The sequence below is a fragment of the Salsuginibacillus kocurii DSM 18087 genome (genome assembly GCF_000377705.1).
In the GTDB taxonomy this organism is placed as follows: Bacteria; Bacillota; Bacilli; order Bacillales; family Marinococcaceae; genus Salsuginibacillus; species Salsuginibacillus kocurii.
This window is the reverse complement of record NZ_KB898628.1, coordinates 173015-230685: the sequence shown is the minus strand read 5'-3', so window position 1 is coordinate 230685 and position 57671 is coordinate 173015. Positions and strand designations below refer to the sequence as shown.

Annotated in this window: 65 protein-coding genes, 1 tRNA gene and 1 pseudogene (2 of these 67 running past the window's edge); 4 read left to right on the top strand and 63 right to left on the bottom strand. The window is 41.1% G+C overall.

The annotated features are described in order from the left end of the window. The 12 genes from asnB to D469_RS20360 all read right to left on the bottom strand — a co-directional run. Positions 1–526 carry the beginning of an asparagine synthase (glutamine-hydrolyzing) gene (gene asnB, locus D469_RS0113440; protein ID WP_018923916.1) on the bottom strand. Its footprint begins 1322 nt before the window's first position, so the window shows 526 of its 1848 coding nt (coding positions 1–526); it begins with the start codon at positions 524–526; the stop codon falls past the left edge of the window. A gap of 76 nt (positions 527–602) precedes the next feature. Then, entirely contained in the window at positions 603–1595 is a 993-nt protein-coding gene (locus D469_RS0113435; protein ID WP_018923915.1) for a class I SAM-dependent methyltransferase, read from the bottom strand. A gap of 21 nt (positions 1596–1616) precedes the next feature. Beyond that, complete coding sequence (locus D469_RS0113430; RefSeq protein WP_018923914.1) at positions 1617–2957, bottom strand: FAD-dependent oxidoreductase; 1341 nt, start codon at positions 2955–2957, stop codon at positions 1617–1619. Positions 2958–3266: 309 nt separating this feature from the next. Further along, entirely contained in the window at positions 3267–4136 is an 870-nt protein-coding gene (locus D469_RS0113425) for a fructosamine kinase family protein (RefSeq protein ID WP_018923913.1), read from the bottom strand. Next, complete coding sequence (locus D469_RS0113420) at positions 4133–4603, bottom strand: low molecular weight protein-tyrosine-phosphatase (RefSeq protein WP_018923912.1); 471 nt, start codon at positions 4601–4603, stop codon at positions 4133–4135. Before D469_RS0113420 ends, D469_RS0113425 begins: the two co-directional genes overlap by 4 nt. A 333-nt stretch (positions 4604–4936) precedes the next feature. Next, a complete protein-coding gene (locus tag D469_RS0113410; protein ID WP_018923910.1) occupies positions 4937–5221 on the bottom strand; it encodes a hypothetical protein in 285 nt (94 codons plus the stop codon). Positions 5222–5406: 185 nt separating this feature from the next. Further along, positions 5407–5847: a YaaR family protein gene (locus D469_RS0113405; RefSeq protein ID WP_018923909.1), complete on the bottom strand. Its 441-nt coding sequence runs from the start codon at positions 5845–5847 to the stop codon at positions 5407–5409. Between the two features lie 103 nt (positions 5848–5950). Then, on the bottom strand, positions 5951–6763 hold the full coding sequence (locus tag D469_RS0113400) for a flagellin N-terminal helical domain-containing protein (RefSeq protein WP_018923908.1): 813 nt from the start codon (positions 6761–6763) through the stop codon (positions 5951–5953). Between the two features lie 22 nt (positions 6764–6785). Continuing rightward, on the bottom strand, positions 6786–7205 hold the full coding sequence (fliS, locus tag D469_RS0113395) for a flagellar export chaperone FliS (protein WP_018923907.1): 420 nt from the start codon (positions 7203–7205) through the stop codon (positions 6786–6788). Positions 7206–7264: 59 nt separating this feature from the next. Further along, positions 7265–7564, bottom strand: coding sequence for an EscU/YscU/HrcU family type III secretion system export apparatus switch protein (locus tag D469_RS0113390; protein WP_018923906.1), 300 nt, complete (start codon positions 7562–7564; stop codon positions 7265–7267). Further along, a complete protein-coding gene (locus tag D469_RS0113385) occupies positions 7561–10116 on the bottom strand; it encodes a hypothetical protein (protein WP_018923905.1) in 2556 nt (851 codons plus the stop codon). The genes D469_RS0113390 and D469_RS0113385 overlap by 4 nt, the downstream gene beginning before the upstream one ends. 113 nt (positions 10117–10229) lie before the next feature. Further along, complete coding sequence (locus D469_RS20360; protein WP_040606844.1) at positions 10230–11426, bottom strand: DNA polymerase IV; 1197 nt, start codon at positions 11424–11426, stop codon at positions 10230–10232. Between the two features lie 221 nt (positions 11427–11647). Between D469_RS20360 and D469_RS22125 the strand changes: the two genes are divergently transcribed. Then, the gene (locus tag D469_RS22125; RefSeq protein WP_156816996.1) at positions 11648–11875 is read left to right on the top strand and encodes a hypothetical protein; all 228 of its coding nucleotides are present in this window, start codon (positions 11648–11650) and stop codon (positions 11873–11875) included. Positions 11876–11926: 51 nt separating this feature from the next. Here D469_RS22125 and D469_RS0113375 read toward each other — a convergent pair whose 3' ends face one another. From D469_RS0113375 to mce, 3 genes are all read right to left on the bottom strand, one after another. Then, positions 11927–12433, bottom strand: a complete 507-nt coding sequence (locus tag D469_RS0113375; protein WP_018923903.1) for a MarR family winged helix-turn-helix transcriptional regulator — start codon at positions 12431–12433, stop codon at positions 11927–11929. Positions 12434–12592: 159 nt separating this feature from the next. Continuing rightward, the gene (locus tag D469_RS0113370; protein ID WP_018923902.1) at positions 12593–13732 is read right to left on the bottom strand and encodes a M20/M25/M40 family metallo-hydrolase; all 1140 of its coding nucleotides are present in this window, start codon (positions 13730–13732) and stop codon (positions 12593–12595) included. A gap of 28 nt (positions 13733–13760) precedes the next feature. Next, positions 13761–14171 (bottom strand): methylmalonyl-CoA epimerase, encoded by a 411-nt coding sequence (mce, locus tag D469_RS0113365; protein WP_018923901.1) that lies wholly within the window; start codon positions 14169–14171, stop codon positions 13761–13763. 153 nt (positions 14172–14324) lie between these two features. On the opposite strand from mce, the gene prli42 reads away from it, so the two are divergent. Beyond that, positions 14325–14417, top strand: a complete 93-nt coding sequence (gene prli42, locus D469_RS22120; protein ID WP_018923900.1) for a stressosome-associated protein Prli42 — start codon at positions 14325–14327, stop codon at positions 14415–14417. 20 nt (positions 14418–14437) lie between these two features. On the opposite strand, the gene D469_RS0113355 is transcribed toward prli42, so the two are convergent. From D469_RS0113355 to D469_RS0113270, 18 genes are all read right to left on the bottom strand, one after another. Then, positions 14438–15466: an aromatic acid exporter family protein gene (locus D469_RS0113355; RefSeq protein WP_018923899.1), complete on the bottom strand. Its 1029-nt coding sequence runs from the start codon at positions 15464–15466 to the stop codon at positions 14438–14440. A 229-nt stretch (positions 15467–15695) separates the two neighbouring features. Continuing rightward, positions 15696–17690 (bottom strand): TRAP transporter permease, encoded by a 1995-nt coding sequence (locus tag D469_RS0113350; protein ID WP_018923898.1) that lies wholly within the window; start codon positions 17688–17690, stop codon positions 15696–15698. Between the two features lie 171 nt (positions 17691–17861). Beyond that, entirely contained in the window at positions 17862–18950 is a 1089-nt protein-coding gene (locus D469_RS0113345; RefSeq protein WP_018923897.1) for a TAXI family TRAP transporter solute-binding subunit, read from the bottom strand. A gap of 214 nt (positions 18951–19164) precedes the next feature. Continuing rightward, positions 19165–20217, bottom strand: a complete 1053-nt coding sequence (locus tag D469_RS0113340) for a TRAP transporter substrate-binding protein (protein ID WP_018923896.1) — start codon at positions 20215–20217, stop codon at positions 19165–19167. Further along, positions 20214–20942 carry a response regulator gene (locus D469_RS0113335; protein ID WP_018923895.1) on the bottom strand — a complete coding sequence of 243 codons (729 nt, stop codon included), beginning with the start codon at positions 20940–20942 and terminating at the stop codon, positions 20214–20216. Before D469_RS0113335 ends, D469_RS0113340 begins: the two co-directional genes overlap by 4 nt. Further along, positions 20929–22539 carry an ATP-binding protein gene (locus D469_RS0113330; RefSeq protein ID WP_018923894.1) on the bottom strand — a complete coding sequence of 537 codons (1611 nt, stop codon included), beginning with the start codon at positions 22537–22539 and terminating at the stop codon, positions 20929–20931. Before D469_RS0113330 ends, D469_RS0113335 begins: the two co-directional genes overlap by 14 nt. Before the next feature lie 233 nt (positions 22540–22772). Next, positions 22773–22847, bottom strand: a tRNA-Arg gene (locus tag D469_RS0113325). A 199-nt stretch (positions 22848–23046) separates the two neighbouring features. Further along, positions 23047–23412, bottom strand: coding sequence for a hypothetical protein (locus tag D469_RS0113320; RefSeq protein ID WP_338053736.1), 366 nt, complete (start codon positions 23410–23412; stop codon positions 23047–23049). A gap of 109 nt (positions 23413–23521) precedes the next feature. Next, positions 23522–23956 carry a BrxA/BrxB family bacilliredoxin gene (locus tag D469_RS0113315; RefSeq protein ID WP_018923892.1) on the bottom strand — a complete coding sequence of 145 codons (435 nt, stop codon included), beginning with the start codon at positions 23954–23956 and terminating at the stop codon, positions 23522–23524. 168 nt (positions 23957–24124) lie between these two features. Continuing rightward, the gene (locus D469_RS0113310; RefSeq protein ID WP_018923891.1) at positions 24125–25393 is read right to left on the bottom strand and encodes a metal ABC transporter solute-binding protein, Zn/Mn family; all 1269 of its coding nucleotides are present in this window, start codon (positions 25391–25393) and stop codon (positions 24125–24127) included. A gap of 380 nt (positions 25394–25773) precedes the next feature. Then, positions 25774–27084, bottom strand: coding sequence for a dihydrolipoamide acetyltransferase family protein (locus tag D469_RS0113305; protein ID WP_018923890.1), 1311 nt, complete (start codon positions 27082–27084; stop codon positions 25774–25776). Between the two features lie 20 nt (positions 27085–27104). Further along, complete coding sequence (locus D469_RS0113300; RefSeq protein WP_018923889.1) at positions 27105–28088, bottom strand: alpha-ketoacid dehydrogenase subunit beta; 984 nt, start codon at positions 28086–28088, stop codon at positions 27105–27107. A 14-nt stretch (positions 28089–28102) separates the two neighbouring features. Then, on the bottom strand, positions 28103–29098 hold the full coding sequence (locus D469_RS0113295) for a thiamine pyrophosphate-dependent dehydrogenase E1 component subunit alpha (RefSeq protein ID WP_018923888.1): 996 nt from the start codon (positions 29096–29098) through the stop codon (positions 28103–28105). 19 nt (positions 29099–29117) lie between these two features. Then, positions 29118–30539, bottom strand: a complete 1422-nt coding sequence (gene lpdA / locus D469_RS0113290) for a dihydrolipoyl dehydrogenase (protein ID WP_018923887.1) — start codon at positions 30537–30539, stop codon at positions 29118–29120. Between the two features lie 11 nt (positions 30540–30550). Further along, positions 30551–31657: a butyrate kinase gene (gene buk, locus D469_RS0113285; RefSeq protein WP_018923886.1), complete on the bottom strand. Its 1107-nt coding sequence runs from the start codon at positions 31655–31657 to the stop codon at positions 30551–30553. 208 nt (positions 31658–31865) lie between these two features. Further along, entirely contained in the window at positions 31866–32966 is a 1101-nt protein-coding gene (locus tag D469_RS0113280) for a Glu/Leu/Phe/Val family dehydrogenase (protein WP_018923885.1), read from the bottom strand. Next, the gene (locus D469_RS0113275) at positions 32953–33888 is read right to left on the bottom strand and encodes a bifunctional enoyl-CoA hydratase/phosphate acetyltransferase (protein WP_018923884.1); all 936 of its coding nucleotides are present in this window, start codon (positions 33886–33888) and stop codon (positions 32953–32955) included. The genes D469_RS0113280 and D469_RS0113275 overlap by 14 nt, the downstream gene beginning before the upstream one ends. Before the next feature lie 138 nt (positions 33889–34026). Beyond that, positions 34027–36081 (bottom strand): sigma 54-interacting transcriptional regulator, encoded by a 2055-nt coding sequence (locus D469_RS0113270; protein WP_026286239.1) that lies wholly within the window; start codon positions 36079–36081, stop codon positions 34027–34029. A gap of 105 nt (positions 36082–36186) precedes the next feature. Here D469_RS0113270 and D469_RS0113265 point away from each other — a divergent pair, with 105 nt between their 5' ends. After that, positions 36187–36444 (top strand): DUF2627 domain-containing protein, encoded by a 258-nt coding sequence (locus D469_RS0113265; RefSeq protein ID WP_018923882.1) that lies wholly within the window; start codon positions 36187–36189, stop codon positions 36442–36444. An 80-nt stretch (positions 36445–36524) separates the two neighbouring features. Beyond that, positions 36525–36710 (top strand): hypothetical protein, encoded by a 186-nt coding sequence (locus tag D469_RS0113260; protein ID WP_018923881.1) that lies wholly within the window; start codon positions 36525–36527, stop codon positions 36708–36710. Between the two features lie 120 nt (positions 36711–36830). On the opposite strand, the pseudogene D469_RS22115 reads toward D469_RS0113260, so the two are convergent. The 30 genes and pseudogenes from D469_RS22115 to D469_RS0113115 form a co-directional block, all read right to left on the bottom strand. After that, positions 36831–36923, bottom strand: a pseudogene (locus D469_RS22115) (sporulation transcription factor Spo0A); the annotation flags it as partial. Positions 36924–37356: 433 nt separating this feature from the next. Then, entirely contained in the window at positions 37357–38115 is a 759-nt protein-coding gene (locus D469_RS0113255) for a stalk domain-containing protein (protein ID WP_018923880.1), read from the bottom strand. A gap of 60 nt (positions 38116–38175) precedes the next feature. Next, positions 38176–38469 (bottom strand): hypothetical protein, encoded by a 294-nt coding sequence (locus D469_RS0113250; protein ID WP_018923879.1) that lies wholly within the window; start codon positions 38467–38469, stop codon positions 38176–38178. A gap of 13 nt (positions 38470–38482) precedes the next feature. Beyond that, a complete protein-coding gene (locus D469_RS0113245; RefSeq protein WP_018923878.1) occupies positions 38483–38737 on the bottom strand; it encodes a hemolysin XhlA family protein in 255 nt (84 codons plus the stop codon). A gap of 68 nt (positions 38738–38805) precedes the next feature. Further along, positions 38806–38988: a hypothetical protein gene (locus D469_RS0113240; protein ID WP_018923877.1), complete on the bottom strand. Its 183-nt coding sequence runs from the start codon at positions 38986–38988 to the stop codon at positions 38806–38808. 16 nt (positions 38989–39004) lie between these two features. Further along, positions 39005–40087, bottom strand: coding sequence for a serine/threonine-protein kinase (locus D469_RS20355; RefSeq protein ID WP_018923876.1), 1083 nt, complete (start codon positions 40085–40087; stop codon positions 39005–39007). Beyond that, positions 40084–40566 (bottom strand): hypothetical protein, encoded by a 483-nt coding sequence (locus D469_RS0113230; RefSeq protein WP_018923875.1) that lies wholly within the window; start codon positions 40564–40566, stop codon positions 40084–40086. The genes D469_RS20355 and D469_RS0113230 overlap by 4 nt, the downstream gene beginning before the upstream one ends. A gap of 107 nt (positions 40567–40673) precedes the next feature. Further along, positions 40674–40901: a hypothetical protein gene (locus tag D469_RS0113225; RefSeq protein WP_018923874.1), complete on the bottom strand. Its 228-nt coding sequence runs from the start codon at positions 40899–40901 to the stop codon at positions 40674–40676. 1 nt (position 40902) lies between these two features. Further along, on the bottom strand, positions 40903–42018 hold the full coding sequence (locus D469_RS0113220) for a hypothetical protein (protein WP_018923873.1): 1116 nt from the start codon (positions 42016–42018) through the stop codon (positions 40903–40905). After that, positions 42018–42557, bottom strand: a complete 540-nt coding sequence (locus D469_RS0113215) for a putative phage tail protein (RefSeq protein ID WP_420834856.1) — start codon at positions 42555–42557, stop codon at positions 42018–42020. The genes D469_RS0113220 and D469_RS0113215 overlap by 1 nt, the downstream gene beginning before the upstream one ends. Further along, on the bottom strand, positions 42541–43593 hold the full coding sequence (locus tag D469_RS0113210) for a baseplate J/gp47 family protein (RefSeq protein ID WP_018923871.1): 1053 nt from the start codon (positions 43591–43593) through the stop codon (positions 42541–42543). Before D469_RS0113210 ends, D469_RS0113215 begins: the two co-directional genes overlap by 17 nt. Then, positions 43586–44032 carry a DUF2634 domain-containing protein gene (locus D469_RS0113205; RefSeq protein ID WP_018923870.1) on the bottom strand — a complete coding sequence of 149 codons (447 nt, stop codon included), beginning with the start codon at positions 44030–44032 and terminating at the stop codon, positions 43586–43588. Before D469_RS0113205 ends, D469_RS0113210 begins: the two co-directional genes overlap by 8 nt. Next, on the bottom strand, positions 44033–44287 hold the full coding sequence (locus D469_RS0113200; RefSeq protein ID WP_018923869.1) for a DUF2577 family protein: 255 nt from the start codon (positions 44285–44287) through the stop codon (positions 44033–44035). Then, on the bottom strand, positions 44287–45267 hold the full coding sequence (locus D469_RS0113195; protein WP_156816995.1) for an XkdQ/YqbQ family protein: 981 nt from the start codon (positions 45265–45267) through the stop codon (positions 44287–44289). Before D469_RS0113195 ends, D469_RS0113200 begins: the two co-directional genes overlap by 1 nt. Before the next feature lie 4 nt (positions 45268–45271). Continuing rightward, positions 45272–45685 (bottom strand): phage baseplate protein, encoded by a 414-nt coding sequence (locus tag D469_RS20350; protein ID WP_018923867.1) that lies wholly within the window; start codon positions 45683–45685, stop codon positions 45272–45274. A gap of 15 nt (positions 45686–45700) precedes the next feature. After that, complete coding sequence (locus D469_RS0113185; RefSeq protein WP_018923866.1) at positions 45701–47593, bottom strand: phage tail tape measure protein; 1893 nt, start codon at positions 47591–47593, stop codon at positions 45701–45703. Between the two features lie 217 nt (positions 47594–47810). Continuing rightward, positions 47811–48197, bottom strand: a complete 387-nt coding sequence (locus D469_RS0113180) for a phage tail assembly chaperone (protein ID WP_018923865.1) — start codon at positions 48195–48197, stop codon at positions 47811–47813. 51 nt (positions 48198–48248) lie between these two features. Beyond that, positions 48249–48698, bottom strand: a complete 450-nt coding sequence (locus tag D469_RS0113175) for a phage tail tube protein (RefSeq protein WP_018923864.1) — start codon at positions 48696–48698, stop codon at positions 48249–48251. Between the two features lie 58 nt (positions 48699–48756). Further along, positions 48757–49809, bottom strand: a complete 1053-nt coding sequence (locus D469_RS0113170) for a phage tail sheath subtilisin-like domain-containing protein (protein WP_018923863.1) — start codon at positions 49807–49809, stop codon at positions 48757–48759. After that, positions 49809–50297 carry a phage tail terminator family protein gene (locus D469_RS0113165; protein WP_018923862.1) on the bottom strand — a complete coding sequence of 163 codons (489 nt, stop codon included), beginning with the start codon at positions 50295–50297 and terminating at the stop codon, positions 49809–49811. The genes D469_RS0113170 and D469_RS0113165 overlap by 1 nt, the downstream gene beginning before the upstream one ends. Next, positions 50297–50671: an HK97 gp10 family phage protein gene (locus D469_RS0113160; RefSeq protein ID WP_018923861.1), complete on the bottom strand. Its 375-nt coding sequence runs from the start codon at positions 50669–50671 to the stop codon at positions 50297–50299. Before D469_RS0113160 ends, D469_RS0113165 begins: the two co-directional genes overlap by 1 nt. Next, complete coding sequence (locus D469_RS0113155; protein ID WP_018923860.1) at positions 50671–51030, bottom strand: hypothetical protein; 360 nt, start codon at positions 51028–51030, stop codon at positions 50671–50673. The genes D469_RS0113160 and D469_RS0113155 overlap by 1 nt, the downstream gene beginning before the upstream one ends. Beyond that, positions 51027–51320: a phage head-tail connector protein gene (locus D469_RS0113150; RefSeq protein ID WP_018923859.1), complete on the bottom strand. Its 294-nt coding sequence runs from the start codon at positions 51318–51320 to the stop codon at positions 51027–51029. The genes D469_RS0113155 and D469_RS0113150 overlap by 4 nt, the downstream gene beginning before the upstream one ends. Then, positions 51310–51663, bottom strand: a complete 354-nt coding sequence (locus tag D469_RS0113145; RefSeq protein WP_018923858.1) for a hypothetical protein — start codon at positions 51661–51663, stop codon at positions 51310–51312. The genes D469_RS0113150 and D469_RS0113145 overlap by 11 nt, the downstream gene beginning before the upstream one ends. 98 nt (positions 51664–51761) lie before the next feature. Continuing rightward, positions 51762–52574: a phage capsid protein gene (locus D469_RS0113140; protein ID WP_018923857.1), complete on the bottom strand. Its 813-nt coding sequence runs from the start codon at positions 52572–52574 to the stop codon at positions 51762–51764. An 82-nt stretch (positions 52575–52656) separates the two neighbouring features. Next, on the bottom strand, positions 52657–53301 hold the full coding sequence (locus D469_RS0113135; RefSeq protein WP_018923856.1) for a DUF4355 domain-containing protein: 645 nt from the start codon (positions 53299–53301) through the stop codon (positions 52657–52659). A gap of 151 nt (positions 53302–53452) precedes the next feature. Beyond that, entirely contained in the window at positions 53453–54361 is a 909-nt protein-coding gene (locus D469_RS0113130; RefSeq protein ID WP_018923855.1) for a phage head morphogenesis protein, read from the bottom strand. Beyond that, positions 54354–55682 (bottom strand): phage portal protein, encoded by a 1329-nt coding sequence (locus tag D469_RS20345; protein ID WP_018923854.1) that lies wholly within the window; start codon positions 55680–55682, stop codon positions 54354–54356. Before D469_RS20345 ends, D469_RS0113130 begins: the two co-directional genes overlap by 8 nt. 12 nt (positions 55683–55694) lie before the next feature. Continuing rightward, the gene (locus tag D469_RS0113120) at positions 55695–57353 is read right to left on the bottom strand and encodes a terminase large subunit (protein WP_018923853.1); all 1659 of its coding nucleotides are present in this window, start codon (positions 57351–57353) and stop codon (positions 55695–55697) included. Positions 57354–57493: 140 nt separating this feature from the next. After that, positions 57494–57671: the 3' end of a hypothetical protein gene (locus tag D469_RS0113115; protein ID WP_018923852.1), read on the bottom strand. Its footprint extends 320 nt past the window's final position; only the last 178 of its 498 coding nucleotides appear in the window; its start codon lies off the right edge, out of view; it ends in the stop codon at positions 57494–57496.

Genomic DNA, 57671 nt, shown 5'->3' with positions numbered 1-57671 from the left:
CAGGGTCCATTAACCGATTAGCTAAAATCGCTTTTAACTCAGAAGCAAAAAAGAAATTATTTCCACTTTCAGCATAAAAGAGTGGTTTAACACCAAGTCGGTCCCGAACCAATGTTAATTGCTTCTTTTTTTCATCCCAAACAGCAAAAGAAAAAATCCCATTAAGTCGTTCGGGAGCTCGCTCTCCCCAGCAAATAAATGCATGTAAGACCACTTCAGTGTCGGAATAACTTTGAAAACGAAAGCCCTGGGCATATAACGTTTGTCTTATTTCTTCTGTGTTGTAAAGTTCGCCATTGTACACAATGGTATAATTGGAATCCCCTGCCATCACTGTCATTGGCTGCGCTCCGCCAGCCGGGTCAACTACCGTAAGGCGTGTATGACCAAAGCCTATATCTTCATCTAACCAATGGTTGGTTGCATCCGGCCCCCGGTGCAAAATCGTTGAAGTCATTGCTTCAAGCTCTTGCTTTTCCTCAACTAACGAGCGATCATAATTTAACCATCCGACGATTCCACACATCATCGTCACCCTTCCGCACTTCATATCACTTCATCTGCACTATATGCAATAGAAGGCAAAAGAGTGTTATTCTGTGTTATTTTTTCTGTAAGACAAAGTAGTACCATCCCCCTTCTTTAATAATGGGAGCACTCCTTTTCATCCGAAACCCGGCTAGTTTGCCGTACTCTTTAATGCTTTTAAAGGAGGGAAGAGGATAGAGGTTGTCTTGTGCCGACATAAAACTATTAAAGGCAGACGAAAAAGCGTTTCCATTTTTTACTCCGTTAATAGGAGACATAACGACTAGAACACCTTTTGCGTCCAACAAATCATAGGCTTTTTTAAAAATGGGCAGTCTCTCTTCTGCCGGAAAATAATATAAGACATTATTTAACATCACCATATCGGGGTTATAATTGGTGGGATGTAAATCTTCAATTTTTTCATGCAGTAATTTCACGTTTTCATACCCTTCGGTGCGTTTTTGCGCTTCCTTCAACACATCAGCGTGCATTTCAACCCCAAACAGTGAATGTTTTGGTTTTTTTTGAGCCAAACGAGCTAAATAACCTCCATGCCCACAACCTAAGTCCATTATTTTTTTACAACGGTACCGTTTTATTTCAGATAGAATCTTTGGAAAAGCCAGCGTTTCTAGCAATGCTGATGTTTCGGCGACTGTTTTGCCATGATCCTTATCTACATAAGAAACCTTTTCGTCTTCTACTAGTAATTCCTTATAAGCAAGCATCGTTGGCATGTGAAGCTCTAGCATTTCTTTTAACAAAATGCCTACTGAGTCCGGGCTTGTCGGTGCTACATAGCGAAGCATATGTTTATCGCTTTTAATTTTTCCGTTCCGCTTTGCCTTTAAATGTCCTACCGCCAAGCCAACTTCAACCCATCGCTGCAAGAGCAAATGGTTCAAATTTCGTTCCTTTACCACCTCATCGATCGTCACTGGCTTACGAAAAGCTTCAAACAAGTAGAGAGAATAGCCTAAATGTGCATGCCAAGTCGGCAAGAAGGTTTCATTTTTTTTCATCCATTTTCTAGCCCAAATAAGGCGTCTCCATTCATTCATCATGCTTACCTCTCCCTACACTTTTCATTTTGTTTGTGCATACCAGGGGTAATCGTCAATAGGGGTGAATAAGTATTTCCGCTGCTTAGCGGCCGGATACGGTTTTGAGCTTGTCAGTCCTGGAGGAAAACCAAGATGTTTCATATAATCAAATATTGTAGCTTTCCATAAACCTAAGCCTGATACATTTAACATCTGTTTGAAATGGATTTTAGGATTATGTTCCATATAATATAAGGCTCGTAGTCTTAACTTTCTCCAGATAGGATGTGTGAGCGAATAAGCAAGAGCAGATTGATGGCTTAACCTCGATAAATATTCAGCTCTTGGTTTTCTTACTCGTTCAAACCATTGTAAGTTTTCTAATCCAAGCTCTCCTTTTTCATACATCCATGCTAAAAGTTCCCCTAACACATCTCCGTCTTGAATTGCCAAATTCATCCCTTCACCAGCCATAGGATGGACACTGTGCGCAGCATCTCCTATGATCACCCGATTTCTGTCGACATAGGCAGACGCGTTATGACGAACAGGAATCATGAGTTGAATCTCACGCCATGATCGTAATTGATCTACATATCCCTCCATTTCCGGCATAAATCGTTTGTAAGCCTCGAAAAAACTTTCGAGTCCTTCTTCTTTCATGGCTTTCCATTCCCCAGGTTGAATTAAGAGGACACTGCGCACTTCATTGTTAGGCAACGGGAACAATCCTAGGAACGAATGCTGAGAACTATACATAACCGACTCTCTCAGGCCTGGTGGTTTGGGGAATGAAACTGTTAGAAATTGATGATTGTAATTTGTCTCTTTTAACGTAACATTCATATGTTTTCGGACGGAGGAGGCTCTCCCTTCCGCGCCAATATAAAAATCCGCAACTATGAGTTCTTCCCCGTCTTTTGTTTTTATACGAGCTTTTTGCTTGAACAAATTTGTTTCACTTGTGAAGCCTAAAAAGCGCGCTGGGCGCAAGTGATGAAACGTATCATGCTGGTTAAGCTTCTCGAATAATAAGTCTCTAAGCTTTTCATGTGGTATCATTTTCGCTTTATTATAAGGAGAAGCTAAAATTGAATATGATAGCGAGCTTCCACCTCGAAATGTAGGCGGCGAATCTTCAAATGTATCAACTTCCAGCGAGCGAATTTCGTTTATAGATTCACTTTCTGCTTCTAACTCTTCGTTTAGTCCGAGACTGTACAAAATTTCTACGCTCTTAGGTTGGAGAAGCTCTCCTTTATATAAAATACTCTGCCCTGCATCTTTTTCTACTAACAGAACATCGATCTTACGTTGGACGAGTTTTAACGCAAGGGTTAAACCGGCCACCCCTCCTCCTACAATGAGCACCTGATAATTCATCGCCCCACCACCTTCGTAGCGAAGTTTCCCGAAAAAAACAGGCTATAAACCTCAGGTCTGCCTGTTCATAGGTTATACCTCCCTTGTTGAATAGTTATTTAACACAAGTAAAAATACGGTGCGTGAAATTTTTATTTTTTGTCCTTCTTCCTCAGCAGCTACGACCTCATATGGCAGAGATAAAAAAGGACCTGTCCTATAGCCAGATGGTGGTAAGACCAACATACATGAGGCTAGCGGCAGGTCACGTTAAGGAGGCGAGAATACTACGTTGTCTAACCATAAAGAGAGATTTTTTACTCTAAAAGGTTATTTCGCCTGCTTTAAACTATAATGTTCCAAAATTCGATCTACACTCGGCCCATAGCTTTCTCCGAAGGTATTTAAATGAACAAGTAAATAATAAAGCTGATACAAGCTTTTTCGATGCTTAAACTCAGGGTCCAGCGGTTGAAGTTCGTAATAAGCATGAAAGACCTCATCTGGGAAACCGCCAAAAAGCTCCATAAATGCTACATCTACTTCAGCATGCCCAACATAAACGGCTGGGTCAATCACATATGGCTTTCCTTGCGGTCCTGTTACCCAATTTCCACTCCACATATCTCCGTGTAGGCGCGCAGGTACTGGGTCTTGCGGCAGCCATTCTTCCAATCGGTCAAGTAGAGACCAAGCTAGCTTTGCCCGTTGCTGTGGCAGCCGCCCTGCTGAGCGTGCTAGTTCAAACTGTGGATACAACCTTGCTTCCCGGTAAAATTCCACCCAATTTGTTGAATAACCGTTCGGCTGAGGCAGTTCCCCAATGAAATTATCGCTTGCCAAACCGAACTCATCATACGTCGAAGTGGCTTGGTGCATAGCAGCAAGACCGTGGCCCAGGCGTTCATAACTATCAGGCTGAGGCTCGCGTTCAATCCATTCAAGCAGCAAAAACTTATCTCCTCGTGCATAAATTCGCGGTACCCCTACACTATTTGTCTGCCCAATAAACGTGAGCCCCCGTGCTTCTTGTTCAAAAAAATGCATGGGAGCTTGATGGTTCACTTTTAATAAATAGCGGCCTGCTGTTGTTTCAACATAGTACGTGTCATTAATGCTTCCGCCCGAAACGGCTTCGATATGCTGCAAGGAACTGGAAATTCCGGCTTTGTCAAGGATCGGATCTACTATATTTTTCATAGCTTTTCACGACCTTGAATATGCTGCAGCAAATACGTACAGCTTTCGTCCACCATCTCAAACACTTCTTCAAAGTTGCCTGTGAAATAAGGATCAGGTACATCTTTGTTTTTATAATAGGGATGAAAATCGAGCATTCTCGAAACTTCAGATGGTGGGTCCCCTGTTAGTTGTTCGCGAATGGATGTGAGATTAGCTGCATCCATCGCAATGACGTAATGAGATTTTGTTAAGTCCTTGGGCGTCAACTGCCTCGCTTTAATCCCTGAAAATGAAATTTTATTTTTATGTAGAATATCTTGCGTTCCTTCATGCGGAGGTTTACCGATATGCCAATGACCGGTGCCGACTGAGTCCACACTTATTACGTGCTCTAGTCCTGCCTCAGTTACTTTTTTTCTAAAAATAGCTTCGGCCATAGGTGAACGGCAAATATTCCCAAGGCACACAAACATGACATGAACCATTTTCACAACCCTCTTTCTAAACAGACGAATTACTGTATATTATACGCTATTTTTAATTGAAAAAAACCCTTGTCTACATACTAAGAGGGGCTGAAAATCATTTTTCCTTTTAATTTGATAGTAACCTTTGGTTGCATTAAGTATTTTTTAAAGTCTTGTTGGTGAAGCCACTTCATACGAGTTTATCTCCTTAACATCCTGGTGAAAGCAAATTCACTAAACTGTCAGGACAGTGATTCCTTCTCTATCTATATAGCACATTTATTCAATATACGAAAGGACCTCCTGCTGTTAAAAGTCAGGAGGTCCTATTCACTCATTCGTTATATTTATTTATGCAAAAATTTCAGCGTGCTCCGCTTGAACTTTTTCTAAAATCACTTCAATTGACGTTTCATTCTTATTCAACGTATATTCACACACACGGCTTAACGAATGCTCGCCTTTTCCTCGCAGAATATGAACAACTTCCTGCGTTTCAGCTTCTTTCAAGCAAATCGTTCCATCTGTCTTTACACTAGCATCTGTGTTTTCCATCTTTTCATAAATCACAAAGCAATCGTCTTTCGTTTTTTCAGCAAACAACTCTTTTGACTCAACGAGATCGTGTACGATCATCGATTGAACACTTCCTATTCTTATTTTATTAACGAGCACGATTTGCTCATTTCATACTTTATCGTAACGAAAGCAAGAATAAGGCGCAATCTCGATTAAACAGGGTTACAGGCTAAATAAACAGATGAATAACACTGGAAGCCTTTGCATCTTCTGATTAGTTACTATACAGCCAGCAGATGGCGTTACGCGTGAATATTAACGAGTAAACCGCGTACTTCTCCAACCATATCTAAAATATCAAGACCGTTCTTCTCCTGTTTAATAACTGCATCAGTTAAGTCGAGCAATTTACGGTCCACTTCTTCTACAATTTTATATACTTTGGTGCGGCCGCGCCGGTTGTACCCTCGTTTTTCTTCCAGGCTCAACCCATTTTGTACCGCTTCGTCCATAAAGTCTGTCACAAGCTGTTTGTATTTCCTAAGTTCTTCAACTGTTCTAGTTTCTGACAGGACTTTTCCTTGATCATCAATTTTTTTCATAAGCTGGGTCATACGTTCGTGACTTTTTTCATCACGGCGTTTATCCATCATTTCTTGAAATGAAACACTAGTTTGTGTATCTGTTTTTTGTTTTGCTGCTGCCCGCGCTGAGCCTGTTCGTCCTACTTTTTGTACATCCATTCATGACCCGTCCTTTTTTAACTTTTACTCAGTGTATCATGGCGGCTTGCTTTGCCAAAGAAATAAGAAACCCAGACATAAAAAGCCTGGGGGAAAAATAACCTTATTGCAACAGTTCAAGAACGCCCTGCGGAAGCTGGTTCGCTTGCGCCAGCATAGCCGTGGCAGACTGGTTGATTATATTGTTGCGTGTAAACTCCGTCATTTCTTCCGCCATGTCTGCATCACGAATCCGAGACTCTGCCGCTGTTAAATTTTCATGCGTCACTTGGAGGTTGTCTACGGTGTGCTCCAGGCGGTTTTGCGTCGCACCTAGCTTGGAACGGTCGGAAGAGATTGTTTGTAAGGCCGTATCAAGCTGTCCGATAGCGTCATTTGCCTCATCTTGGGACGAGACATCGAGATCATTAATACCTAGTCTATCTGTATTCATCTCATCAATCTGTACTTCTACACTTTGATCAGTATTTGGCCCAATTTGGAATTTAAGAGGGTCTCCTTCTCCGTCTAACAGCTCCCGCGTATTAAATTCCGTCTTATCGGAGATTTCGTCGATTTCTTCTAAGAGCTGATCGATTTCTTTTTGAATTTCCCCACGGTCATCTTCGGTATTTGTGTCGTTGGCTGCTTGTACTGATAATTCCCGGATGCGCTGAGTCATCGATTGAACTTCATCCATTGCGCCTTCAGCGGTTTGAATTAACGAAATCCCGTCCATCGCATTGCGTTCAGCCTGGTCAAGCCCACGAATTTGGGAGCGCATTTTTTCAGAAATCGCAAGCCCAGCCGCATCATCGGCTGCTCGGTTAATGCGCATGCCAGAAGAAAGCTTCTCCAAGTTGCTGGAGATCTGCATTTGATTTTGGTTCAAATTGCGATAGGCATTAAGAGCTTGGATGTTGTTATTTATTTTCATTTCGGGTCACCCTTTATGTGTATTAATCAAACATGACATGCTGTTCATAGGCATTTGTTTTATGTTTTAACGGTTTTAACTGCTTGTCTTCCTTCTTGGCCATCGCCTGGCGCCAACTTTCAGCAATTGGCCTTAGAACCTTTAAAGCCTCTTCAACTGCTGTAACTTCCTTCTTATAATTAGCTTCAATAATCCGGTCCGCCATATAGTTGTATAGCGAATCTAGTTGATCAGCAATGATCCCAGCATCATAGCTTAAACCGGAGCCAAGTCGATATAATATGTCGTTCGCTTTTTGCAATTTCTCATTTGCCGTCATAAATTCTTTGGCATAAATGGCGGCTTTAGCTTCTTCCAAGTTATCTTCACAAGCTTCATAAAGAAGCGCTGTTAGTTCTTCGGCTGATTTTTGATACAGCAGTTCCTCTGATATAAAGGACAAGGTTTAGCCCCCTCCTTCCGTTCTATTCTATGTTTATATCGGTTTTTTTGCCGGAATCTTTAATATTGATTTTCCATTTCTTCGATCAACAGGAGGATTTCAGCAATCACTGAGTACAATTGCGGCGGAATGTTTTCTCCTAAATCCATATCAAGCAAGTTTTGTACGAGCTGAGGGTCTTCCTGCATCTGAATACCATTTGCATCTGCTAATTCAAGAATTTGCTTAGCTACTTGGCCCTGCCCATGTGCTACAACTTTTGGGACCCCGCCTTCCTCTTCGTCATAGCTTAGCACAGCAGCAGAAGGGCCATTTTGCACACGCTGATTCAGCAGATTCATGTATTGATAATTTTTCATACTTTATAGTCAAACCCCTTCTCTGTAAAAATAGGCAAGGCTTCTTTCTTCTGCTCACTTCCTGTATCTACTGCTTCCGCAGGAACTTCTTCCCCTTCTAAAGGAGCATATGCAATTGAATCAACCTGGTAGCCTACTCCTTCTAACAAGCGCGTTGTTTTTTCAACGATAGGCATCATTTTACCTTCAAAATCCGCTTGGTCATTTTTTAAGGTAACACTAAGCGCACGATCACTCGCTTCTACATGTATGCCGGTTTTTCCTAATTTCGGTGTCTCTATTAAAAAGTAAAGATCGCTGTTTTCCCAATCGAGCTTCTCACCACTTTTTCTTGCATTTACGTATACATCTAAATCTTCAGTTTGATTTTGCAAAAGCACAGGCAAAGTGAAAAACAAGCTTTCCATTGAGCTTCCGTTGTCTTCTTTGCTTAACAGCTGTTGCCCAGTTAGGTCTTGCAACGTTTCATCTGCTTTTTCTGCTCTATCTTGTTCCAATTCATCTTTAGCCAGCTGCAGCAGCACGTGTTTCAAGTTGCGCTGTCTTTCTCCGTCCTGACTTGAAGTAGCTGTTTCTCGGTTGGCTGCTAAGTACTGGGCAACTTCAGGTTCACGATTTAACCCTAGAGTACGCATATATTCAAACATCTGCCTGGCGCTCCCGTCCTGTCCAGCAGCGAGCCTGCCTACGTCCTGAAAGACCTGGGCCGCTTGCTGGTTCGCTGATTGAGCGGATGGCGCTCGCATTTGTTGATTGCTGCTATCATTGAAGAGAAAGTGTTTCGCTTTTCGTTCTGTCGGTTCAAAGCTCATCCGCTCGACTTGCGCCTGAACCTCACGTACCATCCGTGCAGCTTCTTGATGTTGGCCGCGCTGCAGGTGTTTTTTGGCTTCAGCCAGCTGAGCACTGGCCTGCATCATTTGGCGTTCCGTTTTCATGTCAGCTATCATCATCATGTCACTGCGCATAATTTGGCGATCCAAATTTTTTATCGTACTATCTAATATTTGCTGGGCAGAAGGGAGCGCAGCCCGTTGTTCGGTTTGTATAAGCCGAGCCGCCTGGTCAAGATTTCTCGCTGTGTCTCGACGCATCGCAGCAAAATCATCTGTTAATCGTGCTAATCTTTCAGTTACACGTTCTTCTACAAGCACCCTGGACTCAAATGGAGCATTTACTTGAAATTGTTCATTCGTACTATATGCCGCTGCATTTGCAGTGGAGGAAGCAGGTTGAGAGCTACTTGTCTGCTCTACGATTTGAGAGAGGATTTTACGTGCACTTAATTCCCGTCCTTCACTTACACGAGTTTCTGCTGTTTCCAGCCGTTCAGCCAACCCCTGCATTTGACTGCTATTTACATGCGGAAGCACTTGGTCGCGCACATGCTGAATGGCCTGGTTGATGTTTGTTTCAGACTGAATAACCGTGCGCGCTTGTTCTAGCGATTGTGTAGTTTGACCACTGGTTGCAGTTTGAGCTGCAGCGGCTCTTAAGTTTGCCGCTTGTTCAGGTCGATCCAAATTGGTAAGCAGTTGTTGCAGTCGTTCCCCACTGTTTTGCTGTAGCTTGGCAGACTGTCTGCCAAGTGTAAGAGCTTCGTTTACTGTAGTAGAAGGTGCATTTCCTTCCCGCATTAATTGCTGAACCTCTGTTAGAATGCGATCAGAACTGCCTCCTGTCAAAAGTTGTTGTAATATGCGTCCCGCTTCTCCCCCACGGGAACTTGCTTGTTCCAACATACGCAGTGCTTCGCTCATTCTTTCGCTGCTGGCAGTTTGCAGCTGATTGGTTTGAGCAAGCACTCGTTCAATCGACCGGGCCATGTCCTGGCTTACTTGTGCATTATTAGTAAGGTGATTTCTCAGCGCTTCCTGCACCCGGCTCGGATCTTGGCCCCGTTCTAACATTTGTCTTAATTCTTGGGCTATTTCCCGCACAGCCTGAGCTTCGGTGGAGGCAGGCTGTAGCTGGGCACCTGAAGCTTGAGCAACTTGGTTGAGAGCTTGAGACATAGAACCTCCATGCAATGCCTGGTGAACAGCTTGAAGATGTTTAGGTGTCACTTCAAGTTTCTTCGAGGCAAGCGCTTGAACCGTCTGCATATGAGCTTGTTGGGTGGCAGGTGTTTGTTGCATATGTCGCCGTAAGTGTTGGACAGACTCTTGATTTAACGGTATCCCTCGATCAAATAAGGTACGGGCTGCTTGTCTCAGTTCAGCTGAAGGGCGTTCTCCGCCATTCATTCGGGTTAATGTCTGCTCAAATGAACGTGACTCGCCACCGCTTGAGCGGTTAGTTGACCCTTCTTGTACGGCACGCACTTTTAACCGGTCCCCGTCTTTTTCTTTCACTTGTATCGCAGCTCGTTCCTCCTTTGGCACCCCATTTTCAAACGTAGCCGTCAGTTCCCTTCCACGAACTTGAATTGTAGCTTCACGGTCCGATTTTCGGTCCACGATCTTTGCCTTAACCATATCTCCCTGTTGTAAGGAGCCTTGCTGATTGGACCCGCTCCTGCCGGCCAGCGCTTGTTGGCTGTTTACTTGCATATCATTCACTCCCGCTCTTTGCATCTACTTATTATATCGGATAAATACCTCTCATTCTTTACTACATCAAAAGCAAAAACCTCACCTCTTTTCTTTAATACAGGTGAGGGCGTTCAGTTCTTATCTTCCTTTCGCTTAGAAAAGCTCCCTTTTTGGGCTGCTCCTTCGCCAAAGCGCTCAGTCAAGTGGGCAAGCGTTTGGTTAAGGTTTTCTTCACGTTCATCTTCCTTGTATGAAAATAAATCAAGTTGTTTATAGATTTGGTGTCGCTTCTTTACCTCCTGGGCTGTAATACCGATAAGTCGGATCGGGCGCCCATCCCAATGCTCTTCCCACAACTCTTCAGCCGCTTGGTAAAGGTCTTCAGCCTGATAAATCGGTACGTTTTGTTTGCGGCTGCGCGTAATTGTTTCTTTGAGACCGTAGCGAATCGTAAGCTGAATATTATCCGAAAAAAGCTCAAATCGATCTAAGCGCGCTGCTACTAATTGACTTAGCTCAGCGAGGATATTAAAAATACGTTCCACTTCATCTGTATCCCGTGGCAACGTCCGGGATTTCCCTACGCTTTTTCGTTCATCAGCTGCTTCTGGATTAACTGAACGCGGGTCATGGCCATGAGCACGTTCATAAATCAATTCACCTTTCACGCCCAAGTAAGCTTTGAGTTCTTCTTTATCGGCCCGGGCAATATCACCAATTGTATGCCAGCCTTTACGTTTTAACTTTTTTTCTGTTTGTTGTCCGACTCCATGCATTTCAATAATGTCCAGCGGCCAAAGCACCTCTTCGACATCTCGTTTTCGAAGTACTGTAATCCCCATGGGCTTTTTCATGTCACTCGCTGTTTTAGCCAAAAACTTGTTTGGGGCAATTCCAATGCTAGAGGGGAGTCCTAACCTTTGATAGAGTTCAGCTTGAAGTTGCCGGGCGCCCATTAGAGCCTGTGGACCTTCATACACTTCTGTCATATCCATATAGCCTTCATCAATGGAAACGGGTTCCACATAAGATGAATACGTCTTTAAAAAAGCGAACATTTGCCGAGACACTTCACGATACGTATCAAAATCAGGAGGCAGTAACAGGAGATCTGGGCATTTTCTTAACGCTTTCCAAACGGGCATCGTTGTTTTTACACCTTTAGCTCTTGCTTCATAACTTGACGTAACTACGATTCCTCTACGTTGTTTGGGATCGCCAGCGATGGCCAGCGGCTTTCCTTTAAGGTCAGGGTTGCGATTTATTTCAACCGAGGCATAAAAACTATTCATATCAACGTGAAATAGTATGGGATGCTTTTTCATCATAGACCCTCCTGCATCACTTACTTTCATCTTACCATGTTCCGCTTGAATATAGGTGAATGCTGCTCTAACGAACGTTATAGCTCTACTCAAAAAGAGACAGCGATAATGCCGCTGTCTCTAAAACTTGCAAAAAAATGTATAGATTCATGAGAACAACTGTTTTTCCAAGCTTGGAATATGGTACGGTAAATGTAAGCGAATAGAAAGTAGGTGTGTCTGGCGTGAATGATACGAATCTTGCTAGTTATTCTACGATCTACAAACACGTGGCAGCATGTACAAATCAATACAAATATTGCTACGGAACATCGCCTGAACTAAAGCATGTGGCTCAGCTGTTAGGGTATTCTGAAGAAAGAATATTAGAATCTATGGAATTTGGACGCCCTACAACAGTCTATCTTATCAACCACCCGCAGAATTATTCCACTTCTTCCTCAGAGTTCTAGCTAGGTATTCATTTAACTAATCGACTATATATTATAGGTGATAATGCTCCGCTATTCTTTAACGTTTTCCCCGGCAGGCACCGGGTACCCATATACCCAATTGACAAACTCTTTGCCGTGCACGTCTTGATTGATTTCTTCCAAAAAACACTTCAGTTCATCCATAAACTGAGCATGTTCATTGCTTTTATTTTCATAATCGCTCAACACTTGCTGAAGACGGTGTGAATACGTCGCTGACTGTTCTTTTCGGCGTTTCCCCTCTTCTGTCAATGTTACATACGAGATACGCAAATCTTGCTCATCTTTTGTAGTTGTCACTAGCCCTTTTTGCTTTAACCGTTTGATCAGCTGCATGACTGTTGACAAATCCCAGAGGCCTACCTTCGCCACTTGAGACATGGTTGCTTTTTCACCGGAGTCAATGACCCATAATGCATGCTGTTCAGCTTGTGTTAAGCCAAGGTCTTGTGCGAACCGCTGCCAATCTTCCTCCATTATTTTAGACAGTCCGCGCAGAAAGTTCAAATAAATGTGGAAATCTTTCGCTGTAGCCATATGCCGGGCTCCTTACTAAACAAAATGTTGGTTAATTTTTATTGTAACGAGTGAACGGGGAAGTTGTATAGGCATTGTAATTGAAACAGCTAGTGACCACTGCTGAACAGCCATTCACCTCTTCCTCCGTTCTATTTTTATTTGCAAAAAAGAAGGCCGTTATTTCGAAACAGCAACAGTTTCTTGAATAATACTGACGACAAGTTCAGTTACTTTATACAATTCGGAGATTGGCATTTTTTCATCGGTCGTATGAATCTCTTCATAGCCAACCGCCAAATTAACTGTAGGAATGTCGTAGCCTGCAAAAATGTTTGCATCACTGCCGCCTCCGCTGCGAAGCGTTTTCGGCTCACGGTCGATGTTGGATACTGCTTGCATGGCAACAGCAACCACTTGGTCTTCTTCAGACAATTTATAACCTGGATACATTAAATCAATGTCCACCTCAGCAGTAGCATTCATTTCCTTAGCTGCTTCATGAAACGCTTTCTCCATCTCGTCAACTTGCGCATCTAATTTTTCTTTAACAAGCGAACGAGCCTCTGCCGTAATTTTCACATGGTCGCAAACAATATTTGTTTGGCTTCCTCCTTCGAATCTGCCGATATTCGCCGTCGTTTCCTCATCAATACGCCCTAACGGCATTTTAGAAACAGCTTTCGCAGAAACAGTAATCGCAGATACGCCTTTTTCAGGTTCAACACCAGCATGTGCTTTTTTTCCATACACATCAACGTTTACTTTGGCCTGGGTGGGAGCGGCTGTGATTAAATTACCGACTAACCCGTCACTATCAAGAGCGTAGCCATACTTCGCAATTAATTTTGACTCATCGAGGGCTTTTGCACCTATGAGACCGGATTCTTCGCCAACAGTAATTACAAACTGAATATCTCCATGCTCAATTTGTTGTTCTTTGATGAGTTTCACTGCTTCAAGCATAGCAGCAATACCTGCTTTGTCATCAGCACCTAGAATCGTCGTACCGTCTGTTTTCACATACCCATCCTCTACGAATGGTTTTATGCCCTGGCCTGGCACTACAGTATCCATGTGTGAAGTAAAATATATTGGATCGATATTATCTGTTGTTTTTGGCAGCGTACAAATTAAATTATTTGCTTCATGGTCCGTCGTTTCAGAAGCATTGTCTTCTTCCACCTGGAGACCGAGCTCTTCAAATTTTGCTTTAAGCACCCGGGCAATCTTGCCTTCGTGCTTCGTTTCAGAATCTATTGCTACCAATTCCATAAATTCGTCTAATACACGTTCTTCGTTAATTGCGACTGCAGCCATTATGTATAGGCTCCTTTCTTATTGTTGCTTATTTCTTTTCACATAACTCGTAAAGTACCCGCCCCGTCGATTTAGGGTGTAAAAAGGCCACTTCAGCCCCTCCAGCCCCGGGAACAGGTTGGTCTTGTAAAGTACGAATGCCGTTTTCTTTCAATTCTTGCAGACGGCTGGATATATCGGTTACACCTATGGCAACATGATGGACCCCTTCTCCCTTTTTGTCAATAAATGCAGCAATCGCACTTTCTGATCTGGTGGGTTCTAACAATTCCAGCTTTGTCTCCCCAATCTGGAGAAAGGCTACGTTCACATGTTGACTTTCAACATGCTCCGTACCAAGATGCTTTAAACCGAGTACTTGCGTATAAAAAGGCAAATGCTCCTCGAGTGATTTCACAGCTATGCCAATATGGTCGACTTTGTGAGGTGCTTCGTTCATCGCAATCCCTCCTATTTGATACGGTATGTATGCAATTAAGCCTTTACATTTTATTCTAGCTTTCTACAAAAAATCCTTCCCATATGGTCTTGAGGTTCTCTCTATTTCCTTTTACAATGGATGTAATACAATTGTCTCAGGAGGGAAAGACAAATGCCTCGTAAATTTCAAACCATTATTATTTATATAATGATCATTACACTTGTACTAGGAAGCGTACTTACTGGTGCTGCTATGTATATGTAATGCGGAGAAGGAGGCAAGCGTTATCGCTTGTCTCCTTTTCTTTGTTCAATGTGTCGTTTAATCTTTTTCCCTGACACTGTTCTAGTGCGGGCAGGGTCGGGTTTGAACATACGTTTGATCACTAAATATTGCTCTAATTCATGAAGAATATAATGAAGAGCTGCCCGTATTTCGAATTCTTGCCTGGTGTCCGGCAGGCTAGTGTTCTTTAATTCCTCTTTCAGATCTCCTAACTCATTTAAAAATTCTTGTGCTGTATTGCCAGGATGAATACCTTCGCTTAATCTATCCATAAAAAAAGCAATTCGATCTCCCTGCATCACTGAATCATCAAGCGTTGAGACAAAAGGCAAAACACGTTCAATGACTTCAAACTGTTTTTCCCGCATTTTAAAATAATGATAAAAGTAATCATCATGCCTCATAAAATGATTATCCACGTTCCGAAGTGCCATACCTTTACCTTCATCTAATACTCTTGCCGCTTTGGTAATTTCGCTTCCATCCCAATCTGTATCTTGATAACGCAAGTACCTGGCATACTCTTTCCAAATTTTACTGAATAACTCTTCCACCTGCACTTGATACTTCACCAACTCTAACTCAACACTTGGCATATATAGATTCATTAATAACGCAACACCTACACCAATTACAATCAGAGCTAATTCATTTAAAATTAAAGCTGGCGTTACATTCTCTACTGTATACAGGTGAAACATAATCACCGCGCTCGTAACGATTCCGAGCCGAGCTCGAATCGCTACCATGGTAGGTATGAAAATGAGCAGCAATAACGTTAACGATAGAGGATGGTAGCCGATAAATTCAAAAATGACACTGGCATAAAAAAGCCCGACAACACAAGCGATGATACGCTGCCAGGAAGCATGCAAGGAATCCTTCTTCGTCACCGAAATACATAAAATTGTAATGATACCTGCTGACACATAAAATTCTAAATTTAATTGTTGGGCAATAAAAACAGCAAGCCCAGCCCCAATTGCTGTTTTTATTGTGCGGTAGCCAATTCCGAAGAAAGCCCTCACCTCCTAACCACGTACCCCTATTATCATATATCACTCCTTGTTTTTCCAGTCATGCCTGGCTTAATTTATTTAAACTAAACATTTGTAAGCATTTACTGACAGTTTGCATATTACAAGGCTCCTGCACTAAATATACTTTTGCTTTCCCCCTGACGCCGCCTTGCATTACACCTGCGTAAACTAAAATCCCCCTTCTCTCAAAAAGAAGATGAAAGAAGGAGGTAGTCTGTTAAGAGGCAAGGTGTTCGTTTGAATTTTTATCAGTAACGGATCGCTTGAATTTCTGAATGAGCAAAGCGCCAGCAGCCAGTACTAATGCAAGCAAGTCAAAGCGCCAATCCGCACTAATCATGCTTAAAGCTGCACCTAATAATAACAGCCGCACAAACCAGCCTGACCGGTTCGCTGCAAACCACCCCTGCACAGCAGAGGATAAGAAGTAGATACCGATGCTAGCAGTGATAACAGCCAGTGCAATGTTTCCGGCAGAACCAAACAACATCAATTCAGGACTGTAAATAAACATGTAAGGGACAATAAAGGCTGCAATCCCTAATTTAAACGCTTGAACTCCGGTTTTAAATGCATCCTCTCCTGCTACTCCAGCAGCAGCATAGGCTGCCAGAGCCACTGGAGGCGTTATCGCTGACATGACCGCAAAATAGAAGACAAACATGTGCGAGAAGATTGGTTCAATCCCGATGCTGATCAAACCTGGTGCAACAACTGAAGCTGCCACTGCATAAGCTGCCGTAGTCGGCATGCCCATCCCAAGTAAAATGGAGATCGCCATTGCAAAAATTAAAGCGAGCAGCAAATTTGTATCTGCGATGCCGAGGATAAGCGAGCTAAAACGTTGAGCAACGCCAGTTAATGCTAAGACGCCCACAATAATTCCAGCGCAAGCACAAACAGCAAGCAATTGTATCGTGTTTCGCATACCAAGCTCTAATGCTTCAATAACCCGTTTAGGTCCCATTTTATGTTCTTTTGTTAACCAACTGACAATCATACATGCCACAAGTGCGCTCGACCCGGAGAAAATGACCGAGTACCCTGCCATAAGCATCCAAATTAAGAGAATGACCGGGATAAACAAGTAGGCTTGTTTAAATACCCCTTTTAAAGAAGGCAAATTTTCACGGGATAACCCTTTCATCCCATTTTTCAACGCTTGGAAATCGACCATGAAAAATACGGAAAGAAAATAAAGTAAGGCAGGGATTGTAGCAGCTAAAATGATTTCTGCGTAGGGAATCCCAGTAACCTCAGCCATGATGAAGGCACCTGCGCCCATAATCGGAATCATGATCTGGCCGCCGGCCGATGCAGTTGCTTCTGTAGCAGCAGCAAATCTGCCTTGATAACCTACCCGCTTCATCAAAGGAATTGTAAGCGAGCCTGTGGCTACAGCATTACCAGCAGAGGTTCCATTCATCATCCCCATCAGCCCGCTTGAAATAACGGATACCTTAGCAGGGCCTCCGCGCATGCCTCCAGCAAGTGAAAAGGAGAAATCAATGAAATAACGACCAACACCTGACATTTGTAAAAAGGCCCCAAAAATAATAAAGAGGAGAATATATTTCGAAGAAACATCAAGTGTTACTCCAAATACGCCATCCACTCCAAAAATATAAGTCACAAAGCGATCAAAGCTATAACCGCCATGATTAAAGATCCCAGGCATCCACGGCCCGGCAAAAACATACAGAATAAAAATCCCTGCTAACAACGGAAGGGTCCATCCACTTGTCCGTCGCGTAAGCTCTAACACGATTAACAACCCAAGAAACGCTGTAAAGGTGTCCAATGGTTGGGGGCTTACGCCGAAACGAAACAATAATTCTGATACATTTGAAACAATATAGTACGTAACCCAAATCGTAGCTGCAATCAACAACCAATCTACAATTGATACTTTATTAGATTTGGATTTCAACCCTCGAAACAGCAAAAATCCGAGCACTGCCCCAAAAGCTAAGTGCATCGTTCGAAACACCCACGGCTCAATCGGGTTAAAGTTTAAAATGTATAGATGATACAGCGCCCCTACAACGGCGATTATAGTAAAGGCATACTTGACCCACCCATTTAAAAGCCTGGTATTGGAGACATCTTCTCCTCCTTCTTCAGCTTTTTTTAACTCTTCTTCTGACAACACCTCTTCATTTTGATTGGAAGAAGCGGGATTCGTTTTATGTGTCTCTTTGTCTGTAGACATCCCTTTCGCTCCTTTTTTATAATTTTAAAGTGTCAGGCACTCAAAAAGGTCTCCTCCTACTGGCCTTTTTCAATGGCTGACAGTTCTCATTCACCGTATCACCATGCTAATCAATTTGTTCTTTTCACGGAAAAGTCCGGCCAGACTTCAGACCAGCCGGACACATCGCTATTAATCTTGCCATTCTGGTGGGTAAACATCTTCTGGCAATTCAATGCCTTCTTCTTCATAAAATCGAATTGCGCCAGGATGCATAAGCAAGTCTTCATTCATTTCAATTGCTTCAATGTCAGCTTCTTCCGCAGCAGAGTGCGTATTCATAAGTTCTTCCTGGTTTTCATGGTAAGCCTTAACCATGTCATACACGAAGTCTTCATTCGCTTCCTTGTTCACGATGCCGAAATTAAACATCGCAATTGTTTCCAAATCTTCATCCAACTGCTCATACGTATCAGCCGGAATTGTAAATTCATCAAAGTATGGAAGTTCCTCAATGACTTGATCTCTTTCTTCTCCATCTATCCCAAAGAAGCTAATCTCTTCCTGACTTTCCACTTCTGTTACTGCAGAAATAGGAATACCAGCAGCAAAGCCAATAACATCAAGCTGTCCATCCATTTGCTGGCTCACCATATCACTAGCACCAGCTTCTACAGGGTCAACATCAAGACCAAGTGCATCATGAATTAACGGCAAATACGTTCCAGAAGTACCACCTGACGGGCCAATACCAGCTCGTTCTCCATCAAGATCAGCAATCGTTTCTACACCGCTACCTGCGAGAGACCACCAATGGAAAGGTGTATAATACATTGGAAACGTTACGCGAACGTTGTCATGTTCTTGGCCGCCAGTCCACTCACCTGTACCAGTAAGTCCTTCATAACCCGGACCATATGTAATCAGACCAAGGTCTTGGTCACCCGCATCGGTTAGTTGCATATTGTGAACCGGGCCGCCTGTAACCTCTACATTTGCTGTGACATCCAATTCACTTTCTAGCAAAGAGCCAATTCCCCCACCGTAGATATAATACGTTCCCCCTTGAGAAGCAGTCCCTAAGACTACATTATCAGGGTACTCTTCGTATTCGATCTCTACATCTTCAGCTTCTTCGCTGTCTTCTGCCTCTTCTGTTTCGCTGTCTTCCTCGCCGCCTGCTTCTGTGTCAGATGGTTCTGCATCGTCTCCACAGGCCGCTGCTAAAAGAAGGGCGCCAGTAGCAGTAACGAACATCCCGTTTCGAATAAATTTTTTCATTACTCTCTCCCCTTTATATTTTCTTGTTTTCTTTCAATTCAGATTTTATAGTGTTTTCACTATAAAATCTTTATTTGAACGTAATGGTCTTTTTGTTCTTTTCGTTCACACCAAAAATCTACAATCTTCTTTTTTGCGAATGTTTTAAACGTGGTTTGTTCTCTCTGCACACAAAAAAAGAGCGTTTGAAAACGCTCTTTTCCACTATTTTCAACTAGTTATCATTTTGTAGGGAAGACAATTCGTTCATTAAATCCTTCCCAATTTGTTCCTCATACCGGTCATATACAGGCTGCAATCTTTCTCTCCATATCTTTTTTTCCTCTGTACTCAATTCTGTAATTTCAATGGCGGCACTGCTTCTAATTCGGTCTTCCATTTCTTGATTCAAATCTTTTGCATAATTGTTTAACCATTCTGTCGTCTCATTCATTGCTTCTTCTATACTTTCTTGATATTCAGTCGGCAAAGATTTCCAGAAACTTTGGTTTGTTAACACCGCGTAACCTAAATAGTTATGGTTAGAGAGGGTCATATACTCCTGCTCTGTATAAAACCCTTTAGAATAAATGTTAGAGAGTGTATTTTCCGTACCATCCACAATATCTTCATTCAATATTGAAAACACTTGATTAAATGGATAGACATACGGATTACCACCCAGCTTAGAAAAGGTTGAATCCAACACATCACTTGGCATGACACGAAAACTTAAACCCTCGATATCATCTGGTCGATTGAGCGGATGGACATCATTAGTAAGCTGTTTAAATCCATTATCCCAAAAATCTAATCCTTTATAATGCTGATTATCAATGCTATCAAATAACTTTTCGCCAATTGGACCATTCACAGCCTGATTGACTTCATCATAGTCTTGAAAGGCATAAGGAAGATCCATAATCATCCAAGCAGGTTCATGAACTGCAATTTCTGAAAAGGCCGGAGCAATAAAATTCACTTCATGATTACGGAGCGCTTCAAACTCTTCCTGTGCTTCATATAAAATGCCGTTTGGATGCACCTGTATTTCAACCCAGCCGTCTGTTTTTTCTTCTACTTTCTGGGCAAACCGGCTCGCAGCCCTGCCTTTAGGCGTGTTCTCTGCGACAATATGGCTGAAATGAAGGACATATTTTTCCTTAAGTCCATCTAGTTCGCGGTCCTCTGCTTCAATATGTGTGTCTTTCCCCTGGCCAAATCCAATATAAACAGACGTAAGAATCCCTAAAATGACAAAGGCACAGATAGCGAGTAAATTTTTCATAAAGCCCGCTTCTCTCCTTTTTTTGTAAGTTGATAGTACTGAATTGGCCGGCCAATCTGCCCATATGACATTTCCATTTCCACTTCTGCTATTTTCTCAAGATAGTTCAAATATCTTCTTGTCGTCACACGGGCAAGCCCGACGGCTTCTCCGATTGCTTCTGCTGAAGAAGGACTTTTCATTTCTTTCATATAAGCAATAATCTGAGCCAACGTTTTAGAGTGAATGCCTTTTGGCAGTTCTTCTGCATGCTGCTTTTCTTTGGTTGCAGAAATCGTGGAGGTATGTATCAATTCATCGATATGATCCTGCGACACTTCTCCAGCTTCTTGTAAATGCTTACGTCGTTCTAAGTACTGGGTGAGTGACTTTTGCATACGCTCAAACGTAAAAGGCTTAACAATATAATCAACGACACCATAACGCAACAACACTTTTACGGTCTCGGTGTCATTGGCGGCAGTGACAGCAATCACATCTACATCATGACTTGTCTGCCTCAGCTCTTTCAGACAGGTTAAACCGTCTTCTTTTGCCATGTATATATCTAACAGAACGAGATCTGGACGGAGTTGTTCGACTTGCTTCCGTCCTTCATCACCATCCGCAGCAGTTCCAATAACGTGAAAATGCTCAACGCGGTTTACAAACATCTTGTTCACTTCGCGCACCATGGGGTCATCTTCAATTAATAGAACATTGATTTCTTGATTAAGATACTTCATCAAATCCACCTCGTTTCATTGGCAATAACACTTCAATCTCAGTACCTTCATCTACTACGGAATAGACATTAAGCTCTCCGTCTAAGCGTTCAACTATCGAATGAATCAAAAACATGCCGATTCCACGGTCTCTGGACCCTTTTGTAGTAACGCCCCGCTCAAACATTCTTTCTTTTATTTCTTCTGTAATACCACAGCCATTATCCTTAGCCTGGATCATTAGTTCATGGCCGTCTTCATAGATGAAGATTGAGATTTCTTTATTGCTGTGTTCAACTTCTTGCAACGCATCGAAACTGTTGTCTATCAAATTTCCAAGCATGACTACAGCATCATGTGAAGTCATTCCTTCAGGAAAGTGGGCAAACTGACTATCTTGGTCAAGTTTGACTTGTACATCCAACTCCTTACCGCGGCTCATTTTACCTAGCAAAAGACCTGTCACACTATCATCATGTATACATTCGGTAAAAAGTTGTGAACGCTTTTCTTGTTCTGAGGAGAGGGCGAAGATATATTCGAGAGCTTTTTCACCTTCCTCTAGTTGAATAAGACCGGCAATTGTATGCAGTTTGTTAGAATATTCGTGATTTTGGACCCGGAGCGCGTCTACAAAGGATTGCACGCCCGTTAACTCACGCGCAAGCCTATCCACTTCAGATTTGTCTTGAAAAATAGCAACTGCCCCTGCCGTTTTGCCATTTATTAAAATCGGTATTCTATTACTAATAACGAGCCGATTTTGAATATAAAACTCTTTCTGGTAAACAGGTTCACCTTGTTTAACAATTTCCGGCAACCTCGTATCAGGAAGCACTTCATAAATCCGTTTTCCTTCCGGCTGCCCCTTAATTCCCAGCATTACTTTAGCTGCTTCATTAATTACTGTAATGTGCTCTTTTTCATCAATTGCAATTAGACCTTCGTGAACCGCGTTAAATGTTGCTTTACGCTCCACAAGCACTCTCGCTAATTCGTCGGGTTCCATATCAAATGTTTGACGTTTGATATGATTTGCAAGCATCCACGCCCCGCCTGCTCCAAATACCGAGATCATCAGCGTAACAATAAGAGCGGCATGGCGAAAATCATAGATTAAATCTGTTAATGAAGGCAATACATTCCCTGCTACCACAACACCTACTTGCTCACGGTTGTCATCAATGACCGGGACAAAGGCACGAACAGTGATATCGCTTTCATTTGTCGCTTTACCAGTGTACAAATGTTCTGAAAAAGCAGCGTCTGCATCATCGCCAATATACAACGTCCCAATTCGCTGCGCAATTGGATGAGAGACACGGACGCGGTCCATATCCAATACTACAATATAATCATTATTATGAATCGCTCTTGTTTGCTCTGCGACATGTTGCACAACCGAACGATTGGCTCCAGTTTTTAATGCTTCTTGCACACTCGCATCCTGGGCTACAATTTGACCACTTACCATCGCCCGTTGTTCCAATTCTTCTTCACGCATATCTGAAATATAACCTAGCAGTACAATCCCGAGCATAACGAGCGAGAAAGCAACAATACCAAACGATAGCGCAGTAATTTTCCACTTAATCGGAAGTTTACGTATGAAATTCATAGCAGACACCTTTGACGTAGTTTGTATTACTATAGCATATTAGTAGAATATTTAACATTCGAACAATTAGATTACTAGAACTTTCAACAGAGCAACAAATGGGCTATCCTCGTTAACGCCCTGCGAACTTGCGAATAAAACTATATACAATGAACGTTTCACCTTAATGGATTGACCAACCTATAACAACTAAAAAACTCCGGGCAAATGCCCAGAGAGAAAAGTATGTATAATGGCGCGCCTACCAGGACTCGAACCTGGAATACGAGAACCGGAATCTCGCGTGATATCCCTTTCACCATAGGCGCATTATTTTTTCGTTTGGAAAGACAAATTCTATATTACAAAATATAATTTGATTCGTCAATAACATTTTTCGAATTGTTTCATTTTATTTATATAATGTACTGTTTTGAGGATTACTAATTGCTCTAGTATTTCAGTTATGTAAAGCCTCACCGCAAATTATTAATCGTTCCTTCCAAAAGAAACAGAGCCTCACTCCGTTTAGGAAGAGGCCTCTGGTTCTTCTTCTAGCATTTGCTCAAACCGTTCATTAATTTGCTTTTCATTGTAACCGGATTGATGAAGCCGGAGCGTAAAATGTTCAGCCCACAGCTTGCTGCGCTGACCCATTTTTTTGTACTTTTTCTTTTCTTGCTTGTTTTTTGTTTCTTTAATACGGTTTTTCGCATTAGAAGTCAGGCTTTCAGCAATAAATAACGCTCGCCAGATGTCATCTTCTTCCAGCTCCTGGCCACGTTCATTTAGTTCACTAATAACTGTCTTGTAAAAATCTTGAAATTCATTAAATTCGATCTCTTCGTCCATATTCAAGTAAATTTGCACTTGGTTATACAGCTTTTCCATCATGTCTCTCCTTTAATGCTAGCATCCGCCACTGATTATACCACAATAAACTAGTAAAACGTCAAGAAGCCGACAGTGCTGGCTTCTTGACGCTGCTATGATTGGTCACATATTAAGCTTCCTTGGCACAGTGGGAATCAAAAGCTTGCTCTAATTTTTGAACGACATCAATTGGTTCATGCCCTTCAATTTCATGGCGTTCTACCATCATTTGAATTTCACCGTTCTTTAACAAAGCAAATGATGGTGAAGACGGCGGATAGCCTTCAAAATAAGAACGAGCCTGTGCTACTGCTTCTTTATCCTGGCCTGCAAACACAGTGACAAAACGGTCTGGTTTAGTATCGTAGTTCGTCATATAAGCAGCTGCAGGTCGGGCGATTCCACCTGCGCAGCCACAAACGGAATTAACCATAACCAACGTTGTACCTTCTTTTTGCAATGCTTCATCTACTTCTTCTGGAGTAGTGAGGCCTTCGTAACCAGCTTGGTCCATCTCTTGTCGAGCCGTTTGTACGACATCATTTATAAACATGTTAAAATCCATTAAAATCTTACCCCTTTCAAGACTTATTACTGTGTTTATTTTAACTTGTAAACACGTAGCTGACAAATCATATGAGCTGCGCTGCAGTTTGCCTTATGTCTTACAACCTCGCAGCTAAGAAAAACTGCTCACGTGCAAGGGGGCAACACGTGAGCAGCTAAAAGTTATTTAATCATTTAAGCCCGACTCTAGATTTTCTATATTTTGTTCCATCAGGCTGATATAATCTTCATCATTTTCAACATCTTCTTCTACCAACACTTCTAAATTATGAAGGTCAAGCCCATCAACCCCAGCTTCATCCTGAACCACTTCAGCGATGTCATTCGGAATGTTCTGTTCAAAATAAATATACTCAATGTCATTCTCTTCAATGTCTTCAATAATACCTTCTAGTTGTTGCTGGGAAGGTTCATTTGTCGGTGACACTCCAGATATTCCAACTTGGTGCAAGCCATACCTGTCTTCCCAATAACCATAACCTGCATGGGAAACAATAAATGTGTCATGGTCAGCTGCAGTTACCATATTCTCAAAGTCTTCATCTAATTGTTCTAGCTCGGACTTAAGCTCCTCGAAATTCTCTTCGAATAGTTCCTCCTGCTCAGGCCGAACATCAACTAATCCATTTTTAATATTTTCAGCCATTTCCAATGCTAAGACCGGATCTAACCAAACATGAGGGTCATAATCACCGTGGTCGTGGTCGTGATCATGGTCATGACCTTCTTCATCATGATCATGATCATCTTCATGACCTTCTTCACCATGATCATGATCATCTTCATGACCTTCTTCACCATGGTCATGATCATCTTCATGGCCTTCCTCATCGTGATCATGATCATCTTCATGACCTTCTTCACCATGGTCATGATCATCTTCATGGCCTTCCTCATCGTGATCATGATCATCTTCATGGCCTTCTTCATCGTGATCATGGTCATGGTCATGATCATCTTCATGGCCTTCCTCATCGTGATCGTGATCATGGTCATGGTCATGGTCGTCTTCCCTTAAATCAATACCTTCTACTGCTTCAATTACATGAACGTCTTCGCCTTCAACCGTTTCTTTTACAGCATCAGCAAACCCTTCCATACTTGCTCCATTATAAAGAAAGATATCTGATTCGGCGATATCTATCATATCTTGAGGAGACGGTTCAAACGTATGAGCATCTGCTCCTACCGGCACAACATTTTCTACTTGTACCTCCTCTCCGCCAATACGATTAGCGAAATCTTCAAGAGCAAATAACGTCGTGTGCAGCTCTACTGGATCTTCATCTGGATCCTCTTCAGCTGTTTGCTCCTCTGTTTCATCCTGCTCTTCTTCTCCCGTTTCTTCTTCCCCAACTTCCTCATCATCAGCACAAGCTGATAATAAAAGAGAAGTAGTTAATAAGATTGATAGATAAACCGTATGCTTCTTCATGCATAGACTCTCCTTTTTCGTAATGATTACGTTTTAAGTACACAAATGAGTCTATCGTAATAATTACGATTTGTAAAGATGTAAGTAAAACTCTTTTTAACGCAATAAATTCAGTCAAGTTACAACACTGGCCAAAAGATCAAGAGCAACCCCGGCTTGGTCTTCACTTCGTTTGATGCCGCCGCGTCTTTCTTTACCGTGGGTAACGTTTCAGCCTCCTCAAAAGCTTGATCGACTTAAAAAAACGAATGTTATGTATTCGCCTGCGAATGTTATGTGAATCATGTGGAATGTTACATAAATCAACTTCTTGGGGATACAGTTACAACGCTAAAAAACTGCCTTAATTAAAATTAAGACAGTTTCTTGGCAAAGGTTTTCTATCCTATGATTGAAGTATGCTCAGGATCAATTGCTTCTAAATACTGCTTCACTTCTGCTAAAAACTTGCCAGCTATCAGGCCGTCTAGCACGCGATGGTCTAGTGATAAACAAAGGTTGACCATATGGCGGATAGCGATCATGTCACCCTCCATCACCACCGGGCGCTTCACAATCGATTCAATGGACAGAATAGCTGCCTGCGGATGATTGATAATCGGCATAGATTGAATAGAGCCAAATGAGCCGGTATTGTTAATTGTAAACGTACCACCAGTCATATCAGCGGAAGCTAGCTTATTGGACCGAACCTTGTCAGCTAATTCATGTACGTTCTTGGCCAGCCCCTTAATACTTTGTTCGTCCGCGTGACGAATAACTGGCACGTATAATGCTTCGTCAGTAGCAGCAGCCATGGACATGTGAATATCCTTTTTTTGAATAATTTTATCTTCAGCCCAGGTGGAATTTAACTGCGGGTACTTTCTCAATCCTTCTACAGCTGCTCGAATAAAGAATGGCATAAAAGTTAAGGAATATCCTTCCCTATCTTTAAATGCTTGTTTGTGCTTCTCACGTAGCTTAACGAGATTGGTCACGTCCACCTCCACCATCGTCCAGGCGTGTGGGATTTCATGCTTACTCTTTAGCATATTGTTCGCAATGGCTTTTCTTACTCCGGAGACAGGCAGTTCAATATCTCCTGCTGCTGCGACTGAGGTTTCCTGTGGTTTAGTGTCATACGTCGGATACTGGGGCTTAGCATCACTTGGTTCCCCTGCAACTTGTTCTGCAGGCGTCGCCTCCGGTGTTTGCTTTTGATCAGCTTCTGCGCTCGTGATATATGCTTCAACATCTTTTCGGGTAATCCGGCCGCCTCGTCCGGAACCATTTAATGTCTCCAGGTTTATGTCATGCTCTTGGGCCAAGCGGAGTACTGCAGGAGAATATCGTTTTTTAGATGAGTCCACCTTGCTACTGTTTAAGACTTCACTTTCCTCTTGTTCCTTCGCACGATTTGCTTGTGGAGAAGAACTAGTTTCTTCCGGCCCAGCTTCTTCCTTCTCTTTACCTTCCACCTCGATGTAACATATCAACTCACCAACTTGAACCGTTTCATCTTCTTTGGCTACAAGTTCTTTAATCGTGCCAGCATAAGACGAAGGAACTTCAGCGTTTACTTTATCTGTCATCACTTCTGCAATTGGGTCATATTTTTTCACCTGGTCCCCAGGGGAGACAAGCCACTTGCTGATTGTCCCTTCTGTTACACTCTCACCAAGCTGGGGCATATGCAATTCTTCTGTCATGCCAGTGCCTCCTTATCTCTCTAAAATTCAGCGAGATCCCTCATCGCGTGTTCTACCTTATCTGGGTTCACCATAAAGTACTTTTCCATCGGCGGTGCATAAGGCATAGCTGGAACATCCGGCCCTGCCAGACGCTGAATAGGTGCATCCAAATCAAATAAACAGTTCTCAGCAATTATAGCTGCTACTTCACCCATAATACTTCCCTCTAAATTATCTTCAGTAATTAGCAAAACTTTTCCGGTCTTGGCAGCTGCTTCGATAATGCTTTCCCGATCCAGTGGATACACGGTTCTTAGGTCAAGAATATGCGTATCATAGCCATCTTCAGCTAATTTCTCAGCTGCCTGCATCGCAAAATGGACACATAACCCATACGTAATAACTGTAATATCACTGCCCTCGCGCTTCACCTCAGCTTTTCCAATTGGGAGCGTGTAATCTTCATCAGGAACTTCCCCTTTAATTAAGCGGTAAGCTCGTTTATGTTCAAAAAATAACACGGGGTCGTCTGAACGAATCGATGCCTTCAGCAAGCCTTTCACATCATATGGAGTAGATGGCATGACTATTTTCAACCCCGGCGTATTTGCAAAGAGCGCTTCTACAGACTGAGAATGATATAAAGCTCCATGAACACCACCGCCATAAGGGGCACGAATAGTGAGCGGTGCAGACCAATCATTATTTGACCGATAGCGAATTTTAGCTGCTTCAGATACAATTTGATTGACAGCAGGCATAATAAAGTCTGCGAATTGCATTTCTGCTACAGGCCGCAAGCCATACATCGCCGCCCCAATTCCGACACCGGCAATTGCAGATTCAGCCAAAGGAGTATCTAATACTCGTTCTTCCCCAAATTGCTCATATAATCCCTCTGTAGCACGAAAAACCCCGCCTCTAGCCCCGACATCTTCACCTAAAACAAACACACGGTCATCGCGCTCCATTTCTTCTCGCAACGCTTCTGTAACTGCTTGGATATAACTTTTAGTTGCCATAGTCCTCCCCCTTTCTACGATTCATGATAAACATACTTTAGTGCATCTTCGGCATCAGCATATGGGGCATCTTCTGCTGCCTCAGTTGCTTCATCTATTTCTTGTTGAATCCTTTCGTCCATTTCCTCTTCTTTTTCTGCAGTTAAAATGTTATGTTCACGTAAATAAGCAGCAAATGTAACGAGGGCATCTTTTTTCTTCGCTTCTTCTACTTCTTCTTGTGAGCGGTAGGAACGATCGTCGTCATCACTTGAGTGAGCAGTTAAACGATAAGAAAGTGTCTCAATTAAAGTCGGCCCCTCTCCATTCCTTCCTCGCTCAGCTGCTTTTTTCACAGCTTCGTACACAGCCAATGGGTCATTTCCGTCTACTTGGATCCCGGGCATACCATACCCTTGTCCCCGGTCCGCCACACTTTCGCAGGCTAGTTGCTTTTCTACTGGAACCGAAATAGCATATTTATTATTTTCACACATGAAGATAACAGGCAAGTTGTGAACACCAGCAAAGTTTGCGCCTTCATGAAAATCCCCCTGGTTCGAGGACCCTTCACCGAAGGTCGTCAAGGTCACAAATGACTCTTTCTGCATCTTTCCCGCTAAGGCAATGCCTACTGCATGTGGGACTTGCGTTGTAACAGGCGAGGAACCAGTTACGATTCTGTTTTTACGCTGGCCAAAATGACCAGGCATTTGCCGTCCGGCCGAGTTCGGGTCTTCAGCTTTGGCAAAGCTTGACATCATAATATCTCGTATGGTCATACCAAAAGCAAGCACAACTCCCATGTCCCGGTAATATGGAAGTGCATAATCTTCCTCGCGATTTAAGGCCATAGCTGCCCCGACTTGGGCTGCTTCTTGGCCTTGACACGAAATCACAAATGGTATTTTTCCTGCCCGGTTTAACAGCCACATCCGTTCATCCACTTTTCGGGCTGTAAGCATCAATTCATACATTGTGAGTAGCTCGTTTTCTGATAAGCCAAGCTCTTCATGCCGTGGTTTTTCCATCATAATACCTCCTTACAGGTTAAGAGTGTATTTGTTCGCCTTCAACGGCCAAAGCTGCCTCTCCCATTACTTCAGATAAGGTTGGGTGAGGGTGAATAGATTGAGAAATCTCCCAATTTGAAGCGTCGATTAATTTAGCAAGAGCTGCTTCGCTAATGAGTTCTGTAGCATGAGCGCCAATAATGTGCACGCCGAGAAGGTCATCAGTTTCTTCATCTACTACCATTTTCGTAAAGCCGGCACTATCCCCATGTACGAGCGCTTTCCCAATCGCCTGAAAGGAAAAGCTGCCTGTTTTCACCTGATATCCTTTTTCTCTTGCCTGTTCTTCAGTAAGGCCAATGCTGGCTGTTTCAGGCCGGCTGTACGTACAACGTGGAATAAGCTCATCGTTTAACGGCGCAGGCTTGCGGCCGGCCATATGTTCAACGGCTGTTATTCCTTCGTGGGAAGCAGCATGTGCAAGCTGAAGTCCTCCTGTCACATCACCGATTGCATAGATATGAGACTCTTTTGTCTGGCCAAATTCGTTAACTGGAATAAAGCCTTTTTTAGGCTCGATATCTGTATTACTTAAACCGATATCTTCTATGTTTGCTTTTCTTCCTACCGATTGAAGCACAGCTTCTGCTTCAAACTGTACTGTTTCATCTTCGCGCTTCGCCGGAACGGCCACTCCTGACTCGGTTCGAACCTGGTCAACTTCCACTCTTACATTCGTTTCAATTGTAACGCCTCGCTCCCTTAGCTGTCGCGTCATTTCTTCTGAAACATCTGCATCATCAAAAGGTAAAATGCGGGAAGCAGCTTCTAACACCGTAACCTCTACCCCAAAATCGGTAAGCATTGAAGCCCATTCAATTCCAATTACGCCTCCACCAATGATAATGATAGAGGTGGGGAGTTCATTCATATTAAGAGCTTCATCCGAGGTATAAACGGTTTCGTTATTCGGCTTAAGACCAGGCAAAATATTCGGCCGGGAGCCAGTAGCAATAATGACATTCTTCGGGATCAACATAGCATTGTCAGAGCCATCGTCCATTTCCACAGAAATGGTGCCGGCACTCGGTGAAAAGATAGAAGGACCTAGTATACGCCCGGTGCCATGATACACATCAATTTTCCCTTTATTCATTAAATGAGTAACCCCTTGATGGAGCTTGTTAACAATTGAGTTTTTCCGTGCCTGCACTTTATTGAAATCAAGCGAAACATCTGACGTCGTAACACCATAGGTTTCGCTCTCTTTTACTTCTGCAAATACTTCAGCGCTTCGTAACAGGGCTTTACTAGGGATGCACCCTTTATGTAAGCATGTGCCCCCGACTTTTTCTTTTTCCACTACAGCCGTTTTTAATCCTAGTTGAGCAGCACGGATTGCAGCTACATACCCTCCTGTACCGGCTCCCATAATAACTAAATCTAACTCTTCAGCCACCGTAAGACCTCCTATTTATTCGTCATTGCTTCATATGATAATGCTTCTTCCTCATTATTTAATACTCTAAGCGCTCCCTCCGCTAACGCTTGTAGCTCGTCTTCTCCAGGGCGAACATAAACCTGTGAGATCCAGTTTACCTGTTTTCTTATTTGGTTGCACAACGAACGGCTATGTGCCAGCCCGCCTGTTAAAATAATGGCGTCGACTCTCCCGTTTAAAACAGCTGCCTGGGCTCCAATCCATTTCGCAATTTGATAACTAAGCGCGTGCCAAACAAGTTCTGCTTCTTTGTCACCTTTCATGGCTTTCTCTTCTATAAGTTTTGCTTCATGAGTGCCAAAATGATCAACGAATCCGCCTTTTTTTATAATAGAATCTACAAGCTCTTCTTTAGTATGATCGCCTGCAAATACTGAATCAAGCACTGCTTTGGCTGGAAGACTGCCAGAACGCTCAGGAGAAAAAGGCCCTTCTCCGTTGAGCCCATCGTTTACATCAATTACTCGCCCTCGTTGGTGAGCTCCAATCGTAATACCACCGCCTAAATGGGCAACTACCATATTAACATTTTCATAAGGAACACCTAATTCATAAGCAACAAATCTAGCTGCCGCCTTTTGGTTCAAGGCATGAAAAACACTTTTTCGTTGCACGTTTTTCCAGCCTGTAACCTTTGCCAGATCAGTCATTTCATCAACCACTACAGGATCAACAATAAAAGACGGGATCCGAAAAGGGCATGCTATTTCTTGAGCCAGCAACGGACCTAAGTTTGAAGCATGTTCGCCTCCTACAGCGGCCATTACGTCGCTTATCATTTTGTCATCAACATGATAAGTTCCACTTTTTAACGGACGTAACAGCCCGCCTCTGGCAGCGATAGCATGGAGTCGGTCTAAGCGGACTCCTTCATTATCAATGGCTTCTAGAATGGCATCTTTTCTACCTGCCAACTGCTCGCTCACACGATCAAACTGGCCAATCCAGCTGCGTTCATGGGACACAACTTTTCGAAACAAAAGACGTCCATTTTCATAAACCCCAATTTTGGTAGTGGTAGAACCGGGGTTTATTGTAAGTATACGATAATTTGACTTACGTTCAGTAGTTACCATCATCGCTCTCCTCATCGTTCCATATTAACCTTGTTTGACACAACCTTTTATCCTCGAATTCATAACGTCTGCAATCCTGCAAACGTTGACATTGAGTTGAAATCGACTTTTTTGAGTCCGTTCAAACTCAATTGGCCCAGCTGACTTCACTGCTTATCTTCACTTGCTGATTTATCCATTTTACCAGCCACCTCGTCCACAGTGGCTTTTATTTAAAACGTCGGCTTAAAACGTTATGTTCATTTCTTAAAAATTGACTTCTGGATTTTCGCATGTTTGCGATTCGTTCTTCAGCCATGCGGTCTGCTGCTAAATAGGATGGAATCTCATCACGGCGCGCAATATCGAACACACGTTGAATATTATCATAAACGGTTTCCACTCTCTTAAGCGCACGCTCCCGGTTATATCCGTATAACTCATCCGCTACGTTGATCACTCCACCAGCATTAATAACATAGTCAGGCGCATAGACAACGCCATTTTCATGCAACTGTTCACCATGAGCATTTGATTTTAATTGATTGTTTGCTGCTCCAGCAATGACCCGTGCTTTAATGCGGTTAATTGTATCATCATTTATTACGGCACCTAGCGCGCATGGGGCAAAAATATCACATTCTTGGTCATAGATTTCATCAGGTTCGACATATGTTGCACCAAAGTCATTAACTGCCCGTTCTACAGAAGGTTTATGAATATCCGTTACAATCAAAGAGACCCCTTCTTCATCCAAATGCTTGCACAAGTTATAAGCTACATTGCCTACTCCCTGAACAGCAACAGTTTTGCCACTCAAATCATCGCTTCCATAAGCCTCTTTTGCTGCAGCTTTCATACCTACATATGCACCATAAGCAGTGATGGGCGAGGGGTTGCCACTAGAACCGAAGGCTGGTGAAATCCCTGTTACGTAATCAGTTTCTTCATGAATGTAATCCATATCTTCTACTGTCGTCCCGACATCTTCTGCAGTAATGTAACGGCCGTTTAACCCTTGAATATAACGACCGAATGCCCGAAACATCTCTTCGTTTTTATCTGCTCTTGGGTCTCCCATAATGACAGTTTTCCCTCCGCCTAAATTAAGACCGGCAGCCGCATTTTTATACGTCATTCCTTTAGCTAAGCGCAACGCATCTTCAAAAGCTTCTTCTTCAGAGTTATATTTCCACATACGAGTGCCGCCCAAGGCTGGCCCTAAGGTTGTATCATGAATAGCAATAATCGCTTTTAAACCTGATGCCTTATCCTGACAGACAACGACTTGTTCATAATCGTAGCTTTCCATTGTTTCAAACAGATTCATAAGAGTTCCTCCTTGAAGGTACAGTTTCAGTGGTCTTCATCCCGATTGCTAAAGCATTCAATTTTGTTTCCCAGGAATCACTTCTAGAAGTTACAACAATCGGCGCTTTTGCTCCAGTAATAATTCCGCCCACTTCTGCCCCGGCAAAATGGACTAGTGATTTATATAAGACATTAGCAATTTCGAGGTTTGGCATAATTAGAATATCTGCTCTTCCTGCTACTTCGTTATCTACTTCCTTCGTCAATGCAGCTTGGGCTGATACAGCATTGTCCAGCGCTAATGGGCCGTCAATGAGGCAATCTAAAATTTGCCCGCGCCTGTTCATTTGTGTAAGCATGGCTGCATCCACTGTGGCTTGCATGTCTGGATTAACTGTCTCTATTGCTGCGATAACAGCTACCTTGGGCAAGTCGACTTGAAAGTGCTGAGCCACTTTCACAGCATGCTGGGTAATGGATACTTTTTGAGAAATGGTAGGAGTCGGGTTCACTGCTGCATCAGAGAGAAAAAGCAGCTTTTCCCGATTCGGCACTGAAAAGACGCCCACATGGGATAACAGCTCTCCGGTTCGCAAGCCATACTCTTTATTCAAAACCTCTTGCATCAGAGTATAAGTAGGAATCATTCCTTTCATTAATACATCAGCTTTTTGGTCGTGTACAGCCATTACCGCCAGTCTGGCACTTTCTTGATTATTACGAGCTGGAATGATGCGAATGCGCTTCTCTCTTTCCAGTTCAAATTCAAGCAGGAGTTCATTTAATGTTTGCTCATCCCCATACAATCTAAACATGCCAGCATTGCGTTTCAATGCTTCGGTAATAACCTGGAACGTGCTTTTATTATCTGCTCCTGCCACGGCAACTACTACATTATTAGGAAAATCCGTGGTTGGATAGATCGATTGAAAAAGATTCAAGCTGTTCTTCCTTTCCTGTTTGTATATTCATCTGTTTGTAAATGCAATATGTGTGCCAACTTCCACAATGAAATGAAAGCGCTCCATTTCAAGGACCCCCTAAAAAAAGAGCGTGCAACGTTTTGCATGATAAGCAAATTATTGCATGCTAGAATTGTCAATTTGATGTTTTTCTAATTTATAATATAAATTGCGTATGGAAATTTGCAAAGACTTTGCCGCTTCTGTTTTATTTCCATTCGTTCGGGCAAGGGCTCCTACCAACTGCTGTCTTTCAAAGGCCTCCAATTGTTCTTGCAAGGACCCCTCCTCCTCGTAAACCTCGGGAGGCTCTCTATCATGTGAAGTAAGAGCCGGCAAGTCTGCTTTATTTATGTTCGTAGCTGAAAAATCCATGTGAATCACCGCCCGGCCCAGGATGTTTTCTAGCTCCCGAACGTTCCCGGGCCAATCGTACCGGCTTAAATATTCGATAGCTGCCGAGGAGAGCCCTTCCACTTGACGGCCATACTCTTGATTTATTTTTCGCAGCAAATGGTGGCATAAGGCTTCAAGGTCATCTAATCGTTCTCGTAACGAAGGAATCATAATCGGCATTTTATTTAATCGATAGTATAAATCTTCTCGAAAAGATTTGGTTTGTACTGCTTCTTCTAAATCAACATTAGTTGCTGCAATAATGCGTGCATCAATTGCTATCGTTTTCGTGCCGCCAACTCGTACTATTTCACCTTCTTGTAATACACGCAACAGCTTAACTTGGGTCTTTGCTGACATCTCACCGATCTCATCCAAAAAAATGCTGCCTTGGTCTGCCTCTTCAAATAAGCCCCGCTTTCCCCCTTTAACAGCACCGGAAAATGCACCTTCTTCGTAACCAAATAATTCACTTTCAAGTAGACTTTCAGAAAGAGCAGCACAATTCACACGGATAAATGGACCAAAGCGGCGCGAACTCGCATCATGGATCGCGTGCGCAAACAATTCTTTCCCAGTTCCTGATTCCCCCCGCAACAGAACGGTTACAGGTGTAGAAGCACTTATTTCCGCCTGGGCCCGGGCTTGTCTGATTCCTTCAGAGTAGCCCACAATGTCTGCAAAGGTATATTTAGCTTCAAGGGTGCGTATAATTTGCCTGGCACGTTCAAGCTCTTCGGTAAGCGCTTTGATTTCTGAGACATCATGAATTATGCCGACACTTCCTTTTAAGTCACCATCCACCACAACTGGAGCTACGTTCACGACGACATCCTTTCTTTTTGGGCCAACTTTCAACCGTACCCCGCGCACCGGCTCTTTTGTCTTTAGAACTTGCAAATGCATACTTTCCCCTTCATAAATATCAGCTGTAGCCGGTTTTCCAATGACATCTTCTTTTTTCAAGCCAGTTAATTTAGAATAAGCAGGATTTATCATAATTCCCATACCATTTTCGTCTACAACAGAAATCGCTTCTTCTGAAGATTGAATAATAGCCTCTAACATTTGTTGAATACTTTTTAAGTTTGTAACTTCTTCTGCCATACGCACGATTTCAGTCACATCTTTAAATACGGCCAAAGCGCCTACCACTGTATCATCCCGGTATAAGGGCACTCTCGTTGTGACAATTTCCTGCCCATTCTCAAAGGTTTGTGATTGATTGCGTTCGACCTTCCCTGTTTCAAGTACTCTTGGCAGCCGACTTTCTGGCAATACCTCATGAATGTGGGCTCCAAGCCGCTCCGTTTTGTCGTCCCCGGTCATCTCTTCAGCCGCATGATTAAATAAGATGATTCGCTCAGAGCGGTTGATAGCTATCATGCCATCATGGGTAGAATCCAGGACAGTAGCTTGGGCAAGCTCTTGCTTTTGCACTTCATCAATGAGCTCTTTTTTATCTTCGATTAACGTATGTATAATATAGGCGACACTAGAAGGAATCACCGCGACATTAGCAGCAACAGCGGCTTGCAATGATTGTAAGACCTCATCATTTCCAGTCGTTTCTATGACGACATCTGGCCTTGTTCTGTCTAAAAGAGACTGCCAGTCTGTAGAAGCTGCTATATCAGCCTGCCGGGCTTTTTTCATGCCCTCTGCTTCTTCATTCACGTCTGCTACCCCACAAATCTGTAAATGCGGACTTTCTTGCAGTATGTTCATAAGGGCTGAACCACCTTGGCCAGCTCCAACTATGACTGTTCGTTTCACATTAACACCTGCTTTCATAAGTCTTTTCCCTTCAGAGCTGCAGTTTGATTATGAGAAGAAACTAGCGTAAAATAGAAGCAGCTTATAAAAAGGGAGAGGCAGTCTATGCGTTTAATTGCCCTTATCATTTTACTTACTCCTATCTTTTTTGCAGGATTAGGCATAAAATGGATGCGAGATGCACTATTTGGTATATTGCAAAACCCGCTTCCATCCTTAACACTCCAATTTATTTTAGGTATGGTGTTATTAATTGGAGGCATTGGCTTCATCGGTGGTTTTATTGTACACCGCGACCGTAAAAACGGGAAAATCCCTCCACGCCAAAATAAAAAACAAACTGCACCCACCTCTCCGAATTAAATTGGAGAGGTTTTTGCATGATTGATTGTAAATTGCAAAAGCTATGATGCATAGGAAGTTAAAAAAAGGGGCTATGGATAATGTTTCGCAAAGTAGAAACGAGGCACGATTATGACATTTACGAAACAACCTATGTAGACCGGATCTATACAATCATTTATAACCCGACACGCAACCGCATTGAACAGATCAGACCGTTAAGTGATGGTTCTACTGATACGGTCGTACGCCTTTTCAACAAATTCATTGAAAACACAAACACGTAAACGCTAGTTTCTTGTAGTGTAGCAAACCTTCAGCCTTCTAGCTATCCAGACGTATAGCACAACATAAAAAGAGCAAAGATGGCAGAAGCTGACACCTTTGCTCTTTCACAATTTACTTTATTAACTCACTTTATGTTCAAGTCTCAGCTTATCAGCGATCATGGCGATAAATTCGGAGTTAGTTGGCTTAGCTTTCGTGCTAGAAATCGTGTATATACTATCAAATGGGGATTAAAACGGGAAGGAAATATTTAATATAAACATATTTGTTGGTAACCATTCAGCTTGTTTATTGGTTAACTGAATACAATAGTAAGCCATTTCCAGTTAACAATCAAGGGGTTATGATGAAATTTTTGCAATTATTTTCTTGTTATTTATTTAGGGGAAATATAAAAAAGGAGGGGAATACTGTTATAACAGTAGTAAAGGGATTTAGTCACCCAAGAGAAGAATTAGAGGTTTTGTACTTATTCTCTCATAGGAGACAAAATCCCCAATATCAATCAAACATCATACAAGCCTACTCACACTCTCGTCAGTAAACTTTATTATCTAAATGATTAACACGTCTAACAAATTATAGAAATGGATACATGAAGCCACCTATAGGGTCACATAAATTAATATCAGAATATTGGCAAAACTATTTAAGTAGCACAGTCCTACTATCCTGATCCCAATCCACACTCAATCCAATATCTTCAGCAACTTCACGTACAGGTAAATATGATCTACCTTCAATCACAATAGGATCAACAACTTTACCATCAAATGTGATCTCTTTTGTATCGTTATCATAATCAATCTGTACGCCAACCAAATCAGCCAAGTTTCTAAGCTGCACATATGTACGCCCATCTTCAACAAAACCTTTTACATCATTGCCATCATATACAATCTTAGCATTCAACTCACTAGCGCTAACACCTTTCTCTAACGCAGCTTCTACTCCATCTTTAAGCTCACTCATACGGAAATTACGCTCAGGACAAGCAGAAGCAGCTACATCACCATGTCCAACAATTTCATCAGCAGATAAGCCACACTCTTGCGCTAACCAAGCATTAAGAATAATACCTGATTCAAGTTGCTCTTCAGTCATATTCTGGCTGCCAAAGTGTCCTTGATAACCAATTCCATATGTATAGTGGTTGTGGTTGCTTACGTGAGCACCCTGTTTGAATCCACGACATTTATAAATTGTTCCATCAAAAGCAATCCAGTAATTGTAGCCAATATAATTCCATACGTTATCATCCATATGCCATCTAGCCACATCATGTAAGTTACCAGAGCTGTGAGCCATATGATGCTGTACCAATAAGCCAACATCATTAGGTGATAAGTCAGTTAATGGTGAAGATGCTTGCCTAGGGGCAGCTCTCATTTGTGGTTTTTTCATGTTCATTCTCCTTTATTAAAATTAAAAGCGCCCTCTTATGAGGACGCTGCTATGTATTATTTATTTTTCAGCATCTGGAAAATCCTTATATGGGAAATCTTCATTATTCTCTTCTGCTGCTTTACCTTCATTAATATGCTGCTTATCTTTCTTAGCTTTAGGTGTAGTATACGTATTAAGCCAAATAGCTACACCGACAGCTACACTAGCTAGTCCATCTGCTACTGTATCAATTGCCTCCTGTGGCAATTCAATGCCGAAAGCAGACAATACTACTTTAACAGCACCTAAAAAGCCACTAATCAATACAGCATAATCCTTCTTGCTATCCATATTTTTCAGCTTGTTAAACATTATGTACCACCCTTTAAATAAAAATAAGCCCCAATAAAGCGGCTACAATTGTGCCTACGATGAGGCGTAAAATCCAAGTTGTGTTGCTATGTATGCTTTGTATGTCCTTTTCTACGTTCTTAATTTTCTGCTCAGAGAGTGTAGTGCGTGTTTCAACCGTTCGCACGTCTTGCTCTAAGCCCTTCACATCTTCCTTAACTCGCTCAATCTCCTGCTCATTTCGACTAATACGGTAGCTGTCTGAGTGATTGTGATTTTCCGTTGTCATTTGATCACCTGCCTAAAAAAATAAAAAGAGTGAACTCTTTATGAGCTCACCCTTCCATTAAATCACTATTAAAATTTTTTATTAGTATCCACTGCCTGTAATTCAATATACCCATTGTCAAAATCAACAACTTTTCTATTACCATTTTTTAAGTTAGTGGATTTATTATTTTTTAATTTATCTTCTACAGAGGTTTGATAAAGTGGATTCGCTAAATACTTCCGTTTTAAAGTATAGTCTTTTCTCACCATCCTTGTAAACCTCCTTTTAAGAGTATTCTGGCAAAACCTCTTGAATAAATTCCATTGCTTCTTGAATATTATCGTATACTCCCTTTACTTTGTTTATCTTAGTGGTGTTCCCACTTTTCTTAACATGTTTGTAACCATAAGTCAAACACTTTTCCTTTTGTATGTCTACATTTAATGTAATAATTGACTTTGAATTATCAAAAATCCAGCTTTTTGTTTCATTTTGGTCAAAAAACTGCCAGTCTAACATGTTATCGTCAATATTACTCAAATCATTTATTACAGATAATACATCTTTATAACGTTTATCTGGGTCATGATGAATCATTTTATTTATAACTCGCTTAAATTTCTTTGGAATATGAGCGTGGTATTCATCTCTATCAGGAAATTTTCCCCTCTGCACTTCTTTTATAAAATTTTCTTTTTTGCCATTACCACTTAACCATTTTTCTTCAAACTGCTCCTTAAAGTTTTGATTGCCATTACACATTCTGTACAAAGTCATTCCAGCCTGATATATATCATCTGAAATTGTCCTATCAAATGAATCAAATCCTTCTGGGGCAATATGCAAACTGTATTGCATTTTCTGTTGAGCTAAACCATTTTCATTTAGATATCTTGAGAGACCAAAATCTGTCAAAATAGCTCTATCTAAATCATTAATTATTACGTTGGTTGGCTTTATATCTAAATGTAACATTCCGTTAATATGCATAAATAACAAGCCTGACAAAAAATCTAAAGAATACTTTATGATCTCTCTGACTGTTAAATAACTATTTTCCATCATAGTGTTTAATGAGCCTTTTTGATAATGAGGCATGGTAATATAAACTTTATATTCATCTTCAGCAGCGTATCTCACTGGCATTATATTTGGGTGTGCATTTTCATTTAAAATTTGAGATTCTAGAAAATAAGTTTCTACATTTTGTTTTTCTATTGCCTTTTTTGATATTTCTTTCAAAACTAATTTTTCATTTAATTGTATATCTTTAGCAATGTATACATCTGAATTTTTTCCTTCATCGCTACCTAATGGCTTTTCTTTATCCAATTTCACATAAGCTTGAACTTCATCTAACTTTATCATGACTTTGCCACCTTTTTATAAGCTGCCAATCCTACTAAAAAACTCTCCCGTTTATTCGAATTAATTTTCGACCAATCTTGAACATCGAATATATCTTCGCCATTCTTACAGTCTGTTATCTCCTGCACTGGTTTATTTAACTTAGAAGCAATTGAATTTAATTTACCAGTGAAATAGCTTTCAATCCAACTGTTTGAGAGCAACTCTTGAATAACTCCTTCTACATTCATCCTAAAAACATCTGGGTTTGCTACCGTTTCAGCGGTTCTTAAACCAGCAACAGAAACATTGTTTTCACTTATTATTGATAGAAATGAAGTTCGAATGAAGGATAATTGACGTGGCGTATCATCATTTAAAGCTAATGGAATTTTTAATGTGTTAGTATTGTAATTTATTTCTGATATTTCTTCACCTGTGATTTCTAAAATTGAATATGTAATTTCTTTTGGAGCTACCCTTATACCCATAGCTATCATTGTAAAACCTTCCTTAATAGTATATTAGTTTTATTATAACTTACCTACTACATTTTGGGTATAAAGGATATATTTTAATTTATCTTTTACTGCGCATTATCCTCCTATTAGTCTTCATCTTCCTTTTCTTTTAACCGTTCCTCTATCACTTTTTCCATATCCTCTTCCGTTGCTTCGAACGGTAACTCATCCTTTTTAAATCGGAATGACTGTTCTTCTCCGTCCACTTCCGCAAAAATTCTACGTCCGTTGTAGTGATCTTTTGTGGAACGAGTCACACCGCCTGTTTCTGGGTTTTTAAAGCGTAATTTTGTATTAGTGATAACAATATCCATATTATCCAACCTCCGTAATTTCATCTATTTCAATAATTTCATCGTCCGAATAAGCGTAAGTCTCGCCTGTCCAACTAACTCCGCGTTCACGCTCAATTTTCTGCTTGCCGTTTTGCTGTACGGCATCATCGTTACGTGTTCCGATAACTAGCACTCGGTACTTTCCGGCTTTTTCGCAAGTGACTTTGAGTACATCGTCTTCAACGTCTGCATAAGCATTTCCGAAGTGCTTTACACCGTTTACCCAACATTCAACATCGGTATTGAGATACGGGAAGTAGTCCGGCAATTCCAATTCAACCGTTTCGTTGTCTTCCTCTGCTTCTACTTCAAAGCGAGAAAGTGTATCACCTGCGGTTGGAGATTCGACTGCCCCGTGGCGTAGTCGGTGTGTATCTTTTTTGTCTGGATGAGGATGTGCAATTTCAAAGTCCTTTGAGCCTTCGACTGTAAAATCACCGGGAATTATAATTGAACGAAAAGAAGTTCCTATTACATGATCACTTCCATTTTCTGCTATAGCATTATGACCTATAGCTACTGTATTAATACTCTCTGCCGAAGCGTAACGCCCTAAAGCTGTTGCGCTAGTATCTTCGGCTGAAGTCCCACGACCTACAGCAGTAGAACTCCCTCCCCCTGCCGTCGCATCTTCTCCAATTTCTACGGTAATTTCTCGTAATCCGTGTACATTGTTTTGAGAAGCATGGCTACTTATTTCATCATCAACATACTCTTCTGATATTCCTTCTTCCGCATGTACCGTTCCATCTCCTTCAACCGTCAAATTGTTGCCTATTTTAACGTGTCCTAACTGGTCAGATGATGCAATCTCTGCCGAATGCGCAGCAAGTTTTTCTAGTAATTCATTAATGGATTTAACTAAATTTTCCTTTTCATCTGTATCAAGCTCTTCTAAATTGCCAATACTCTCTTCAATTTCATTGAGCTTTTCTTCCGTTTCGCCATCCATATTTTCGCTAATATTTTTAGCAAAATCATCTATTTTCTTCCAATTATCATTAAGTATAGTATCCAAATTAAAGTTATCTTCGCCTTCTGTTTCAGGATTAGGCTGATATAACTCTAACTCTTCTGTGTATGTTTTATCGCTCATTAACTCACCCCTCCTGCAAAGTTTTCCAGTTGTATGCTGCTTAGCTCATTAATTGTCATGCTGGATACCTCATCAATTGTGTAATATCTAAAGTCATATTCTACTCGCAAATGAGCAGGCTTAGTTTCTTCAATCGCTTCTTGCAAATCACTTAGGTTAGGCGGTCTCCCAATCTGGCTGGTAAATTCTACTACAATAGCATCATTAAAACTAACCACAGTATCACCATTTGTGTAGCTATCAGCTACCACTCTAATTAAATCAGCATCAACCTGCCCGTTACCTCGCCATTGGCTCTTTATCACACTTCTGCGCTCAGCATATGGCTTGCTGCGGTCAATCTCAACATTCAACTCTTTTTCAAATACATCTAAACCCCATGTCGCTGTGTCTACGTTCATTTGCTGCTCAATATCCTCAATATCAGTAAGCAAAGCCTGTATTTGCTCGCCTTTACTGTTAAAAATATCTCGATATACTTCACTTTTACGCAAAAATAAAGGCAGTGTATTAATCATCTCATTAGACAATCTCAACACCACCTAAAACAGCGACCTCTTCATCTTCAATATCAATATTGCTTGTGCCACCGTTAACTTCTAAGTCAGTATAATCACCGATACCATTGGAATTAAGCACGATGGAGCCAATTTGAGCATAACTAACAAAATCCTCTTCAAAAGCAATATCATATAAATACTCAGTAATATTTTCTTTTACATTATCAAGTGCCTCTTCTTCTTCGTATCCACTGGATAAAGTAGCAGAAAACTCCACATTGATCTCTAATTCATCAGCACTCTCAACAGTCACATAAGCACCAATAGGCGCTTCACCTTCCCCTTTTCCTTCACTATTAGGGTCTATGTGCTCCTGCACATCCTCAACTAACTCATCACTGGCAGGCTGCCGATCAGCGTTAATGATAACTACTTTAACTGTGTTATCACCATCCCATAATGGGAACACTCTAGCCTCTCCTACTCCATCTACTTCCTTTGCCCAATTTAAGTAATGATTTTTGTTACCACTTGTAGCAGGAGTCTGGATACGCTCATAATAACGCTCAAGTAGCTCCTCATCTGATTCAGCTTCAAAGCCATCGAAGGAGGCTTCAGGGTTATTTACTAAGTCGATACCGCTTAATGTAACAGGCAAATGGGTGATTTGATCAGCTGGCACATTGCCATTTTCTCCGGCTTCCACAGCTTGAAACTCAACCTCTGCTTCATCATCTATCTCTTTATCTTCGACAGCTTCAAATTGCGTACCTGATTCAGTTTCTGCAATATCACCCTCGCTAATCTCTCCATTTCCCTCTACATCGAGATAAACGATAGCATGAGTAGCGCTTCTGCGTTCGATACCAGTACGCTCATAAATGCGCTGCTCAAGCTCATCACCGGACAAATTTTCAATACTAAGCTTATCTTCAACTTCCTTTTTTGCCTCATACGCTTTCTCTAATTGAGTAGCAGCAGGTCGAGTTGCTTCATATATAAAGCGTCCTTTACGTTTATCATGTTTACTTGGTATATCATCAAGCATTTCTTCATGAATTTCATTTCTATCCACTTAACTCCACCCCCTCATCATGTGTGCCATATATTGAGTTAACTCGAAATGACAGCTCTAATTTGCTCCCATCAAACTCATAATCCCAGTTGGTTAAACTATCGATCTCATCGTTTTCTAATAACGCATTACTGATTTCACGTTTAATCTCACTTCTTGCAAAATCCCTGTCAAATCCAAACAAGTCCTCTATCTGCACTCCATAATCCTCATCATCTTCATACACTTTGTATCTTCCTACCTCTGTTCTAAGTACCATTTGTATCCACATTTTGAGCGCTTCAACACCTTCTACTTCAATCATCTTGCCATCTCGTGTAACAAAATCACCTGTAGCAAAGTCGAATAAATAGGTTAATCCAGCATCATCAATGCTTTCAATTGGCTCATCTGTGCCATTTTCAGTAGGCAAACTTAATTCTGTGACTTTAGGCAACATTTAAAATCGCCTCGCTTTCGCCAATACATAAAAAACCTGCTGATTACCAGCAGGAATTATGATTACTTCATCATCTTTTTCAATTGTTAAATCATCATCAAATATTAGGTGCTGCTTATCCAAAACAATATTCTCATCGATTCTGATTTTAGGCTCAGGTGGTGGCTCAATAACTGTGCCTGTCATAATCCCCATTTGCTTAGGATTCTCCCTATCTTTGAATAATTTTGCTAATTTACTATAGCCATCAGCCATTAGCTCACCCCTTCTAAATCAAGATTCATTCTATGTATACCGTTAGACACAGTATGTTGCACACTAGTTATCATATAGCGTCCAGTCATGCCTGTAATTGGCTCTTCTATGTCGATCATTCGCCCAGCTAACACTTGATCATTTCCCATTGTTTCAATGCTGTTTTCTTCTGATACTTTGGATAATTCATCAAGTTTGTTACGTGCTATCTGCCTAGCTCTGGATACATCTTCATCTTGAATATCCTCAATATGTGATAATAAACCATATTCGTCTACACTTGGCTGATCAGTTAACTGTGTAATTTGGCTATCATTGTGTACGATTTGCACCCTGTTTTTCAGATCATCGATTGATCTATTCCTAGTGGGGCTTGCAACCATATCTTTGATATCTCTAGTTGTTAAATTTTCAGCCAATTGAAACTTAGGCTCAATTACCATATCAACCGCAGCATATACAAAAAACTCGCCAAATCGCATCTCATGTATGTATTTTGTGCCTGTTTCGTTTTGTACCTGTTCAAGAATATCTTCAATGATAGCTGCTAAATTTTCTGAGCTGTATATCTTATTGATCTGTGTAGCCATTTGCGCTATTTCGAGTACAGGAATATTATAATCAGAGCAAATACGCTGTATAGCGCTTGTAGCAGATGTGCTATTAAATTGGTAAACTGCTTCATTTTTATTTAAATACCAGCTTAAATCAAAGCTGCTGTAACTAATTGGCTGTCTACCATTAATACTTTCATCAACCACAATTGTGCGTGTTATTTCAGCGCCATCAGCGCCTTCTAATATGATCATGTCGCCAAGCTCGACTTGGTTTTCAGGTACATAGCGTGCATCTGAGTGGATAATATCAAAGTCAAGCTCAGTTCCTAACTCATCCATGTTTGAACTCCAGCTAAAGTTATCTACCACTGGTGTAATGTTAATTAGCTCATTCCCTTTATTAAGTAGTAATCTATGTGGCATATCACTACACCCTCTCAGCAAAAACAAAGCGAAATTGTTCAAGCGACAAGGTGTAGTAAATATCCTTTGTGCCATCCTCAGAGCTATATGTAAGCTCTTCAATTGCCATCGGCAAGTTAATATTCATTTCATCAATCACTACTCTGATAGGTACTCTGCGCTCTTTCCACTCTTCTAATAGCTCGATATATTCAATGCCGGAATAAGCACGATCACGTACAAAGTAATAGTCATTAGCAGGAAAAAAAGACTGAATATCAAAAGACTTCAGCCCTGATTTACCTATTAATTTCATTTCACCTTTTTCGATGGAGTCAAAATTTTCGTTGTTCTGTGGGTCTGATATGCTTAGCTCACTTGGAAGAACAGGAAGTTTTATTACCTGTTCTCTATTATTAATTGATAAGTATATATTCATTCCTTCCTGCCTCCTTTAAGCCATATTAGCAAGTCGTTTTTCTAGCTCTTTTGCTAACTCGTCTGCCTGATCTTTAGCATTTGAGCCATTACTGTTAACTGTAATATTCTCGATATGTACCGACTTGCTGTTATGCTCTGTTTTCTGTGTAGCAGGTGAAGCATTAGTTTTAGTCTGTTTAGGTGCTTCATATTGTAAGCCCTGTTTGCGGTACTGATTAGCTTCTCTGCGTGGTAAAACTGCCTCATCTTTGTGCAAGTTTGCTATGTATCCATCACGAGGCACTTTATCTAACCCTGTTCTATGGCTTCCATCTGTTTGTATTAAGCCATCACCGCCCATGAACTCCGGCATACCAATACTCGGCATTTCAAAATTATCAAGTATAGATGTAAATTCATTCCATCTGTCTCTGGCATCGTCGATAAAGTCCAGCAACGGTGAAAAGAAACGTCGCACACGCCTTCTACCTTCATCCATTGCGTCACTCACTCGCTCTTTAACATCTTCCCAAGTCTCTTTTGTACTTTCTTTTAAGCTATCCCAAGTCTCAGATATTGTATCCCACAGCTCTCCTGCCTTCTCTCGTACTGTATCCCAGTTTCGGTAAAGCGAGATACCAACGCCTACTAATATCCCAATCAAAGCAATCACTGCGCCTAATGGATTCATCATCATAGCCAAATTGAGTCCTCTTTGCGCCACAGTAGCAGCAATAGTAGCAGCAGTCTGTGCAACTGTAACAGCTCGTAATGCAGCAAATGCCCCAGCTATACCAAATACAACAGGCTCAATCATCGTCCAGTTATCGGTTACTGTTTCATACAAATCGATAGCTCCATCAACCACATCAGCTAAATAGTCTACTGTGTTAGGTAAGCCTTCTTCAATTAGCCAATCAATTGCTGGCTCAGCTTCTTCAAAAGCGTCCACGAAAAACTCGCCTATCTCCTCAGCGGTATCTCTCAACCTTTCAATAGTAGGCTCGTTATCTTCTACTGCTTCCTTTACACTTTGAAAGGCTTCATACCCTTTTTCACCAACCCATACTAGTACATTACCTACTCGTTCAACTGCTCCACCAAATGTTTCACGCATTTCTGGTGCATGCTCCATGAAAAAATCCATAAATTGCTGGGCATATGGTAATGCTCTAGAAGCTATTTCGTTCCAAAAGCCTGATAATATGTTGCGTCCTTTGTCCAAGGTATCGTTAAAAAGAACTCCTGCATCAACAGCGTTATCTTCAATAACAGCACCATAGTCAGAGGCTGAGTCTGTTAATTCATCTAGTTTATCTCCACCTGCTTCAATTGCTGGGAGTAGTTTTCTAGATGTACGATCACCGAAGAATTCGCCTGCAAGCGCTGCTCTCTCCTGACTGTCTTCAATGTCGCTTAAACTGTGGATAGCATCTTTAAATACATCATCTGTATCACGCATGTTACCCTCGCTATCTTTTAGGGCAACATTCATATCATCTAAAGCTGATTGATAGCTCTCGTTGCCTGCCTCAGCTTCACCCATACGCTGGTTAGTACGCTCCAACGTTTTTTGTAAAGCCGACTCACTCACACCAACTTGTCCTGCCCAAAACTCCAACTCCTGCAAGCTTTCAGCACCAACACCAGCACGTATACTTGCTTTATCTATCTCATCTGCTGTGTTAGCAAAATCAGCGCCCATTCCCATGATAGCGCCACCTGCTGCAACTCCAGCAGCTCCTACAGCCGCTCCAAATGCAGCAGCACCTTTTGCAGCAGTGCCCATAGATGATTTTAAATCGCCTACAGCGCTACCACTTGAGTCTGTTTTTTGGACGAAATCGCCAAGTGAGTCTGAAGCACTCTGCATCTTACTTGAAAACTCGTCTTTAAGCTGTATTACAGCACTTAAAGTTTGTGCCATTTTCTACCCCCTTCCTATATGGGGAAATAAAAAAGACAGAGCAACTATTTGCTCTGTCCGTGTATTGTTTTCAACTCTTCTATATGCTCATCAATGCTTAAGTACATAGATGATATATAAAAATGCTTTTCAGCTTCCGATAGATTAAGCAGAAAATCATGTGAAAAACCTCGCTGTATATAGTGATGGAGAAAATAAGCATCTCCATCACTCTTAATTAGTTTTTTGTTTCATCTACTGCTTTAACCGAGCCTTTAGAGTAGCCAGCTAACTCCATCATGTGTTGTGCAATCATATGGGTTTCAGCTTTTTTGAATAACTCCTTCACAATCTGCTCTGGCTCCTGCACACCGTAACCTTTCTGCAAATCAGCAGACTTTAAGTTAGGCTCGACTACGTTGTTATAAATTAAAAACTCATCGGCACCGCCATCTTTCATCTCCATAGCGTCAAGAATATCAGCGTTTGCTGGCTCCTGTACTTTAATCGTAGCGTCGAGTGATTTAATATATAGCGTACTCTGCTGGCGTTGCTTATCTTTGATCTCGTCCTTGCGCTCCAAAAGTGCCTTTACCGTTAAATTTTTATATTGTTGCTCTGTCATTTTAAATTCCCCCATTGTTTTATTTGAATATTCAGTATTTAATATGTACTATTAAGCATCAATAGTATCTAAAAAGTCGATGTTATCAGGGTTAAATCCAAAAGAAATCTCTCGGGTACCTGCTTCACCCGACTCAAAGTTTAAAACTTGCTGCTCATTGAACCATACGCCATCAATAGCAACTCGCTCAGCTTGCCCACCTTCTGCATCTGGGTCATCCAAAGCCGCCACAATTTTGCTACGAGGGTCTCGTCCTTCACTCCACGCTTCAATCAAAGCTTCTTTGCCTCTACTAAATACTTTATGTAGGGTTATTTCTCCTTCACCTTCATAGTTGAGCAACTTACTATCTTGCCCCATGCTTTGAACCATACTAATCTCTTCACGATTTGGCGTAACAGTAGCACTAAACGCCTGTACCTCGGCAATGTATTCACCATCTAAATACAATTTGCCCCACTTACCATTGATAACTCTTCGTCCTTCAATTTCTTTTGGCATTATTTATTCACTCCGTTTCATTTTTTTCATAAAAAATAACCCTTCAAAAAACAAAGGGTTACACATTAATATCTAGGCTAAGGTCTTCCATAGCATCCAATAGACGCACTTCAGCCTCTAAAAATACTTGACTACCAGTATTCTCTTCCTTAATCTCCTGTTCACTCATATCCTCTACATTCCTGCCTTGCAGCTCAAGATATTCACGTTGCGCTGCAACATCAATTTTAGCTTTATTTTCGCCTACTTCGTCGAGTGCTCCTTCACGAGTCATCTGGCGGAAATAAGATGATACAGCAGCAATAAACTGTGTCTTTTGGTCATAGTCATTGTTGACTTGCCCAACATATTCATCATTAAAAGTGTTGCGGATATCATCTTTGATCTGATCCATAGCATCAACAATTTTAATTTTAGTCCACTCATCGGATTCACCATCACCAACATCAGTAAGCGAGTTAACAGCTCGGCTAATCTTAATTTTTTCCCCGTCGTCCACTAAAAATAGCTCGCCATCTTCAACCGCTTCATCTAAATCATCTGGCTCTGTTACGCTCTCTACTTCATTTAATACAGAGTATGTAGCGCTTCGAGTAAGTGGCATAGCCGCTAATACACCTGCGATACGTGGGGTAAACTCTGCTGTTGTATATGTAGTACCATCCACTTCAATATTATCTGCGGTAAAGTTAATAATACCTTCATTATCCGCTGATTCATTGGCTAATACAGCCTTAAATGTTTTCTTCTTATTGCCTCGTTGTTCGGTGATAAACGTAGCAACATCCTCAGTTTCATCATCAGCAAATGGAACAGCTAAATAATTGAAGCGTTTATTCTTCAGTTTTTCAACGCCATCTAATGCGCTACCATCTTCACCAACATTAACTACAATCACCTTTGAAGGTGTACCTTCAAGCGCCATTCTAATATAGTCATAATTTTGTTCAGTGTATGTATCTTCATCTAAATCAGTAATCCCAGTGTAGCTAGCAACACCCTCATCTGCTTCTTCATCTTGGATAATTAACGCCACAATACCTTGCTCGCTTCGTTCGATAGCTGTAATAGCTTTACTGGTAAACTGAATCTGTACCTCTGGCATTCCCATTATAAATCCATCCTTTCGTTTAGTTCTCTGGCAAGTTCAACTTGCCCATCTGTATATCCACTGGTTTCATCAACTATCGTATATACCTCTTCACCTTCATCGTTTTCATTCACAACAATCTGAGCTGTGCCTACTTCAAAATGCAGCCTAACAGTAAACTCTAGGTGATCATCTACAATCTCCTGATTTGTTCGGGTAACTGTTATCTTTCTATCTTTTATAGGCAAAACAGAGCTGAATAATTTAGCTAACTCGTCTGCCATTTCCCATTTAGAGCTGTTTGTATCACCAAAATATTTGATCTTAACAATAACGCTGTGCTCCATATAATGTGCTGAATGAGTAGACTCAAGTGGAAGCATGTAAACAAAAAAAGAAGGCTTCTCAAAGCCCTGTGGTATGTGTTCAGCATATATTTTGTAATCAAATTTGTTATGTAGCTGCTTAATTACAGCCCTTTGTGTATCGACTAGAGTAATATTTCCCATCACATATCCAGCTCACTTTTTAGCCGATCAAAAAAGTCGCTTAATTCATTATCTGCTCGATCATCAGCCTGCTCCAAAGATTGCTCAAGCATGTGTGCACCTTGTACAAACTCACCCGATGGTTTATGAGTAAAGCCTTTTTCAACAGCTTCAGCATACTCTACGTTAGTACCTACATTACCTTGCCCATTGGCGATATCAGATATCATCCACCTACGCTTTAAATTACCGGAATCAACAGGTGTTAGTAGTTTTACATCAGCTAGTACCATAGTAAGCATACGCTCAACTTGATCATCGATCATTTGCGGTGCTTCATTTTGAGCAACATCCATTAATTGCTTTTGTAGGTCATCGAATCCCTTAGTATCCATCAGCTCTCACCTTCCTTTACAAGTGGAATTTCACAGTGATCACTAAAAAAATAGCCTTCGCCAGCTTCAAATGTACGCTTTGCTTCCTTATTATAGTGAATAGTTACCTTATCACCTGCGTTAATCACCTTATCAGCAGGATAAAACAGCACAATATCATACTCTATTTCGCTATTGGCGGTCATTCGTGTGATATTTCTGCTCACTCCTTGAGATACAGTGCATGGCATATCTGTATACTTATCTACTAGCTCAGTCTGCGTTTCGCCCCAATCAGTAGTTTCTTCCACATATCCCTCTACATCAGCTTTAAGGTTGAATGTTTTCTCAATAATTTCTTCAGTATTGAACAACATCATAATGCCCTCACTTTACGAAATCGCTGAAGCTGATTCTCATATTTTTCAAGGGTTGATTCAGATACAGTATACTCAAAACTAATATCTCCACTGTTGGTTACTCGTTTATTATGGAGAGTTTTTTCAACGATAATCTCAGCGACAATATGATCTAATTCATCTGGGAAATCATCTCTATACAGATAGTTTTTAATCTGCTGCTTATGACTATCAATCATCAGCTCAATCTTCTTATCTTTAGTGTCATCATCAATATCAAGCATCGTTTTGATGGTATCTTTAATGTCCATATAGATCACCTATTTTTTGCAAATCAGCCTCAAGCTCTTTGCGCTTCACACCATGAATTTGTAGCCCTTTTTCTGCTGCTAAAGCACGTAAATCATGCCACTGCATAGTAGTATAATCAGGCTGCTCAGGTGCTTCTTTTTGCTCATCAGGCGTATCATCAGGCGTATATTCAGTCTCTTCTGTATCAGCTTCCTGTGTTGCTTCTGTTGGCGTTTCAGTAGGTGTATTATCTTCATTATTACTTTCTACTTGCTCAAATTTAGTGGAGCTGAGTAGGCGCTTTTGATGGGCTTCATTCGTTACTTTCCAAACTAGTCCGGTATCTTTGTTTTTAAATTTCATTTAATCACCCTTTCTGTTGGGTTATTTATTGCTATGTACAAAATGGGCTATAATAGGTATATATAATTGGGGAAGCGCAACACTCCCCCAATCAATAATTACTCTACTGTAGCGTTAAGCGTAGCCAATGCTTCAGGTCGTTTAACAACTGCACCGTAAACCATCAGACCACGTACACCATCAGCAAACTTATCTTGTAGGCGCATAGCTTCAACCTCGTTGATTTGCTCGCCTAGTCCAATAGCAGAAGAGTGTAGAGCCATTACTTTAATAACACCATCTTCAACGTGTGTCTCTTCGGTTACTACTACAGTCATGCCATTAACAGAAGCACCGTCAACAACACCATTCTCTAGAATCTCATAATTGCGAGTAAAGCGCTCATCTTTACTCAATTTACCTAGCACATCATGGTTAATAACAACATACCGATCTGCTTTAGGTACTTTCTTTTTACTCAATTTAGTACCCAAATCAACCAATTTATCATATGTATTATCAACAGTTAGCTCAACTGCTTCTTCATCAGAGCCGATTACATTATCTTCATGTGCATCAGCGTAGTGAGAAAGCACATATTGATCTACCTTTTCCTGCAAGCTACCGCTGGCTTCTTCTGTCGCGTCGTCTATCAATTCCCCCGCAGATTGGGCAGCATCCACATCATCCAAAACAAAGGAAAAGTATTTTTTCTCGGAAAGATTAAGCTCGACTGAAGTAGTGGAAATCTCGCTCCAATCAACCTCTCCATCATAATCATTCACATCTACTGCACCAATGCGGTTAAACTTAACCGTGTTACCTGTTACCTCGGTTGGTGCTGTGGTAATCATTCCTGCAATTGAATTACTTTTGTAATTGTGTAGTAGTCGACTTTCCCAAACTTTTGGAATAAAACTATTTACTGACATATCCTATCATTCTCCTCATTTTTAATTAAATTTGTGCATTAAAAAAACCATGCGCTGGGCATGGCTAAACTCATTGCTTTGTTTAATTTTTGCTAATTTGCTCCAATGTGCTGGAGTCTTTAATGGTGTCCCATTGAGCATTTACTTCTTCAATGCTCATTTCATTAAGCTCTTCTGGCGTAAAGGTTTTTGTGTTTCCATCGTCTGAGGCAGGTGGAGTGTAGCTTGAGCCTTTAACACGTTCATTCACTTTGCTATCAACATATTGTTGCATCGACTTCTCAAATGTAGAGAGATTAGTTAGTGTGCTCTCTTCATCGTCGCCCAGCAAATAATCAATCACATCATGCGGAATACCTTTATCAGTAGCTTGCTTGAGTGCACTATTGCGTAGGCTTTCTTTAGTTTTCTGCCCTTCCATGTCGGCAAGCTGCTGCTTAATCTTATCGATCTCGATATCCTTTTCATCCTTTTGAGGGTTTCGCTTTTTAACCTCATCTTCTACAAGTGATTCGAGATTATTGTTTTTCCACGTTTCCAATGATTTATTTGCATGTCGATCTTTTTCACTATCCAACCACTTCTTCACATCAGAATCCTGTTGAGCTAGTTGTTGAACCTCTTCAACGGTTACTTTTTTATCACTTTGTAACCCCTGAAGATATTCTTTCACTTGCTCATCATCTTTATTTTGCTCCAAAAACTGCTTTACCTCTTCTAAATTCATATGTAATTACCTCCATAGCCCCGTTAACGCAATGCCCTAACGACGCAAAATATTTTTGTTATTAAATTTGTGCATAAAAAAATCACTTCATTTAATAGAAGTGAATCGTAAATAAACATATACAAATATGTAGTAAATCAAGTATTTTAATTTACTCATCATCATCAACCTCGTCGCTAATACCCTTGGATTCCTTCCATTTCGGGTATGATTCGTAATCAATAGTTTCACCTGATTCGTTATCACGCTTAGTAGTAGGCTCCCATCCATCGACAACTGGAATGTAATCTGAGCGACAGCCAACATGCGTATCACTTGGAATCTGCGGCTTAGTATCGATCTCGTCGATACTGTAGCGAGTGCCATCGAGTTCTCTGCATGTATCGCTAGTGTCGCTATCAAGGGTAGAATCGAACATTAGTTCATTGACAACGTTTGAATTTTTGTACATCGAATCCGCAGCTTCTCTCGTACACCTAGCCACCTCGTTCTGTACTAACCTAGCACTCTCGTAAGCTGAAGTATTGAACTGTTTAGTCAGCTCCCTAGCAAGCTTTGCAGGGTCAGCACCATCAACCATTGAGCGCTCTAATAATCCCCGTGTACGCTCAATCAGCTTATCCTTATTATCCCAAATTCTGTCGCTAAACATCTTGCCTTCTATTGGCATATTAACAGCTTGTTCTACCATTTCAGGTCTAAGTAAACCAAAGCTACCGCCTCCACTCATCCCTCTTTCCAAGTGGTAAGCAGTCCTATAATAACCTTCTGAGTAGCTTCTCTTTAGCGTTCGTTCACTAATTTCCACATCCAGCTCACCAAGTTGATTAGTTTGCTCAGCAATTTGCTCTTCTAAATCTTGTAGAGCTGAATAACGCTGAGCGTCACTGATACTAAGCTCTCCACCTTCAGTATATCTGCTGGTAATTTGTGATAGCTGTCCTTGTACTCTATCAAGTGAGTCTTTATAAGCTTTCATAAGTGGCTCCATATCACCGCTTGCTTTACGCTCCATTAGCTTCTTTACGTTTAGTATGGAATCGGGTAAATTATCACTCATTGTTATCGCCACCATTTAGCGCTTCAGGGTTGATACCTAGATTTTCAAGGTCAACTTGCCCCTCCATCTCCATGTTGCGCTTCTCTTTTTGTTCTTTATAAAACTGTTTTAACTCATGCTCTGGATTTTCAATAAATGGTAGCAGGCTGAGTATGGTACGCTGTGATACATTCTTCTCAACTTTGGAAATAAAGTCACCTATGTTAACTAAATCATGCGGAATGTTCATGGTAAAATTTGTCTTTATATCTTTGTAGTTATACTCCCTACCATGCTTAATAGATAGGTAATGGAAGAAGTTTTTCAAGCGCTTTTTGATAGTTGATTCCATCATAGTCTGTATAAGGCTACATTTTTGTTCGAGTCCTATCATTCTAGACCGTAGACTGACTCCCGAGACGTTGCTGGAAATTTTTTCGTTAACGTCTATATGGCTGGACAACTTATAAATCTTTTCTTCTAATTCACTCAGCAAATTTTGAACAAAGGTATCATTAATCTCTTTTGTCAAAAAGTCAATTTGAGCTTGACTGGATATTTGAATAATGCCATTCTTCTTCATCTTTTTAGCTTCATCCTCATCCAATTCAGCACCAGTGATACGCAAAAAAGCCTGCCTAAAGTCTGATACTTCGTTAACCAAATCAGATAGAGTATTATTATAAGCATCGTTTTCTGATTTAATATCAACCAACAGTGATTGTCTCTCTTCATTATATGCGTTAACTCTAATAGGTGGCTTTTCAAAGATGTGCTCTCTCTCTCCTACAAGTGACATAGCATCATTTTTGCTCAGCTTGTATGTATAAATTTTGTTGCTATGGTAAACATCTAACATTTCCGTTTCGCTGAATTGGCTAATTTTATAATTATGTAAAGCCAATTGAATACTCTGATCTGCTCTACCCGATTCGATAGCAAAACAATTTAGTGGAGTAAGTACAGTAGACTTAAACTCTCCATCTTCATCCACATAATCAAGCTCAAACGCAAAGCCATAAGTAGCTGTTTTAATTGCTAATAACTGATCATGCCGTTTTTGCCAATGACTAAAGTTGCTATCTATCTCCTCAAGTACCTCTTCGTTTTGGCTTTTAGATATGTAACTTATTGGATTACCAAGTGAATAGCTGACCTCGTCCTGTATAAACTTTTTGAAAAAATTGACCACTACTTTTTGATTTGAGCGCTGATCTTGTTCCGCATATTTATAAATTATATCGTGCTGCCCATCATAGTAGCGTTTGTTTACACTATATTTTTGCTGTTGTTTACGTAATTCCTTTAATGATTTGCGTAAAATATCCCTTGTTAAATCCATTAATTCACCTCCCTAGAATAATAGTGAGCTAGGTGATACTTTAATCTTTGGTGTCTGCTCATCCAGCTCATCGATTCTTGTTACAAATTCAGCCAATGAATCCGCTGCGTCGTCATGTGCTGAATATTTTTGTCCTTGAAAGCTCATCACTTGCTGTAAAAACTCATCATCAACCAACTCAGAGCAAAATATTACTCTGCCATTATTCACATCACTAACTATAGTGCTGATCTTCTCGTCTTTGTTTTTACGTTGCATCTCATTAATAAAGGTAATGTTGCGTCTTTTAAGTTCAGAATGTTCTGATATTTTTGTTTGTATTCGCTCAACATCTAACCCTGTGTAGGTGTTTTTCTCGATGTAGATAGTGGCAAGCTCTTCATATTCCAGTAGGTAATCAATCACTTTGTTAATGTATTCGTCGAAATCGTAAAACTTATGTAACTCAGCTTTGCGGACATATTTAAATCCGTTGTATGTAGAGCCAAATGTGAACGCAAAGTAGTCAGAGGCAGCTTTGTTTTTGTTTTTAACGCCTGCTGTATCTATTGCTAATAGTGTATTCTCAAACTCAAGCTCATTCATTTCATTTGCGCTCATTATTCTATTTGATTTAAACCACTTGTCTCCTACATTTTCAATATTACACATCAACTCCTGCATAAAGGCGATTCGTTTATTGAAGTATCTGATAGCTAAATTAAGTGGATTAAACTTATCCCAAATTGTAGGGAATTCCATTTGATCAGTATTATCCTGATAGTATTGTTTCGCCTCAGCTTCAGGGTCATCTAATGTGCTATCAAAATATATTGATTTAAACTGCTGCCAATATTCGTTTTGCTCAAAATACTCATCAACATCGAAATCAACCACACCCTTTTGATATGTTTTATATTCTGGATTGGCTTTTAGCTGATCAATAAAGTCCCCCTTGGCAAGTGGAGTACCCAACACAATAAATTTAGTCGCTGGTTTAATAAGCTGACCATTACGATATACAGCCTCATCACCACCCTCTTCAATCTCTTTGAGCCATCTCACATATTTCTTCTGCTTTGCATCATCCGTTAATATATCCTGTTCACTGATATAGTCATCAGCTATGTAGGCTGTTGGTCTATAAATACCTTGTGGCGATACATAGGAAGCACCACGAACAGATGAGCCTGACGAGTAAGCTGATATTTTAGTATCGTTGATTAGCTCTAGCTCAAGTTTATTTACTGTGCGTTGCTTAGGCTGTACCAGCTCACCAAATGTATTTATTAGATAAGGTGAGTTGAGCGCTTTGCGTGTTTGATCAACAAAATTGATAGCGTCTAATTCCCTGTTTGCTAATACTATAGAGTAGATTGACTTGCGGTAAACGTGTAGCCAAACAGATAAAGCCATATCAATGATGGTTGTTTTAGCGCTACCTCTAGGCAAGATGAAGAGTTGTTTGTCTCTTTTGTTGTGTAGAAAGATATCTTCAAGCTCAGCCCAAATGTCGAAATGGAGAGGCGCTAAAGGTCTGACTGTGTTGGTGTCCTTGGGTAGAAAATAATCCTGAAGATAGTATTGGCAAAAGAATGATATGTCCTTCTCGCCTAATTGATAGGATAAAGAGTGTGCGCCAAATAGATAATCGTGATTGTGTTGCTCTGATTTTTGCTGGTATTCGGACATGAGTTGTTTAGTTTTGGTGCTGCCGAAGTGTTTGGTTAGGTAATCTGCTAATAGAATAAGATTAGATTGAGTGTGTATTTGGTTTGTTTGTGTTGTGATTTGAGTACCTCCTTTCTGTTGGACATAAAAAGGCTCACCAACTAATTAGTTAGTGAGTTAATAGCTTTACCTAGTTTAATTTTCTTATTTTTTCCTCGATGATCAATAACCAATAGATACGAGTTATATTTAATGTATGCATCAGCTTCCTGTTGACCAGCCACAACTTCCCTACTTATTTTTTCTCCATTACCTTCTTCTAAGGAAAAGATTTTTTTT

What these genes read in the sequence shown, in the direction of transcription:
- D469_RS0113315 (WP_018923892.1), bottom strand. Translation starts at nt 23,956, where the DNA reads ATGGATTTTAACATGTTTATAAATGATGTCGTACAAACGGCTCGACAA.
- D469_RS0113345 (WP_018923897.1), bottom strand. Translation starts at nt 18,950, where the DNA reads ATGAAAAAATTTATTCGAAACGGGATGTTCGTTACTGCTACTGGCGCC.
- D469_RS0113200 (WP_018923869.1), bottom strand. Translation starts at nt 44,287, where the DNA reads ATGGCTGATGGCTATAGTAAATTAGCAAAATTATTCAAAGATAGGGAG.
- D469_RS0113420 (WP_018923912.1), bottom strand. Translation starts at nt 4,603, where the DNA reads ATGGTTCATGTCATGTTTGTGTGCCTTGGGAATATTTGCCGTTCACCT.
- mce (WP_018923901.1), bottom strand. Translation starts at nt 14,171, where the DNA reads ATGAACGAAGCACCTCACAAAGTCGACCATATTGGCATAGCTGTGAAA.
- D469_RS0113225 (WP_018923874.1), bottom strand. Translation starts at nt 40,901, where the DNA reads ATGGATATTGTTATCACTAATACAAAATTACGCTTTAAAAACCCAGAA.
- D469_RS0113350 (WP_018923898.1), bottom strand. Translation starts at nt 17,690, where the DNA reads ATGTCTACAGACAAAGAGACACATAAAACGAATCCCGCTTCTTCCAAT.
- D469_RS20350 (WP_018923867.1), bottom strand. Translation starts at nt 45,685, where the DNA reads ATGAATATATACTTATCAATTAATAATAGAGAACAGGTAATAAAACTT.
- D469_RS0113300 (WP_018923889.1), bottom strand. Translation starts at nt 28,088, where the DNA reads ATGGCAACTAAAAGTTATATCCAAGCAGTTACAGAAGCGTTGCGAGAA.
- D469_RS0113165 (WP_018923862.1), bottom strand. Translation starts at nt 50,297, where the DNA reads ATGGGAAATATTACTCTAGTCGATACACAAAGGGCTGTAATTAAGCAG.
- D469_RS0113340 (WP_018923896.1), bottom strand. Translation starts at nt 20,217, where the DNA reads ATGAAAAATTTACTCGCTATCTGTGCCTTTGTCATTTTAGGGATTCTT.
- D469_RS0113140 (WP_018923857.1), bottom strand. Translation starts at nt 52,574, where the DNA reads ATGTCAGTAAATAGTTTTATTCCAAAAGTTTGGGAAAGTCGACTACTA.
- D469_RS0113400 (WP_018923908.1), bottom strand. Translation starts at nt 6,763, where the DNA reads ATGAAAATAAATAACAACATCCAAGCTCTTAATGCCTATCGCAATTTG.
- D469_RS0113410 (WP_018923910.1), bottom strand. Translation starts at nt 5,221, where the DNA reads ATGATCGTACACGATCTCGTTGAGTCAAAAGAGTTGTTTGCTGAAAAA.
- D469_RS0113230 (WP_018923875.1), bottom strand. Translation starts at nt 40,566, where the DNA reads ATGATAGCTATGGGTATAAGGGTAGCTCCAAAAGAAATTACATATTCA.
- D469_RS0113435 (WP_018923915.1), bottom strand. Translation starts at nt 1,595, where the DNA reads ATGATGAATGAATGGAGACGCCTTATTTGGGCTAGAAAATGGATGAAA.
- D469_RS0113120 (WP_018923853.1), bottom strand. Translation starts at nt 57,353, where the DNA reads ATGTCCGAATACCAGCAAAAATCAGAGCAACACAATCACGATTATCTA.
- D469_RS0113160 (WP_018923861.1), bottom strand. Translation starts at nt 50,671, where the DNA reads ATGGATACTAAGGGATTCGATGACCTACAAAAGCAATTAATGGATGTT.
- D469_RS0113330 (WP_018923894.1), bottom strand. Translation starts at nt 22,539, where the DNA reads ATGAATTTCATACGTAAACTTCCGATTAAGTGGAAAATTACTGCGCTA.
- D469_RS0113265 (WP_018923882.1), top strand. Translation starts at nt 36,187, where the DNA reads ATGCGTTTAATTGCCCTTATCATTTTACTTACTCCTATCTTTTTTGCA.
- D469_RS0113295 (WP_018923888.1), bottom strand. Translation starts at nt 29,098, where the DNA reads ATGGAAAAACCACGGCATGAAGAGCTTGGCTTATCAGAAAACGAGCTA.
- D469_RS0113425 (WP_018923913.1), bottom strand. Translation starts at nt 4,136, where the DNA reads ATGAAAAATATAGTAGATCCGATCCTTGACAAAGCCGGAATTTCCAGT.
- D469_RS0113280 (WP_018923885.1), bottom strand. Translation starts at nt 32,966, where the DNA reads ATGAATCTGTTTGAAACAATGGAAAGCTACGATTATGAACAAGTCGTT.
- D469_RS0113430 (WP_018923914.1), bottom strand. Translation starts at nt 2,957, where the DNA reads ATGAATTATCAGGTGCTCATTGTAGGAGGAGGGGTGGCCGGTTTAACC.
- D469_RS0113170 (WP_018923863.1), bottom strand. Translation starts at nt 49,809, where the DNA reads ATGGGAATGCCAGAGGTACAGATTCAGTTTACCAGTAAAGCTATTACA.
- D469_RS0113335 (WP_018923895.1), bottom strand. Translation starts at nt 20,942, where the DNA reads ATGAAGTATCTTAATCAAGAAATCAATGTTCTATTAATTGAAGATGAC.
- D469_RS20360 (WP_040606844.1), bottom strand. Translation starts at nt 11,426, where the DNA reads ATGATGAAAAAGCATCCCATACTATTTCACGTTGATATGAATAGTTTT.
- D469_RS0113255 (WP_018923880.1), bottom strand. Translation starts at nt 38,115, where the DNA reads ATGAAAAAACCACAAATGAGAGCTGCCCCTAGGCAAGCATCTTCACCA.
- D469_RS0113405 (WP_018923909.1), bottom strand. Translation starts at nt 5,847, where the DNA reads ATGGATGTACAAAAAGTAGGACGAACAGGCTCAGCGCGGGCAGCAGCA.
- buk (WP_018923886.1), bottom strand. Translation starts at nt 31,657, where the DNA reads ATGGTAACTACTGAACGTAAGTCAAATTATCGTATACTTACAATAAAC.
- prli42 (WP_018923900.1), top strand. Translation starts at nt 14,325, where the DNA reads ATGCCTCGTAAATTTCAAACCATTATTATTTATATAATGATCATTACA.
- D469_RS0113320 (WP_338053736.1), bottom strand. Translation starts at nt 23,412, where the DNA reads ATGATGGAAAAGCTGTATAACCAAGTGCAAATTTACTTGAATATGGAC.
- D469_RS0113390 (WP_018923906.1), bottom strand. Translation starts at nt 7,564, where the DNA reads ATGAAAAATTATCAATACATGAATCTGCTGAATCAGCGTGTGCAAAAT.
- D469_RS0113195 (WP_156816995.1), bottom strand. Translation starts at nt 45,267, where the DNA reads ATGCCACATAGATTACTACTTAATAAAGGGAATGAGCTAATTAACATT.
- D469_RS0113145 (WP_018923858.1), bottom strand. Translation starts at nt 51,663, where the DNA reads ATGAAATTTAAAAACAAAGATACCGGACTAGTTTGGAAAGTAACGAAT.
- D469_RS0113305 (WP_018923890.1), bottom strand. Translation starts at nt 27,084, where the DNA reads ATGACAGAAGAATTGCATATGCCCCAGCTTGGTGAGAGTGTAACAGAA.
- D469_RS0113130 (WP_018923855.1), bottom strand. Translation starts at nt 54,361, where the DNA reads ATGAGTGATAATTTACCCGATTCCATACTAAACGTAAAGAAGCTAATG.
- D469_RS0113135 (WP_018923856.1), bottom strand. Translation starts at nt 53,301, where the DNA reads ATGAATTTAGAAGAGGTAAAGCAGTTTTTGGAGCAAAATAAAGATGAT.
- D469_RS0113260 (WP_018923881.1), top strand. Translation starts at nt 36,525, where the DNA reads ATGTTTCGCAAAGTAGAAACGAGGCACGATTATGACATTTACGAAACA.
- D469_RS0113155 (WP_018923860.1), bottom strand. Translation starts at nt 51,030, where the DNA reads ATGATGTTGTTCAATACTGAAGAAATTATTGAGAAAACATTCAACCTT.
- D469_RS0113205 (WP_018923870.1), bottom strand. Translation starts at nt 44,032, where the DNA reads ATGTTGCCTAAAGTCACAGAATTAAGTTTGCCTACTGAAAATGGCACA.
- D469_RS0113185 (WP_018923866.1), bottom strand. Translation starts at nt 47,593, where the DNA reads ATGGCACAAACTTTAAGTGCTGTAATACAGCTTAAAGACGAGTTTTCA.
- D469_RS0113245 (WP_018923878.1), bottom strand. Translation starts at nt 38,737, where the DNA reads ATGACAACGGAAAATCACAATCACTCAGACAGCTACCGTATTAGTCGA.
- D469_RS0113250 (WP_018923879.1), bottom strand. Translation starts at nt 38,469, where the DNA reads ATGTTTAACAAGCTGAAAAATATGGATAGCAAGAAGGATTATGCTGTA.
- D469_RS20355 (WP_018923876.1), bottom strand. Translation starts at nt 40,087, where the DNA reads ATGATAAAGTTAGATGAAGTTCAAGCTTATGTGAAATTGGATAAAGAA.
- D469_RS0113240 (WP_018923877.1), bottom strand. Translation starts at nt 38,988, where the DNA reads ATGGTGAGAAAAGACTATACTTTAAAACGGAAGTATTTAGCGAATCCA.
- D469_RS20345 (WP_018923854.1), bottom strand. Translation starts at nt 55,682, where the DNA reads ATGGATTTAACAAGGGATATTTTACGCAAATCATTAAAGGAATTACGT.
- D469_RS0113150 (WP_018923859.1), bottom strand. Translation starts at nt 51,320, where the DNA reads ATGGACATTAAAGATACCATCAAAACGATGCTTGATATTGATGATGAC.
- D469_RS0113370 (WP_018923902.1), bottom strand. Translation starts at nt 13,732, where the DNA reads ATGGCTGCAGTCGCAATTAACGAAGAACGTGTATTAGACGAATTTATG.
- D469_RS0113375 (WP_018923903.1), bottom strand. Translation starts at nt 12,433, where the DNA reads ATGGCTACAGCGAAAGATTTCCACATTTATTTGAACTTTCTGCGCGGA.
- D469_RS0113220 (WP_018923873.1), bottom strand. Translation starts at nt 42,018, where the DNA reads ATGAGCGATAAAACATACACAGAAGAGTTAGAGTTATATCAGCCTAAT.
- D469_RS0113310 (WP_018923891.1), bottom strand. Translation starts at nt 25,393, where the DNA reads ATGAAGAAGCATACGGTTTATCTATCAATCTTATTAACTACTTCTCTT.
- D469_RS0113180 (WP_018923865.1), bottom strand. Translation starts at nt 48,197, where the DNA reads ATGACAGAGCAACAATATAAAAATTTAACGGTAAAGGCACTTTTGGAG.
- D469_RS0113385 (WP_018923905.1), bottom strand. Translation starts at nt 10,116, where the DNA reads ATGCAAGTAAACAGCCAACAAGCGCTGGCCGGCAGGAGCGGGTCCAAT.
- D469_RS0113175 (WP_018923864.1), bottom strand. Translation starts at nt 48,698, where the DNA reads ATGCCAAAAGAAATTGAAGGACGAAGAGTTATCAATGGTAAGTGGGGC.